Annotated in this window: 55 protein-coding genes and 1 tRNA gene (1 of these 56 cut by a window edge); 38 read left to right on the top strand and 18 right to left on the bottom strand. The window is 48.5% G+C overall.

Going from position 1 to position 57,671, the window contains the following annotated elements; genetic code table 11:
- The first annotated feature begins 150 nt into the window (after window positions 1-150).
- Window positions 151-1,197, top strand: coding sequence for a right-handed parallel beta-helix repeat-containing protein (locus tag AM231_RS16140; protein WP_054403428.1), 1,047 nt, complete (start codon window positions 151-153; stop codon window positions 1,195-1,197).
- Window positions 1,198-1,317: 120 nt separating this feature from the next.
- Here AM231_RS16140 and AM231_RS16135 read toward each other — a convergent pair whose 3' ends face one another.
- The 4 genes from AM231_RS16135 to AM231_RS16120 form a co-directional block, all read right to left on the bottom strand.
- A complete protein-coding gene (locus AM231_RS16135; protein ID WP_054403427.1) occupies window positions 1,318-4,485 on the bottom strand; it encodes an MMPL family transporter in 3,168 nt (1,055 codons plus the stop codon).
- Complete coding sequence (locus AM231_RS16130; RefSeq protein ID WP_053492074.1) at window positions 4,482-4,934, bottom strand: MarR family winged helix-turn-helix transcriptional regulator; 453 nt, start codon at window positions 4,932-4,934, stop codon at window positions 4,482-4,484. Before AM231_RS16130 ends, AM231_RS16135 begins: the two co-directional genes overlap by 4 nt.
- A 116-nt stretch (window positions 4,935-5,050) precedes the next feature.
- Window positions 5,051-5,608, bottom strand: coding sequence for an HXXEE domain-containing protein (locus AM231_RS16125; RefSeq protein ID WP_054403426.1), 558 nt, complete (start codon window positions 5,606-5,608; stop codon window positions 5,051-5,053).
- A 153-nt stretch (window positions 5,609-5,761) separates the two neighbouring features.
- Window positions 5,762-6,361 (bottom strand): TetR/AcrR family transcriptional regulator, encoded by a 600-nt coding sequence (locus AM231_RS16120; protein ID WP_054403425.1) that lies wholly within the window; start codon window positions 6,359-6,361, stop codon window positions 5,762-5,764.
- Between the two features lie 322 nt (window positions 6,362-6,683).
- Here AM231_RS16120 and AM231_RS16115 point away from each other — a divergent pair, with 322 nt between their 5' ends.
- The 7 genes from AM231_RS16115 to AM231_RS16085 all read left to right on the top strand — a co-directional run bounded on the left by AM231_RS16115 (window position 6,684) and on the right by AM231_RS16085 (window position 13,582).
- The gene (locus tag AM231_RS16115; protein WP_207383582.1) at window positions 6,684-7,616 is read left to right on the top strand and encodes a carbohydrate ABC transporter permease; all 933 of its coding nucleotides are present in this window, start codon (window positions 6,684-6,686) and stop codon (window positions 7,614-7,616) included.
- Window positions 7,613-8,437: a carbohydrate ABC transporter permease gene (locus AM231_RS16110; protein ID WP_054403424.1), complete on the top strand. Its 825-nt coding sequence runs from the start codon at window positions 7,613-7,615 to the stop codon at window positions 8,435-8,437. Before AM231_RS16115 ends, AM231_RS16110 begins: the two co-directional genes overlap by 4 nt.
- A gap of 73 nt (window positions 8,438-8,510) precedes the next feature.
- Window positions 8,511-9,878, top strand: coding sequence for an ABC transporter substrate-binding protein (locus AM231_RS16105; RefSeq protein ID WP_053492078.1), 1,368 nt, complete (start codon window positions 8,511-8,513; stop codon window positions 9,876-9,878).
- A 362-nt stretch (window positions 9,879-10,240) separates the two neighbouring features.
- Window positions 10,241-11,134: a DUF4097 family beta strand repeat-containing protein gene (locus tag AM231_RS16100; protein WP_242615176.1), complete on the top strand. Its 894-nt coding sequence runs from the start codon at window positions 10,241-10,243 to the stop codon at window positions 11,132-11,134.
- A 193-nt stretch (window positions 11,135-11,327) separates the two neighbouring features.
- Window positions 11,328-12,227 carry a LysR family transcriptional regulator gene (locus AM231_RS16095; RefSeq protein ID WP_053492080.1) on the top strand — a complete coding sequence of 300 codons (900 nt, stop codon included), beginning with the start codon at window positions 11,328-11,330 and terminating at the stop codon, window positions 12,225-12,227.
- 194 nt (window positions 12,228-12,421) lie between these two features.
- Complete coding sequence (locus tag AM231_RS16090; protein ID WP_054403422.1) at window positions 12,422-13,066, top strand: TetR/AcrR family transcriptional regulator; 645 nt, start codon at window positions 12,422-12,424, stop codon at window positions 13,064-13,066.
- Window positions 13,067-13,072: 6 nt separating this feature from the next.
- Window positions 13,073-13,582, top strand: coding sequence for a DUF4188 domain-containing protein (locus AM231_RS16085; protein ID WP_053492082.1), 510 nt, complete (start codon window positions 13,073-13,075; stop codon window positions 13,580-13,582).
- A 141-nt stretch (window positions 13,583-13,723) separates the two neighbouring features.
- Here AM231_RS16085 and AM231_RS16080 read toward each other — a convergent pair whose 3' ends face one another.
- A complete protein-coding gene (locus AM231_RS16080; RefSeq protein ID WP_082341661.1) occupies window positions 13,724-15,028 on the bottom strand; it encodes an acyl-CoA thioester hydrolase/BAAT C-terminal domain-containing protein in 1,305 nt (434 codons plus the stop codon).
- A 319-nt stretch (window positions 15,029-15,347) separates the two neighbouring features.
- Between AM231_RS16080 and AM231_RS16075 the strand changes: the two genes are divergently transcribed.
- The 3 genes from AM231_RS16075 (at window position 15,348) to AM231_RS16060 (ending at window position 19,298) form a co-directional block, all read left to right on the top strand.
- The gene (locus tag AM231_RS16075) at window positions 15,348-16,802 is read left to right on the top strand and encodes an aminotransferase-like domain-containing protein (RefSeq protein WP_054403420.1); all 1,455 of its coding nucleotides are present in this window, start codon (window positions 15,348-15,350) and stop codon (window positions 16,800-16,802) included.
- A 375-nt stretch (window positions 16,803-17,177) separates the two neighbouring features.
- Window positions 17,178-18,095 (top strand): D-alanine--D-alanine ligase, encoded by a 918-nt coding sequence (locus AM231_RS16065; RefSeq protein WP_054403418.1) that lies wholly within the window; start codon window positions 17,178-17,180, stop codon window positions 18,093-18,095.
- A gap of 6 nt (window positions 18,096-18,101) precedes the next feature.
- On the top strand, window positions 18,102-19,298 hold the full coding sequence (locus AM231_RS16060; RefSeq protein WP_054403417.1) for an aminotransferase class I/II-fold pyridoxal phosphate-dependent enzyme: 1,197 nt from the start codon (window positions 18,102-18,104) through the stop codon (window positions 19,296-19,298).
- On the opposite strand, the gene AM231_RS16055 is transcribed toward AM231_RS16060, so the two are convergent.
- Entirely contained in the window at window positions 19,293-20,198 is a 906-nt protein-coding gene (locus AM231_RS16055; RefSeq protein WP_054403416.1) for an AraC family transcriptional regulator, read from the bottom strand. The genes AM231_RS16060 and AM231_RS16055 overlap by 6 nt on opposite strands.
- 222 nt (window positions 20,199-20,420) lie before the next feature.
- On the opposite strand from AM231_RS16055, the gene AM231_RS16050 reads away from it, so the two are divergent.
- Window positions 20,421-21,296 (top strand): sugar phosphate isomerase/epimerase family protein, encoded by an 876-nt coding sequence (locus AM231_RS16050; protein WP_054403415.1) that lies wholly within the window; start codon window positions 20,421-20,423, stop codon window positions 21,294-21,296.
- Between the two features lie 36 nt (window positions 21,297-21,332).
- The gene (locus AM231_RS16045; RefSeq protein ID WP_054403414.1) at window positions 21,333-22,355 is read left to right on the top strand and encodes a Gfo/Idh/MocA family protein; all 1,023 of its coding nucleotides are present in this window, start codon (window positions 21,333-21,335) and stop codon (window positions 22,353-22,355) included.
- Between the two features lie 171 nt (window positions 22,356-22,526).
- Here AM231_RS16045 and AM231_RS16040 read toward each other — a convergent pair whose 3' ends face one another.
- From AM231_RS16040 to AM231_RS16030, 3 genes are read right to left on the bottom strand one after another with little or no spacing between them, the layout of a single operon-like run.
- Window positions 22,527-23,423, bottom strand: a complete 897-nt coding sequence (locus AM231_RS16040; RefSeq protein ID WP_054403413.1) for a sugar phosphate isomerase/epimerase family protein — start codon at window positions 23,421-23,423, stop codon at window positions 22,527-22,529.
- A 39-nt stretch (window positions 23,424-23,462) separates the two neighbouring features.
- Entirely contained in the window at window positions 23,463-24,320 is an 858-nt protein-coding gene (locus tag AM231_RS16035; RefSeq protein WP_053492091.1) for a sugar phosphate isomerase/epimerase family protein, read from the bottom strand.
- The gene (locus AM231_RS16030; protein WP_053492092.1) at window positions 24,317-25,375 is read right to left on the bottom strand and encodes a Gfo/Idh/MocA family protein; all 1,059 of its coding nucleotides are present in this window, start codon (window positions 25,373-25,375) and stop codon (window positions 24,317-24,319) included. Before AM231_RS16030 ends, AM231_RS16035 begins: the two co-directional genes overlap by 4 nt.
- 131 nt (window positions 25,376-25,506) lie before the next feature.
- On the opposite strand from AM231_RS16030, the gene AM231_RS16025 reads away from it, so the two are divergent.
- The 7 genes from AM231_RS16025 (at window position 25,507) to AM231_RS15995 (ending at window position 32,646) form a co-directional block, all read left to right on the top strand.
- Complete coding sequence (locus tag AM231_RS16025; protein ID WP_053492093.1) at window positions 25,507-26,364, top strand: AraC family transcriptional regulator; 858 nt, start codon at window positions 25,507-25,509, stop codon at window positions 26,362-26,364.
- Window positions 26,365-26,612: 248 nt separating this feature from the next.
- Window positions 26,613-28,373 (top strand): glycerol-3-phosphate dehydrogenase/oxidase, encoded by a 1,761-nt coding sequence (locus tag AM231_RS16020; protein ID WP_054403412.1) that lies wholly within the window; start codon window positions 26,613-26,615, stop codon window positions 28,371-28,373.
- Between the two features lie 342 nt (window positions 28,374-28,715).
- Window positions 28,716-29,528, top strand: a complete 813-nt coding sequence (locus tag AM231_RS16015; RefSeq protein WP_053492095.1) for an HAD-IIA family hydrolase — start codon at window positions 28,716-28,718, stop codon at window positions 29,526-29,528.
- 66 nt (window positions 29,529-29,594) lie between these two features.
- Window positions 29,595-30,200 carry a glycerol-3-phosphate responsive antiterminator gene (locus tag AM231_RS16010; protein ID WP_054403411.1) on the top strand — a complete coding sequence of 202 codons (606 nt, stop codon included), beginning with the start codon at window positions 29,595-29,597 and terminating at the stop codon, window positions 30,198-30,200.
- Window positions 30,201-30,242: 42 nt separating this feature from the next.
- Entirely contained in the window at window positions 30,243-30,962 is a 720-nt protein-coding gene (locus tag AM231_RS16005; RefSeq protein ID WP_423212911.1) for an MgtC/SapB family protein, read from the top strand.
- 485 nt (window positions 30,963-31,447) lie between these two features.
- Window positions 31,448-32,428, top strand: coding sequence for a copper amine oxidase N-terminal domain-containing protein (locus AM231_RS16000; protein ID WP_054403410.1), 981 nt, complete (start codon window positions 31,448-31,450; stop codon window positions 32,426-32,428).
- A gap of 133 nt (window positions 32,429-32,561) precedes the next feature.
- A tRNA-Leu gene (locus tag AM231_RS15995) sits at window positions 32,562-32,646 on the top strand.
- A gap of 216 nt (window positions 32,647-32,862) precedes the next feature.
- On the opposite strand, the gene AM231_RS15990 is transcribed toward AM231_RS15995, so the two are convergent.
- Window positions 32,863-33,054, bottom strand: a complete 192-nt coding sequence (locus AM231_RS15990) for a hypothetical protein (protein WP_054403409.1) — start codon at window positions 33,052-33,054, stop codon at window positions 32,863-32,865.
- Window positions 33,055-33,221: 167 nt separating this feature from the next.
- The gene (locus tag AM231_RS15985; protein WP_054403408.1) at window positions 33,222-33,818 is read right to left on the bottom strand and encodes an XRE family transcriptional regulator; all 597 of its coding nucleotides are present in this window, start codon (window positions 33,816-33,818) and stop codon (window positions 33,222-33,224) included.
- A 486-nt stretch (window positions 33,819-34,304) separates the two neighbouring features.
- Here AM231_RS15985 and AM231_RS15980 point away from each other — a divergent pair, with 486 nt between their 5' ends.
- The 4 genes from AM231_RS15980 (at window position 34,305) to AM231_RS15965 (ending at window position 36,173) form a co-directional block, all read left to right on the top strand.
- On the top strand, window positions 34,305-34,592 hold the full coding sequence (locus AM231_RS15980; RefSeq protein WP_053492099.1) for a Dabb family protein: 288 nt from the start codon (window positions 34,305-34,307) through the stop codon (window positions 34,590-34,592).
- A gap of 44 nt (window positions 34,593-34,636) precedes the next feature.
- On the top strand, window positions 34,637-35,059 hold the full coding sequence (locus tag AM231_RS15975; protein WP_054403407.1) for a DUF86 domain-containing protein: 423 nt from the start codon (window positions 34,637-34,639) through the stop codon (window positions 35,057-35,059).
- Window positions 35,060-35,327: 268 nt separating this feature from the next.
- Window positions 35,328-35,780, top strand: a complete 453-nt coding sequence (locus AM231_RS15970) for a DUF948 domain-containing protein (RefSeq protein ID WP_054403406.1) — start codon at window positions 35,328-35,330, stop codon at window positions 35,778-35,780.
- 15 nt (window positions 35,781-35,795) lie between these two features.
- Entirely contained in the window at window positions 35,796-36,173 is a 378-nt protein-coding gene (locus tag AM231_RS15965) for a YtxH domain-containing protein (RefSeq protein WP_054403405.1), read from the top strand.
- A 101-nt stretch (window positions 36,174-36,274) separates the two neighbouring features.
- Here AM231_RS15965 and AM231_RS15960 read toward each other — a convergent pair whose 3' ends face one another.
- Window positions 36,275-37,396, bottom strand: coding sequence for a nitric oxide synthase oxygenase (locus AM231_RS15960; RefSeq protein ID WP_054403404.1), 1,122 nt, complete (start codon window positions 37,394-37,396; stop codon window positions 36,275-36,277).
- A 234-nt stretch (window positions 37,397-37,630) separates the two neighbouring features.
- On the opposite strand from AM231_RS15960, the gene racE reads away from it, so the two are divergent.
- The 6 genes from racE (at window position 37,631) to AM231_RS15930 (ending at window position 41,407) form a co-directional block, all read left to right on the top strand.
- Window positions 37,631-38,437 (top strand): glutamate racemase, encoded by an 807-nt coding sequence (racE, locus tag AM231_RS15955; RefSeq protein WP_053492103.1) that lies wholly within the window; start codon window positions 37,631-37,633, stop codon window positions 38,435-38,437.
- Window positions 38,438-38,680: 243 nt separating this feature from the next.
- The gene (locus tag AM231_RS15950) at window positions 38,681-39,883 is read left to right on the top strand and encodes a M14 family metallopeptidase (protein WP_054403679.1); all 1,203 of its coding nucleotides are present in this window, start codon (window positions 38,681-38,683) and stop codon (window positions 39,881-39,883) included.
- A gap of 194 nt (window positions 39,884-40,077) precedes the next feature.
- Window positions 40,078-40,353, top strand: coding sequence for a hypothetical protein (locus AM231_RS15945; protein ID WP_053492104.1), 276 nt, complete (start codon window positions 40,078-40,080; stop codon window positions 40,351-40,353).
- 108 nt (window positions 40,354-40,461) lie between these two features.
- A complete protein-coding gene (locus tag AM231_RS15940; protein ID WP_054403403.1) occupies window positions 40,462-40,764 on the top strand; it encodes a heme biosynthesis protein HemY in 303 nt (100 codons plus the stop codon).
- Window positions 40,765-40,794: 30 nt separating this feature from the next.
- Window positions 40,795-41,016, top strand: a complete 222-nt coding sequence (locus AM231_RS15935; RefSeq protein WP_053492106.1) for a YuzB family protein — start codon at window positions 40,795-40,797, stop codon at window positions 41,014-41,016.
- 124 nt (window positions 41,017-41,140) lie between these two features.
- Complete coding sequence (locus AM231_RS15930) at window positions 41,141-41,407, top strand: hypothetical protein (protein ID WP_054403402.1); 267 nt, start codon at window positions 41,141-41,143, stop codon at window positions 41,405-41,407.
- A 124-nt stretch (window positions 41,408-41,531) separates the two neighbouring features.
- On the opposite strand, the gene AM231_RS15925 is transcribed toward AM231_RS15930, so the two are convergent.
- Complete coding sequence (locus tag AM231_RS15925) at window positions 41,532-43,526, bottom strand: LTA synthase family protein (RefSeq protein WP_054403401.1); 1,995 nt, start codon at window positions 43,524-43,526, stop codon at window positions 41,532-41,534.
- 198 nt (window positions 43,527-43,724) lie between these two features.
- Window positions 43,725-44,876 carry a THUMP domain-containing class I SAM-dependent RNA methyltransferase gene (locus AM231_RS15920; RefSeq protein WP_054403400.1) on the bottom strand — a complete coding sequence of 384 codons (1,152 nt, stop codon included), beginning with the start codon at window positions 44,874-44,876 and terminating at the stop codon, window positions 43,725-43,727.
- A gap of 163 nt (window positions 44,877-45,039) precedes the next feature.
- On the opposite strand from AM231_RS15920, the gene AM231_RS15915 reads away from it, so the two are divergent.
- Entirely contained in the window at window positions 45,040-45,672 is a 633-nt protein-coding gene (locus AM231_RS15915) for an O-methyltransferase (RefSeq protein WP_054403399.1), read from the top strand.
- Window positions 45,673-45,811: 139 nt separating this feature from the next.
- Here the strand turns inward: AM231_RS15915 and AM231_RS15910 are convergent, their stop codons facing one another.
- Entirely contained in the window at window positions 45,812-47,023 is a 1,212-nt protein-coding gene (locus tag AM231_RS15910; RefSeq protein ID WP_054403398.1) for an MFS transporter, read from the bottom strand.
- Between the two features lie 236 nt (window positions 47,024-47,259).
- Here AM231_RS15910 and hemE point away from each other — a divergent pair, with 236 nt between their 5' ends.
- The 7 genes from hemE to taeA all read left to right on the top strand — a co-directional run bounded on the left by hemE (window position 47,260) and on the right by taeA (window position 55,064).
- Window positions 47,260-48,318, top strand: coding sequence for a uroporphyrinogen decarboxylase (hemE, locus tag AM231_RS15905; protein WP_054403397.1), 1,059 nt, complete (start codon window positions 47,260-47,262; stop codon window positions 48,316-48,318).
- Between the two features lie 35 nt (window positions 48,319-48,353).
- The gene (gene hemH, locus AM231_RS15900) at window positions 48,354-49,295 is read left to right on the top strand and encodes a ferrochelatase (RefSeq protein ID WP_054403396.1); all 942 of its coding nucleotides are present in this window, start codon (window positions 48,354-48,356) and stop codon (window positions 49,293-49,295) included.
- Between the two features lie 167 nt (window positions 49,296-49,462).
- On the top strand, window positions 49,463-50,779 hold the full coding sequence (locus AM231_RS15895; RefSeq protein ID WP_054403395.1) for a CapA family protein: 1,317 nt from the start codon (window positions 49,463-49,465) through the stop codon (window positions 50,777-50,779).
- Window positions 50,780-50,811: 32 nt separating this feature from the next.
- Window positions 50,812-51,585 (top strand): glycerophosphodiester phosphodiesterase, encoded by a 774-nt coding sequence (locus AM231_RS15890; RefSeq protein ID WP_054403394.1) that lies wholly within the window; start codon window positions 50,812-50,814, stop codon window positions 51,583-51,585.
- Between the two features lie 3 nt (window positions 51,586-51,588).
- Complete coding sequence (locus AM231_RS15885; protein WP_054403393.1) at window positions 51,589-52,212, top strand: fumarylacetoacetate hydrolase family protein; 624 nt, start codon at window positions 51,589-51,591, stop codon at window positions 52,210-52,212.
- A gap of 33 nt (window positions 52,213-52,245) precedes the next feature.
- Window positions 52,246-53,052 (top strand): DUF92 domain-containing protein, encoded by an 807-nt coding sequence (locus AM231_RS15880; RefSeq protein ID WP_054403392.1) that lies wholly within the window; start codon window positions 52,246-52,248, stop codon window positions 53,050-53,052.
- 65 nt (window positions 53,053-53,117) lie between these two features.
- Window positions 53,118-55,064 (top strand): ABC-F type ribosomal protection protein TaeA, encoded by a 1,947-nt coding sequence (taeA, locus tag AM231_RS15875; protein WP_054403391.1) that lies wholly within the window; start codon window positions 53,118-53,120, stop codon window positions 55,062-55,064.
- A 204-nt stretch (window positions 55,065-55,268) separates the two neighbouring features.
- Here the strand turns inward: taeA and AM231_RS15870 are convergent, their stop codons facing one another.
- The 3 genes from AM231_RS15870 to pepF all read right to left on the bottom strand — a co-directional run.
- Window positions 55,269-56,303, bottom strand: coding sequence for a M42 family metallopeptidase (locus tag AM231_RS15870; RefSeq protein WP_054403390.1), 1,035 nt, complete (start codon window positions 56,301-56,303; stop codon window positions 55,269-55,271).
- Window positions 56,304-56,365: 62 nt separating this feature from the next.
- The gene (locus AM231_RS15865; RefSeq protein ID WP_054403389.1) at window positions 56,366-56,695 is read right to left on the bottom strand and encodes a LapA family protein; all 330 of its coding nucleotides are present in this window, start codon (window positions 56,693-56,695) and stop codon (window positions 56,366-56,368) included.
- Window positions 56,696-56,804: 109 nt separating this feature from the next.
- Window positions 56,805-57,671, bottom strand: the final stretch of a protein-coding gene (gene pepF / locus AM231_RS15860) for an oligoendopeptidase F (RefSeq protein WP_054403388.1). It continues 924 nt past the right edge of the window; the window shows 867 of its 1,791 coding nt (coding positions 925-1,791); its start codon lies off the right edge, out of view; the stop codon is at window positions 56,805-56,807.

Below are 57,671 nucleotides of genomic sequence, written 5' to 3'. Positions count from 1 at the left end.
CTAATCTGATATGATAGATCGGCCCTCAAACAGATTTGGAATAAATGGTCGGTAACGAATAACATTATGAACGGAACGGTTTGGTTCTCCTTCTCATTAATATGGTAATGAGGTTTATAGCTACTGATGACAAGGAGGATGTCATGTTTAATGAGAAAAGCGAGAATATATCGCAGCTTGCCTAAGCTGGTATTAACCGCTGTGGCACTGCTGTTATGGACGTCCATATGGAGTACATCAGCTCATGCGATTCCCCGGTCAGCAGCTGTTGGTGACAGTGGAATTGTACCACCAGCATCTGATCTGTCGGATGAGGTAATAGCCTGCTCCACGGCCTCATGCCTGCATAGCGCGTTAAAGAATGTGCTCCCCGGCAAACGGATTGTACTTGCACCCGGCACGTATACAGGAAGCTTCTCAACGGATGTTGAGGGAACAGCACAGCAGCCTATTGTAATCGAGAGCCAGCAATCGGATAATCCCGCTGTAATTTCAGGATATTCCGTAGGTTCCGGATATGGTCTGCGTGTCCGAGGCGATCACTGGGTCATCCGTAACCTGAAGTTTACCAATGCGCAAAAGGGTATCCTTCTGGATCATTCCAATTACACCCGCATAACCGATGTGGAGGTTTACCATATTGGATATGAAGCCGTGCACTTCCGGGATGGCACTTCCTATAGTTCCATCGAGAACTCACGTATTTATGAAACAGGAAAGACGGGGGCAGGCTTTGGAGAAGGGGTCTACGTAGGCTCTGCCGAAGGTGCGAGCTACAATCAGAACACCCACTACAATACAATACGTAACGTTGTATTCGGACCGAATATTACCGCGGAGCATATCGATATTAAAGAACGATCGATCGGAACGCTGGTGGAGGGCTGCACCTTCTATGGCGAGGGAATCAGCGGAGCGAATTACGCCGACAGCTTCATTGATGTGAAGGGAAATGGAGCCATCATCCGCAATAATACCGCTTATCAGAACGGGAACAGCTTTATCGTGGATGCATTCCAGCTTCACGAGATCGTACCTGGGTGGGGGACTGGCAATGAATTTTCCAACAATACGCTGTATCTTACAGACGCTTCCGTATATGTAATCGGAGCCTATAAACAAACGTCGGCCACGGCGTATCAGAATACGAGGAGCCCGGCAGGGAATATGTACAAGGGAAATGTAACGGTTCAATAAATTGAAATGAGCGACCGGCAATATTGAATGAAATGAAAACAACCCGTATGCCATGATGCCAGCATACGGGTTGTTTATATATAAGACTTGGATAAAGCGATAAATATACTTTCTGGTCCATTACATGTTCAGATCATGTCCCTTGTTTGAGGATTCGCCCTGTTCCTTAGGACTGAATGGCCACCAGTTAGCCCGGCCAAAGATACGTACCATGACAGGCACAAAGAATGGCAGGAATACGAGAGCATAGAGCACAAGTCCAACCAGGACAACGGTTGCGATCTGCATCATGGACAGTACGCCCGAAGGATACATCGCCGCAAAGGTACCACCAAGAATGACCACCGCAGACAGGATTACCGTTCCCATGTTGCGCATGGCATGGAGAATGGCATCCTGAACATTCCAGGATTTGTTCTCATTGAAGCGGGCCATGAGGAAGATGCTGTAGTCAACCCCAAGCGCAATCAGCATGACAAAGCTGAAGAACGGCGTGGCCCAAGTAATACCGGAATACCCGAAGCCGTGAACGAAGATCATTTCGGTTACACCGACAGCGGTAAAGTAGGTAATAACCAATGAAATTATCAGGTAAATCGGCATCACGATGGAGCGCAGAAGCAGAACCAGAATAATGAAGATTCCGCTCAGCATGAGAATAACGGTTCGGGAGTAATCTTCATTCGAAATATTTTGCAGATCATTGTTGGTACTGGTAATGCCGCTAATGGCAACTTCAGCATTCTCCAATTTCGTGTCTTTAACGGCACGATCTACGGCAGCTTGGATCTGCTCGACGGTTCCAAGTGCTTCTTCGCTGTATGGATTGGTTGCCAGAACTACATCCAGTGTCATCACTTTACGGTCTCCACTTAAATAGGTGTCGAATACCGTCTGGAACTCTTCGTTCTCGAGGGCTTCCTGCGGAATGAAAAATCCGCTGAGATCCTCGTCTTGAAGATCCTGAATCTGCTGCAGATAATCCTGTGCGGAATGCAGTCCATCCGAAATTTGCTTCAGACCATCCGCGCTAGCGCTCAGCCCTTCCGTCAGCTCTCCGATTTGGCCAGTAAGATCACCAAAGCCGTCGGCAAGCTGCTTCTGACCTCCCTGCAGCTGGTCCAGTCCGCCCGTAATGGACGGGATCTTGCTGACGATCTGGCCTTGCCCGTTAGCCGCCTGAGATAGACCGGATTGAAGCTCTCCAATACCGGCTACAAGCTGTTGCAGTCCATCGGCAAGCGCCGTTTGCCCGGCAGCTGCCTTGGCGTAGCCTGCGTTTGCCTCCGACAAGCCGGCTGCAGCACCTTTGAGCTGTTCGGAAATCTGACCCAAGCCTGCCGCCAATTCGGCTGTGCCTGCGGCCGTCTGCGTTACGGTTCCTTTTATAGTTTGGTAATCCGTATCTTGCAAGAGCTCCGGATAGCTGCTCTCAAGGCCGGTGAAGGAGCCTTCAAGCCCGCCTAATGCAGTCGCAACGCCGGCAAGCTGCTCTTTAAGTCCGGCAATGCCGCCTTCCAGTGCTTCTAGTCCGGTATCGAGCTGTTTGTAGCCTTGAAGAAGCTGGGCATGGGCTGCAGCTAACTCTTTGGCGCTTTGCGCAGCTTTCGCAAGACCGGCTTTGATCTCACCCGCACCTGCGCTTCCGCTTTGAATCCCTTTTTGAATAGCGCTTAGACCTTGACCAAGCTCAGCAATGCCATCTTTGAGATCGGCTGTTCCTTTGGTCAATTCTTTGGCTCCCGCAGCGGCTTCATTCAGCTTAGGCGCATTCTCGCTGAGCTGTTTGCCTGCTTCGGACAGACCGTTCTGAATCTGGGTCAGACCGTCTTTGGTTTCTCCCAATCCTTCATTTAAAGTCTTGACTTGAGTAGGAATAAGGAAGTCGTTGATTTGCTCACCTGTTGGGCGGGAGAGACCGCGTACGCTGGATACGCCCTCAACCTTTTCAACCTCCCGGCTGATTTTCTCCGCGAGACCCATGTATTCGGCTGTATCCATCCGATCATCGTTCTTGATCACGATGGTGGAAGGCAGCGATTGTCCGGGACCGAAGCTGTCCGAGATAATGTTGAAGCCCTTGACCGAAGCGTAGCTTGGCCCGATCTCTTCTAAGCTGTTAAATGACAGCTTGCCGCTATAGGTGACCAGGAATGGAGCTACGATCACAGCTACAACAAGCAATGCAGCCCATGGGCGTTTAAGCGAGAAGGAACCTGCCGCTCCCCAAAGCTTATTTTCACTATGCTCCAGTTTGCCGCGTGAAGGCCAGAAGAGCTTCTTGCCGAGCACTGCCATGAAGAATGGCACGACGGTAACCAATGCAAGTAACATAACAGCGATGCCGATGGCTACCGCAACTGCGGATTTATACAGAATGAATTTGGATAATCCGATCGCTGCAAAGCCGACAAATACGGCAAGACCGGAATAAAGCACGGTGCCGCCTGCTTTTCGGTAAGTCTCGATGATAGCCGTCGTGGTATCTTCAGATGTACTGAGCTCTTCCTTAAACCGGCTGATCAGCAGGATGCAGTAATCGGTTCCGATCCCGAACATAACCGCCACCATAAAGATCTGGGTGAATGACGATATCGGAAAATTGAATTGGTCCACAAGAAAGGACACAACCGATTGGGACACGATGTAACTGAGTCCTACGGTTAAAAGTGGCACAAACGGTGCTACAAAGGAACGGAAGACAAGAAACAGAATAAGAAGAATGAAAATGACCGTAATATATTCCGTTTTCTTCAAGCCTTCCTCGGAGCTGACAATGGTATCTTCATTGATGAGACCTTCGCTTGTCAGGTAATGGTCGGCTTGAACACCTTTGAGTACCTGATCGACCTTCTTCGGCAGCTCCTTCACGGCTTCGTCACCGCCGCTGACCTGAAGTGCGACCATGATGGTCTTCCCGTCTTCGGCAATTAGTGTGTCTTCAAGCTCCGGCTGCGTGAACGGTTCATTAATGGAGTCGATATGGAGGCTTTTTTTATTGTCGTTCAGTGCTTGAACGCCCTCCCGGATACTCTCTTTATCTGCTGTGCTTAGTCCATCGGGCTTGTTGAAGACGAGTGCAACCTGGTTCAGGATTTCGCCGCCTTCGCCGCTGGCAGCTTCCTTAAGAATTTCCGCGGCTCGTGAAGAGGTATAACCATCAGGTACGGATAATTGCCCCTTCTCCCGTACCAGATCCGCCATGGAAGGTGCGAGCAGAAACATTGCGACAGCTGCAACCAGCCACAGCACGATAATGGCCCATCTTGCTTTCAGTATGGCTTTCAATTCTTTCTCCCCCCTGATTCAAACATCAATTGCCCCAGTTTCTCAAACATCGAGATAAACATTTCGATATCTTTTTCTTCAAAATGCTGTAGATAAGGGGAGACAATCTCCCTCATCTGTTCCTGGGCAGATTCAAAAATCGTATGTCCGTATTCCGTTAAAGTGAGATAAACCAGCCTGCGATCTGCTTCATCCCGGGTTCTGTCGATAATGCCGGCATCCACGAGGCGGTTGACGATGGCAGTAACCGAGCTTTTTCCGACCGCCAGAGCTTCCGCCAGATAGGACGAAGTGCAGCGATCCATGCCGTTGATCAAGCGCACGACTTGAAACTGGTCACTAGTCAAATCCTCCCCGAGCTGCTCCCGAATCTGGGCATTGATCCGCCGCGATACCAGCAAATAAACATCGACATACCGGTCGATCCATTGTTTTGCCTTATCGTTCAACAATAGTTCTCCTTTCAAATAGTTCATGTGTCAAACAGTTTCATTAATGAACTATATGGCAGAAGGAAAGAAAAGTCAAATAGGAGTGGGCTCTCATATTCTTGTTCTTTATGTCTTTATGTTTCATGGCGAAAGGGAGCAATTCGTCCTCCAAGCGTCAGGCCAATCCATACCAGCAGTAGGGTAATCGGGAGGGCGATGATGGTCCCTATAAGGACTGAAGCCATATCTACAATCATGTCTGCGTGCAGGAAGCGATATAGCGCATAAATGCCGTAGGGAATTTCTAGGGTGGCTGCTGTAATAACACCCGGGGTATATTTCCGGAGAAAGATCGAAGCTGCTGTATGTTTTACGCCATCTAGCAGTATCACCATGGCAAAGCCCGCAAATAGGACGTTAAATGGACTGCCAATTTCGAAGTTAATTGCTGTTAAGACCGTTAGGCTGGTAAGAACAAATCCGATCAGCAGCACAGCATATGTGAATTGCAGAGTAATATGCTTATTCCATGAAATAGGGACAGGCGAGATTTTGGAGAGCCAGGGATTACCCTGATTTTTTCTGAGCCACCATTCGATCGTAGTAATCTCTTCCCCATCGTGAATGAAAAAGACAACTGGCAGCAACCACAGCATGATAACGGAATTCCAATCTTGCATGAATGATAACATGATCCATTTTCTCCCTTCAATATGCTTATTAGTGAAGATAATGATAAAAAATTGAGTGTTTACTCAAAATCAGGGGTTAAAAGAAGCTGATGCAGATAAGATATTTCTGTTCTGCGATCAGCATGATTAGTTATATCCACTTAGAGATGTCATCTAGGCATCTTTATATCCGTTCAGCAGCAGCTGGACAAGCTCACGAATATATAATTCGTCCCCAAGCGGGAGTGCTTCTTGCCCGAGACGGGAGTGGAGTATGCAATAAACCAGGATGGAGGAGGTCATCATCATCATCGCAACCTGAACCGTTTGTTCCGGTTGAGGACTCGATCCTGCAGCTCGTTTGAGAATACTGCCTCCCGCAGTCCCAAACCCTGCGATCAGTCGTGATACTTCACTTGACACCTCAGCATCTTTTATGAGTTCAGGTGACCAAATGAGCATGAGATAATCCATGTTCGTCCGAAGGAATTTGAGGTACGTCAAGCCGTATTGGAACAGGGCTTCCTCCGCAGGAAGCATTGACAGTTCAGGCGCTTCCTCTTGAAGCTGTGTAACAAAGGAAAAATTATTTACAAGATAGAGCAGCAGCTTTCGCTTATCTCCGAAGTGGTAGAAGATCAGCCCTTCGGCAACGCCGCTTTCGGCGGCAATCTCTTTGGTGGTCGTCGCATGATATCCCTGCTGTGAGAACAGCTTCAGAGCGGTGTTTAATATTCGTTCTTTCTTGGCATTTCGATTGTTTGTTGTAGGCATAGGCAGATGGGTTCCTTTTTTTGATTGAAATGACGATTCCAAAAAAAATTGAGTGTTTACTCAATAATATAATCATCATCTCCAGGAATTGTCAACCTGTGCGATAGAAGATATGGTAGGTTCTAAAATTTCATTATCTTTGATAAGTATGAAGGGAGGATGCCATAGAGCATGCTTCATATGTGATGGAGAAGAGGAGAATCACATGAATTGCTTGTCAGTTTTTTGGCATGCAGTTTATGTGATTTTTTGTTCTCTTTTTTGCGAATCCTTGCGTCTTTTCGAATGCAGAGCAAAATTTCTGAAGAAAGGGGAATGTCGTTTGCCTCGGAATGAAAGCGTTTTAATTGATCAAAAACCTAAAAGCGCAATAGTAAAAAAAAGGCTGTGGGGTGAGCATGCTTTAGCTTATGGATTTCTGGCACCCTCCATTATCCTGTTTGTGATGTTCTTGTTCTATCCGATGCTGAAATCGGTTTATCTCAGTATGACGATCACGGATCCGCGGGGTCAGGTTGTTGAATTCGTATGGTTGGAGAACTTCATCCGACTCCTATCAACAGAATCATTCTATAGAAATCTTGGCGTAACGCTAATGTTTATCTTGTTTACCGTGCCCACCTCCTTGGTATGGTCTCTGTTTCTTGCCGCCATTACCCATAACAAGCTGCGGGGAATGAAGGTGTTCCAGTTTGTCTTCTCACTGCCGATTGTCATTTCTGTTGGGACCGGCTCGATTATATGGTTTCTGTTGTTTCATCCTACGGCGGGTATGCTGAACTATTTTCTAAGTTTCGTTCATCTGGGGCCGATTCCCTGGTTAACTGATCCTTCGTGGGCCTTGATCTCCATCTCGATTATGACGATCTGGATGAACATGGGATTTTTGTTTATCGTACTGTCCAGTGGTTTACAGGGAGTTCCCGAAGAAATATATGAGAGTGCCAAAATGGACGGCTCGGGACCGATCCGAACCTTTATCCAAATTGTACTGCCGCTGTTATCGCCCACGATTTTCTTTGCCTTGATTGTATCAGTAATCAGTGCGTTTCAAGCATTCGGGCAAATTCACATTCTGACCAAGGGCGGCCCGATCAACTCTACAAACGTCATGGTTTACTCCATTTATCAGGATGCTTTCGTTAATTTCCGATTTGGCATCGGCAGCGCACAGGCTCTGATCCTGTTTGCGATTATTCTGCTCCTTACATTGCTGCAATTTAAAGTTCTGGAGAAGAAGGTGCATTACCAATGACCATGCGCGGATTCACTTCTCTGTTTGCCTATCTGCTGCTCATACTCCTGTCCTTGGTTGTTTTATATCCGCTCATCTTTACCGTGTTCTCATCATTTATGACCGAGAAAGAGGTAGCTGATTTTCCGCCACCGCTGTTCCCATCGAGCTTCTATCTGGGGAATTTTACGGAGGCCATCTCCGGCTTTCCGATTATTCGCTTCATTCTGAACAGCTTTATCGTCTCGACGGCGATCATGATCAGTCAGGTCATTACATCGAGTCTGGCGGCATACGCGTTTGCATTTCTGAATTTTAGGGGCAAGACACTGCTGTTCGGACTCTTCTTGTCAACGATGATGATTCCTTGGGAAGTCACGATTATTCCCAATTATCTCACCATTAAGGAATGGGGCTGGATGGACAGCTACCAGGGATTGATCGTGCCGTTTATGGCTGGGGCGTTTGGTGTATTCCTGCTGCGTCAGTTTTTTCTGCAGCTTCCGCGTGAGCTGTTTGATGCGGCCAAAATCGACGGATGTGGTCATATTCGCAGTTATCTGTCCATGGTGCTGCCGTTGTCCCGGTCCTCCATTGCTACCTTGGCGGTATATACCTTTCTTACACACTGGAATCACTTCTTGTGGCCGCTGTTGATCACGAACCAGGCATCCATGCGAACCGTGCAGATTGGGGTGGCTATGCTGCAGCATGCCGAGGTGATGTCATGGAATCTGATTTTGGCTGGTGTGACCATCGTGCTGATTCCTTCCTTTGTGCTGCTGGCGTTTGGCGTCAAACAATTGGTGCGCGGTATTACCGCTGGGGCGTTGAAAGGTTAGTGCGGTGGTTGACCTGACAAAAGCAGGTTTATCATAGAAAACATTTTCCGAACGAAAAAGGGAGGGGATCGCAATGAAAAGAAGAACGAGGCTGGTAAGTATCGTGTTAGCTGCGGTTATGCTGCTGCTTAGCGCATGTAACATTAACATGGGTGAGAGTAAGGAACCTGCAAAAGGGACGGATTCTGGGCCCAAGACCGAGGTTGGTGCTCAAAAAGTGGTGTTCTGGCATGCGATGGGAGGGGCTACAACCAAGGTCGTTGATCAATTGGTCGCTAACTTTAACGCTTCGCAGGACAAGGTGCAGGTAGAGGCGGTGTATCAGGGAACCTACGATGACCTGTTAAGTAAACTGAAGGCGTCCATGGGAACAAATGAGGGACCGTCCGTAGTCCAGATGTACGAGATCGGCAGCCGGTTTATGATCGATTCCAAATTAATAACGCCCATGCAGGAGTTTATCGATGCGGATCAATGGGATGTATCGCAGCTAGAGCCCAACATCAGCGGGTATTATACATTTGAGAATCAGCTGTATTCCATGCCTTTCAATTCCTCTAATCCGATACTCTATTACAATAAAGACCTGTTCAAGGATGCGGGGCTTGACCCGGAAAGTCCGCCCAGAACGTTTGAAGAACTAAAAATTGCAGCAGATACGATATCGAAAAAAGGGAAAGCGGTAGGAGCAAATTTTGCTATATATGGCTGGTTCATGGAGCAGTTGTTTGCCAATCAGGGTGCGGAGTATGTGAACAACGGCAACGGACGCGATGATTTGGCGACCGAGTCACTCGTCAATACCGAGGCTGGGGTAAAAGTGCTGACTTGGTGGAAGGATCTGATCGACTCCAAGGCAGCCAATAACCTGGGACGCAAAACCGATGATTCCAAGAAGGCATTCTCTGCTGGTCAGGTCGCAATGATTCTGGACTCAACTGCAGCCTTGAAGGGCCTTGTGGATAGCGCGGACGGCAAGTTTGAAGTAGGTACAGGCTTCCTTCCAAAACCGGAGGGAGCGGGAGAAGGAGGTGTGATCGTGGGCGGAGCAAGCCTGTGGATGATGAATAGTCGTCCTGAGGCGGAGCAAAAAGCCGCATGGGAGTTCATTAAATTCCTAACCTCTCCGTCAGAGCAGGCCTACTGGCATATCAATACGGGGTACTTCCCGATTACCACGAAGGCGTATGAGGAAGAGAGTGTGAAGGAGAATCTGAAGAAATTCCCGCAATTCCAGACGGCTATTGATCAGCTGCACCAGACAAAGCTGGTTAAAGCGACACAGGGCGCTGTAATGGGCGTATTCCCCGAGGCGCGGCAGATTGTGGAAGGTGCAATTGAAGAGGTGCTAAATAATAAAAAGTCACCGCAGCAGGCACTGGACGACGCAGCAAAAGAAATTACGGCCAAAATTCAAGATTATAACCGTACGGTAAAGTAAATTACATGACGATATGCCAACCAACAATCGCTGTCCGGGACGGACAGCGATTGTTGAAGTCTTGATTATACCGATTCATCTCCATGCCTGAGGGCTAAATACTAAAGATTAAATTATTTGAATTGATTCGTACACGAAGCGTCATACAAACAGACAGAGGGGGGCCAGATCTATGGACCTTTTTGGATACTCCCGGTTTAGTGTCCTACATGTGCACTCTTAACGGCGTGGTACGCACTGATCTTCCAACGACCAGACCCAGACTAAGGTCCAGGAACAAACTGGTCCCGGGAATCGTGTTAATTTTTCCCTCCACGATATAATGGAGATATACATAAACAGGAATGGACGTGGAGGATTGTATGAAGAAACAGAGTATGATGGCAGTGAAAATCTCATCGCTATTGATATTTGCCGTCTTGGTGGCATGCGATGCCGCCAATAACGCGGAGGAAGTGATACGTCGGGAACTTGATCCATTGGCGCAAGTTGGAGATATAGCTGGTGATTCGGCGCTCGCTATCAGCGATAAAGTAAAACGGGAAGGGAAAGAGTTCGAGTTGACGACGGCTCAGGAAGCCGGAGCTGCCGAGGGGCTGGCCATCGACCATGCCGTGGGTGATATTGAGCTAATCACTGTACCTGGTAATGAGATCAAGGTAAAAACGAGGGTGTGGTTTAACGATAGCTTCTTCAAGAATGATAAGATTCGTACCCAGGTGACAGAGCAGGCCGCCACCTCCTTTACGCTTAACGACGGCATACTGGAAGTAAGAACGCATCCCAAGGAGGATCCCAGCAAGAGTTTATGGGACTGGTCGCAGAAGCAATTTGGTGACTCAGGATTCCTAATCGATTATGTGATTGAGGCACCGAAAGATCTGCAGCATATCCATATTAAGAATGATGTTGGGAAGATTCGGGTGAACGAATGGAAGGGGGCTTTTGAACTTCAGTTGGGAGCCGGAGAAATTCAGCTTGACCAAACCGAAGTCACAGGTAATTCCAAGATCGTATCCGAAGCGGGCAGCGTGAAACTGAATTTAGTGCAGATCGATAAGGACAGCACGCTGACGGCCAGCACATCGGCAGGCAGCATTACAGCCTCGTTTGCATCGTCTATGGCGTACACGCTCAATACCAAGACTGAGCTCGGACAGATTACAGGCGCAAGCCGGGGTCAGAGCGATGTAAACGGCGGCGGAGCAAAAATCTCGCTGTCTACCTCAGTTGGTGCTATTAAGGTTAATCCGTAAGTGTCATATTTCCAGGCAGTGAACTGGCACTACATTATAGGTTGAATACTTCGAAGAAGTTCCAAAGCGTGAGCCGCTTAAGGGGTAGTCAGTGCGACTATCCCTCTTTTTGGTTTCAGCTGTATAATAGAGCCAGGGAAATACGAGTAGGATTCCGATTAAATAGAATGTCTTGTTGAGGGAGGGTTAATCATTGACCTTACAGCAGTTAAAATATGTGATCGAGATCGCCAATCGAGGCTCGATGAACGAAGCAGCCAAACGACTGTTCATATCCCAGCCCAGTCTGTCCAACGCCATCAAGGATCTGGAGGAAGAGCTTCGCATCACCATATTCGAGCGGACGAATAAAGGGATTTCTCTGTCCAAAGAAGGTGCGGAGTTTCTCGGATATGCACGGCAGGTGGTAGAGCAGGCGGAGCTGCTGGAGGGGCGTTATCTGAATGCAAAGCCCTCGCCGCAGCATTTTTCGGTATCTACCCAGCACTATGCTTTTGCGGTGAATGCTTTTGTTAATCTCGTTCAGGAATATGGTCAGGAAGAGTATGAATTGGCACTTCGCGAGACAAAGACATATGAAATTATTCAGGATGTGAAAACTCTGCGGAGTGAAATCGGCATTTTATATCTTAATGAATTCAATGCCAAGGTAATCAACAGGCTGCTTAAGGATGCGGGACTCCATTTTAACAGCCTGTTTACGGCGCGGCCGCATGTTTTTATCAGTATTCACAATCCGCTGGCCAAGCAGTCCATCGTGACAATTGATGACCTTCAGAACTACCCTTATTTGTCTTTTGAGCAGGGCGAATACAATTCCTTTCATTTCTCGGAGGAGATTCTCAGTACGTTGTCGCATAAGAAAAGCATCCGGGTCAACGACCGCGCAACGCTGTTTAATCTGCTGATCGGATTGAATGGCTATACGATCTCTACGGGAGTGCTGTGCGCTGATTTGAACGGAAATGAGATCATTCCGGTTCCGCTGGATTGCGATGAGACGATCAATGTGGGATGGATTAGCCATAAAAATGCGACATTGTCCAAGCTTGGAGCTGCCTATATAGAGGCGCTGCAGGAAGCGATATCCTGATTTTCACGGGAATAGCTTCTGTTTACAGACAGTGATAGTTAATAAGTGTTACACATTCTAACGGAAGAACACCCTCAGGACCTAGAGAGGCCAAATTGCCTCCTATGAATACTGAGGGTTTTTCACTTTATTTTGACAAGTTAGATTAACTTGTGTTAATTTATTAACACGAGTTAATAAAGGTGGTGGCACCATTGCTGTATTCTGATATCCCATTAAGAGAATTAAAGAAAGCTACGAACAAAATCACACTGTACGAAGCAGCATTGTCGATGATGAGAGACCGGATGTTCAGCCAGGTCATGCTGGAGGACATCTGTAAGAGAGCCGAAATTTCAAAAGTCACTTTTTTCAAGTTCTATCAACGTAAAGAGGAGCTGTTGATTTACTTTATGCGGATCTGGCTAACCAAGCGGATCATCGAGATCAACGCGGAAGGAAAAAGAGGGTTTCAAGCGTTCCGGCATCTGTTGTACCAAGTAGCTAAGGAGCATCAAATAAGACCGGGCATGATGCCGAGTCTGATTTCTTTCCTTGCGGAGCAGAACATGCAGCCTTGCATGCCGGAGCTAAGTCCTGCTGAAGTATCGCTGCTCTTTCCCGGACACGAGGAAGCGGGAAGTAAGTCGCCTAACATGTATGATTTGTTCCAGCAGTTCATGAAGGAAGAGGATCAAGCCGGAAGGCTGAACAAAGCCCTTACCTTGGAGCAAGCCGTGCAGATCTGTTTCACTATTTTTTATGGCGCGTTTCTGACGGCGCAATTGTACAATTCAACCGAAATCGATCGCTTTTACGAAACGCATCTTGGTCTGCTGGAAACTAAGGAAGAGGAGTGAGCAAGCATGAGCAAAGTCATTCCAGGCCGATATACCGCACATATGGAAGGATCTTTCGTTGTATTTGTGATCGGGTTTCGGATTAATAAGTGGTGGGCGCTCCATAAGTGGCTGCCTGTCATGAATGCCATGCCACCAATGCTTCAAGAGCTGTACCGGAACAAGGAGGAGCTCGGCTTCATGGATGGTACCTATCATTTTTCCGGACGGGGACTGACCCTCGTCCAATATTGGAGGAGCTTTGAGCATCTGGAACATTATGCCCGTCATGGAGCCAATCACCTGAAGGCTTGGCGGGACTTCAACCGGAAGGTTGGAACGGGTGGGGTTGTGGGGATATTTCACGAGACCTATCTGGTGCAGGAAGGACAGTATGAATGCGTGTACAACAACATGCCAAGGTTTGGCTTGGCTAAGGCTGGGGACCATGTACCTGCGATAGGGCATAGAGAAACGGCAAGCCGGCGGCTTGGACGTGAGAACGAACCAGCTGTGCCCACTCCTCCGAACCCGTAGACTAGAATCAAGAAGCTGATTGCAGCATAACCTGCAGCCTAGCCATAGGATAGATACATGGGATTAACTCCTGTGCGAATGTCCCTATAAGTTTAAATAGCCCCGCTCTCCTCGATGTACGAGAATGCGGGGCTATCTGTATTATTTACATAAAACCTGCTTATAGAACTTTATAGTTTCTTGCCATGAGTCCACACTTGCTTGCGCGAGCTGCTGCCTTGTTCGCTGATCTGTTGAGATTACTCGCAGATAAGGGATGCCGATGTAATGACCTGCCCCCTCATACTTGAGATGCTTGGACCTTCCGGATGGATGGGCTTGCATCTTTTTGGTGAATCCTAGTGCGGAGAGGGTGGCGGAATCCCAGCTTTCATCTTCCAGCCCCGAGACCATAAGGAGATCGCCATGCATTTTTTCTAATTGTATGGTTGCCTTCTCAAGTAATTCCACGTTCTTCGACAATCCGTCATGCCATAACCGGAGAGGGTTCCCTTTGCGGTTCACCCACATCTCTTTACATTCAAGCGCCAATTCGATTGGGTTATCAGGTTGAAGATAAGGGAGGGGCTGCCCTTGGTAAGTCCATGCAGGTGGAAGCGTTGGCTCTTCCGTCCATGGGACAATTCCACAGAACGATACGGCTGAACCGTTTAATGATACCGTTGCCATGATGTCGGGAAATAGTGTCGCTGACCATAAAGCGAGCTCGCTGCCCCGGGATGTACCATGTATTCCGATGCCTCCTGGTTGAACTTCCTTTTTTTCTTTTATCCAGTTTAAGGCAGACTCTACGTATTCGAGCGGGATCTCCCGAAGTTGCTTCGGGCGTTTCTCTATACCAAAATAGGCCACAGCCAAGACTGAGAAACCGTGCGAGGCCAGAAGGGCTGCGGTTTTCTCATTGATTCCTCCCTCAGATCCTCCCAGAACAATGATGGCAGGTCTCGGTTTCCGATCTTTATGATAAAAGAAGGAGCCGATCAGCTCTTCCTCCTGAATGCTATGATTCTCTATGTCACTACTCATCCATTGACGGGTTATAGCCTGATGTGCCACGATAATATCGGCCATTTCCAGCAGCAAGACCGATACTTGTGGTGACAATTCATCACATGGTTCGGATGGTTGATGTTGATCGATATAGCATTTTATTTCTTCCGTCAAGTGTACAGGTTCCATAGACCAGAACAGGCCCATATGATCTACGCTTTGGTAAGAGCCCTGAACAGGTGATTGACGGCCAAGGTCCACGATCCCTTCTTGGTCTGCGGTATAGCTGGCCTTGGAAGCCAGATAACGTTCGCCGTTTAATTTTTTGATCAGATGTAATGTGATGACCTCTCCAGGCTGAACACCAGTGACGGATATATTGATAGGTTCATCTATTCTGGAAAGAATATCATGGATCACAATGTTTGGATGGCTCACAGTCACAAATCCCTTCATTTTTGAGTGAAGATACTATACTTCTGCTAGGGCGTGTATGCAAACCTAAGCGAGCCAGACCATAATTGATGCCAGCGTTAAAAAAGCCTTGAATGAGCTTGCTNTCACGTATTTCATATCGTCTCATCATACTTATTAATTACCCAAATTATAGGGTCACAGTTTGCATACAGGCCCTAGTGAACGATAAATCCTTTAATCGATGAGATATTCTTGGATTCGTCAACAGCAGCAAACCACGAAGGCGAAGAAAGAGGTGCTCAGTGGTTCTAGTGGTACCGCCGAATATATGCAATCATAGAAGCAAGGGGGTCATACGATGTATTTGGATTTCAGGCCGGCGAATGACCGACCAGCGTATATTCAAGTCAAAGATTACATGAAACGCTTGATAACGACAGGTGCCCTACAAGCGGATCAAAAGCTTCCCTCCACGCGAGAGCTGAGCGCCCTGCTGCATATCGGACGAAATACGGTGCTGAGCGCTTACGCGGATTTAGAGAATGAAGGATATATTTACGCAGTCAAAGGGCAAGGTCACTTCGTGGTCCCTTCGATCAGCGGAGCATCCGTGCATCCGGTAGGCAAGCCGCTGGATTGGAGGCTTCGTCTGAACGATTACGCCAGGCTGGCCGAAGAGAATGACCTGATGAAGCACGGCATACGCGCCGAGAAGGGCGCAATATCTTTTACAAGCATCGCTCCTGATGAGAAGCTGTTTGATCTGCAAAATGTAAAACGTGCCTTTTTGGACCGGATGTCGCTTGAAGGCGATGTGCTTCTAAACTATGGATACGCGAAAGGCTATAAACCACTCATTGATTACCTCCTCAGTTATATGGAGAACAAGGGCGTGAATATTCAGGGGAAGGATATGCTGATCACAAGCGGTTTTACGGAAGCTTTAAGCTTGGTGTTATCTACCTTGAACAAAAACCATGGCCGCATCCTGTGCGAGAATCCGACCCATCATACGGCTATTAAAAATTTTAAAATGCACGGGTACGATATCACCGGTATTGAGATGGAACCTGACGGAATCAGTCTGACAGGATTGGCGCGGGAGTTATCGAACCGGCCTTATGACCTAGCGTACCTTGTGCCTTCTTATCATAATCCAACCGGAATTGTTATGTCTCATCAGAAGCGGCTCGAAGCGTTGCGGCTGCTAAATGATTACGAGATCCCCGTGATTGAGGATGGTTTCAACGAAGAGCTCAGATACTCGGGATCGCACATTGCGCCACTCGTTGCATGCGCAGGCGGAGAGAGTAACAGCGTAATCTATCTGGGCAGCTTCTCCAAGATTCTATTTCCCGGTTTGCGGGTCGGATGGGTGCTTGCCGACAAGACGCTGATTGATTATCTGGAAAGCGTAAAACGTGCCCGCAGCATTCATACGTCGACCTTGGATCAATCCCTGCTCTATCAATATCTGTATAACGGCAACTTTGAGAGGTATTTAAAAAGAGCAAAGGCCGAGTATAAACGAAAATATGAGCTTGCGATCCGCTGCTGCCAGGAATGGATGCCTATGGAACGCTTGTCCGGCGACGGCGGACTTCATGTGTTTATTGAATTTGACCGTGACTTCCGGACCCGGGAGCTTCTGGCTGCCTGCTCTGCCAAGGGCGTGGTGTTTACGCCGGGCGATATTTTCTATACCGATGGCGGGGGGCATCACACCCTGCGTCTTGGCTTCTCCCGCGTCTCTGACGAGAACATTGAGAAGGGGATCCGCATCATCGGCGAGGAGGCAAGAAAGCTGGTGTAATTGGCTGCAACGGAGAGGGCGGAATTATTGTGGAGAAGCGGAGCGTTCTCCTGAAAGCTTTCCAGAGGAAAGCTCGCTTCGGAAGCCAATACAGCCGTCGGATTTCAACAAATACTGGAAGTTGATCTTTGGCTTCAACGGAGAAGGCGGAATTATTCTGGAGAAGCGTAGCGTTCTCCTTTGCCGTCGGATTTCAACATATGAAAATTCCAATCAGTAGAAATCTGAGGGCAACAGAGATCGGAAGAATAATCCGCATGCGGAGTGGTGATCAGCATCCAAGAATGCTTCTCAGACATCATGGGCTGCAATGGAGAAAGCATGCGAAGTGATGCATAGCGATCAGATTGAAGAATTATTTAGGAGGATTACATCATGAAGGTAGGCATCATCATGGGAGGCGTTTCATCCGAGAGAGAAGTTTCGCTAATGACTGGAGCAGAGATGATGGCTCATTTGGATAAAAGCCGCTATGAGGTTTATCCGATCGAAATTAACGATACACGCGAGCTGGTCAGCAAAACGGAGGGCATCGATCTGGCTTTGCTCGCCCTGCATGGCAAATACGGGGAAGACGGGACAGTGCAAGGCACGCTTGAATCCCTGGGAATTCCGTATACCGGCAGCGGCGTGCTCTCCAGCAGTGTGTGCATGGATAAAGATTTGAGCAAGAAGCTGCTTAGATACGAAGGAGTGCCTATAGCTGATTGGATCATGGTCGGCAGTATGGAGGAGTTTGCCGCCGCTGATGTGGGGGAGCTCGGTTATCCAGTTGTTGTGAAACCGAACGCGGGCGGGTCCAGCATAGGTACCCGGATTGTTCGTGGCCCTGCTGACCTTGTACCCGCAGTCGAAGAGGCGCTGAAGTGGGACCGCTCGGTGATGATTGAGCAGTTCATCGAGGGAGAAGAGTTGACTTGTCCGGTTTTGAATGGAGAAATCCTGCCCATAGTGGCGATCAAGCCTCACTCCGAGTTCTTCGACTATACCTCCAAATACAAGGAGGGCGAGGCGGATGAACAAGTAATTGAGCTTCCTGAAGAGCTTCAGGGGCAGGTGTGTACAGTCGTACTTCAATGCTATAAATCGTTAAAGTGCAGTGTGTATGCAAGAGTCGATATCATCTTGAAGAATGGAGTTCCTTATGTTCTGGAGGTAAATACACTCCCGGGATTAACGAAGAACAGTCTACTGCCCAGAAGTGCAGAAGCGGCAGGATACTCGTTTAGCGGGCTTCTGGATGCCATTATTGAAACCTCATTATTAGAACGAAAAAGCGAAGGCAAGGAGTAGAAGGATATGAAACCAACGAACAGCTTTCTGACATCAACCGTGCAAGTTATGCCGCCTTCCGGCATTCGGCAGTTTTTTAATGCTGCAGAAGCGGATGATGAGGTCATTTCACTTGGAGTAGGCGAACCGGATTTCGTGACACCACAATGTGCGATTGATGCCTGCACACGTGCTTTGGAGCATGGTCGTACGATGTACACGCCGAATGAGGGTTTAATGGAGCTGAGAGAAGAGATTGCGGGCTATTTGCATACCGGTTTCCAGTTAAAATATGAACCGTCGAAAGAGATTCTAGTCACGGTTGGAGGCAGCGAAGGGATTGATATTACGCTGCGGGCCCTTATCTCGCCGGGTGATGAGATTATCATTCCCGTACCCGGTTATGTCGCCTATGCTCCTCTAGTGCAGTTGAACGGAGGAGTCGCTGTTGAGCTCGAGTTATCCGCAGAGCATGATTTTAAATTAACTGCGGACGCATTACAGAAGGCGATTACACCCCGTACGAAAGCGATCGTTGTTAACTTTCCAAGCAATCCGACAGGCGCTGTGATGACAGAAGAGGATTGGCTTCCGATTGCGAGCCTTGCAGCTGCGCACAATTTGGTGGTGATCTCCGACGAGATCTATGCCGAGCTGACCTTCGGCAGTACGCATACCAGCATTGCTTCGCTGCCGGGGATGCGGGAACGCACCATCGTCATTGGCGGATTTTCCAAAGCCTTCGCGATGACGGGATGGCGGGTCGGTTACCTCTGCGGCGATGCCGCCTTGGTAAGCGCGATGATCAAGATTCATCAATACACCGCGCTCTGTGCGCCGATTATGGGGCAGGTTGCGGCTATCGAATGTCTACGGAATGGACTGAAGGATCGGGATGCGATGAAGCAGGCTTATGATGAACGTCGAATCATGTTTGCGCAAGGACTAAGCGATATCGGCCTAAGTTGCAGAACTCCACGAGGGGCCTTCTACGCATTTCCCAGCATAGCTGCAACTGGCCTGGGATCACAAGAATTTGCAGAACGCTTACTTCGCGAAGCAAAAGTAGCTGTGGTACCTGGCCATGTATTTGGAGCTGGAGGCGAAAATTTCATTCGCTGCTCATATGCCGCATCCTCTGTCCAATTGAGCGAAGCACTGAGCCGAATGGAGCACTGGCTTCAAACAAACACATCTGCACACCAACGGCAACGTGCTTTATAGAATTCTTGATAATTTGCGGTAGTCGGTGGCGGTTATTCCCTCCAGCCTGCGGAAGATCCGGCTGAAATAATGTATATCCGGGTATCCAACCCTTTCGCCAACGGCCTCAATCGAGATATCGGATTCCCGGAGCAGCCTGCGTGCTTCCCGGTGACGAACGGATTGAACAAATTCACTGGGCGGCATTCCGGCAAAGCGTTTGAACAGCTTGGCGGTATGATCCGCGCTTAACATCAACTGCTCTGCAATCACTCTGTTGCTCCAGTCTTTGGCTGGAGCTTGTTCGATTTGCGTCATAAGCTCAATCAGCCTCGCATTATGCGGCGACGTTTCCATCAAGGACTGGGAGGAATGTGTCCGAAACAATTGGACCAGCACATCCAGCATGAGTCCTTTGCAGGCGAGCTCATAACCGGCAGGACGCAGGGTGAAATCCTCCACGATTCGTTCCATCATCTGAACGCAGGACAGCGGAGGCGTATAGATGACCCGGGAGGAGAGTGGGGGGAAGGCGGGTGACACCGCCTCATGGGCCAATTTATTCACATCCAGCACGGCTTCATTCACGATCATATCTGCTTCCGTTTGGATGTCCAGCTCATCATAAAAATCGAAATGAATCCCCAGAAACCGTGCATCAGGATGGGAAACCACCTCATTCTGGTGGTAAACACCGGAAGGTAAGAAGATCAGTTGACCAGCCTCGATCGAATATGTATTGCCGTACATCGTGGTGACTGCTGCTCCTTGACATACATAAAGTAGTTCAAAATCGTAAAGTCTGCGCTGAGGGAGTGCTCCCGTCGCCATGCGCTGAAACTGAGCATAGTGGATACTGGGCGACCATTCCTTGACTGGCGCTTCTCGTTTTATAGGAAAAGAAAGGCTCACATCAACCATCTCTGACTCACTCCCACATGTAATTAAGAAGATAATAAATAAACACGGAATAATCCAAATATTCGCTTTTCTATCTAAATCAATTTGCAGAGAATTTAATTACTATATAAGTATTATTACATTCAAATACTGTGATTACAACTTAACGGAAAAAGTCAAAACAGGCATTTTCCGAACAAGGAGTTCACAGCAACTGCCTATTGATTCGAGGAGGGATTCGCGATGAAGAAAGGGATTAATATTTGGTCATTTTCCGGAGAAACATCCATCTCTGACTGTATCCGGTTGGCGAAGGAAGCCGGTTTTGACGGAATCGAATTGTCACTGGACCAAACAGGAGAACTCAGCTTGCAGTCAGGTGATAAAGAAGTGCAGCGATTTACAGAGCAGCTGAAAGATGCGGATTTGGAAATTGCGGGCTTAGCAACCGGCTTGTATTGGGATTATCCGATGACAAGCGATGACCCGGCAATCCGTGAAAAGGCCATAGATGTGTGCAAAAAGCAGCTGGAGCTCGCAGCCGCCTTCGGAGTGGATGCCATCCTGGTAATACCAGGGGCTGTAGGCGTCGATTTTATTCCCGGATCCGCCGTTACTGATTATGAATTGGCCTATGAGCGTGCTCAAGAGTCCATTCGCAAGCTGGTACCTTATGCGGAGAGTGCGGGCGTTGCTATCGCGATTGAGAATGTATGGAACAAATTCCTGCTGTCGCCGCTCGAATTGCGAACTTTCATTGATGAAATCGGTTCCAATTATGTTGGCTCCTATTTTGACGTAGGTAATGTCGTTCATAACGGCTATCCTGAGCAGTGGATTCGGATATTAGGCGAACGGATTAAGAAGGTCCATTTCAAAGATTACCGCAGACAGGCCGGAGGATTACACGGTTTTGTTGACCTGCTGGCAGGGGATGTCGATTATCCGGCTGTAATGGAATCGCTGCGTTCCATCGGCTATGACAATTATGTTACGGCAGAGATGATCCCGGCCTACACCCACTATTCAGAGCAGATCATCTTTAATACATCCAATGCAATGGATGCGATTCTGGGTCGGACGCCAACATTGCGAAAGCCGAACGTTCACCTGAGTTAAGTTCAAACATCATAAACAAGGAATGGAGGAAGGACAATGCTGAAAATCGGAATTTTAGGTTTTGGTTTTATGGGCCGCATGCATTTCGACAATTATGTTCGTTTGGCCGAGGAAGGTGCGGACATTCAGCTGGTGGCAATCTGTGATCTGCGTATCGATGAGCTTAAAGACAGCAAAGCCAACGGCAATATGGCGACTGAGCGCGATGTATATAATCTGGATCCTTATCATTTATACGACCATGTGGACAAAATGCTTGAGCATGAGGAACTGGACATCGTGGATGTATGCCTGCCGACATATTTACATGCGGACATGTCCTGCATGCTGCTTGAGCGGGGCATTCACGTCATGTGCGAGAAGCCGGTGGCGGGAAGCTCCGAAGAAGCTTGGCGCATGGCGCAAACAGCGAAACACACCGGAAAAACACTGATGATTGGGCAATGTCTGCGTTTCTGGCCAGCTTATGAATATTTGAAGGAGTGCGTGGAGGACGGCCGTTACGGCAGCATCGTTGCAGGCGAATTCTTTCGGGGATCGGAGCCGCCTAAAGGCTGGTTCCTGGAAGGGGACAAAAGCGGGGGCTGCATTACGGATATGCATGTGCATGACGTGGACATGATTCACTGGCTGATGGGCACACCTGAGCGGGTATCGACGTTTGCCAAAACAGTTATTGAGGGAAGCATGTATGATATCGTATCCACGCACTACAGTTACCCGGATGGCAAAGTAATTAACGCTCATGCGGATTGGACACTGCACGGGGAACATGGATTTTATATGGGATACCGGGTGAATATGGAGCAGGCTACACTTGTATTCGAGAATGGGGAATTGAAAGTGTATCCAGAAGACGCACCAAGCTTTACAGCCGAACTGTCACAAGACTCCGGCTATTACCGCGAGCTCCGGTATTTTATTGAGCATGTTGCGAAAGGGAAGCCGGTATCCGTATGTACACCGGAAAGCGCAGCCGGATCACTAGAGATTATTGAAGCTGAAATTCGGTCGGCCAGAGCGAATGGGGCTTTAGAGATGGTACCCAGGAAGGCATAGTTAACCTAATGCTTCATATCTTCCCGCATCAATATGAAGAACGACAAAAAACCAGCCGATCCGGATCCCGGATCGGCTGGTTTGATTGAAATATAAGATGCAATTCCGCTCCCACAGAACGATGGTTATAGTCCTGCTAATCACAGTTGGAACTCTTGCTGGGGAACACTCTTAGGCTCTGAACGTTTTCAAGAAGTCTACCGCAAGCTTGATGTCGGCTTCCGGACTCGCTTTTACCTCGCGTTCGATTGTCAGATAGCCTGTATAGCCAATATCCTTAAGAGCTTGTAGGTATGCGTTCCAGTTAACGCCGCCTTCTCCAAGCGGTACCTCACGGAACTTCTCGCCGGATTCCGCCATGTCTGCAATTTTGTCATGGTCAAGCGCAGGTGCCTCGTATCCGAAATCGCCATATACATCGCGAGGATCGATATAATCGGCCAGCTTAATGCCGTCCTTCGCATGGGTATGAACAATATAATCCTTCAGGGTATATACGCCTTGTACCGGGTCATCGCCTGTGACCATAACCATATTGGCCGGGTCAAAGTTCACGGATACGCCGTTGGAACCCAGGCCGTCCAGGAATGACTTCAAGTGAGCGGAAGGCTCCGGACCTGTCTCAATGGCAAAGAATGCGTTCATGGATTTAGCGAAGGCACTGAGCTCCATACAAGCATTATGCATCGTTTCATAGACGCGGCCGTTACGATCCTGTGGAACGATACCGATATGGGTGGTGATGATATTGGTTCCTAGCTCCAGGCCGAGCTCCATGATTCGTTTGGATTTCTCGATTTTGGCTGCATTTTCAGCAGGATCCTGGAAGCCGTGCCCGCCAAGGTCACCGACGAGGGCGGAGATTTCAAGGCCTAGCGAATCGATATAATCCTTCATTTCTTTTCGCGCGGAAGTAGAGAGGTTAGCTGGATCCATTTCACCGTGAACGGCATAAATCTGTACGCCGTCAGCTCCTACCTCCCGGGCTTTAACAAGACCTTCTCTTACGCCAACCCGAAAGCTGTCAACAATAACGCCAATTTTATTCGGCATGATAGGCTTTGTCATTGTTATATCCTCCTCAATATTTTATATGATCTATTGAATTTAGACTTCATTCCATGCTTTGCGGACGTATTCCAATCCAAACTTGGCGCCAGTGCGGCAGTCTTCCATTCCTTCGAACTCGATTGAGATATAACCGTCATAACCGGATTCCTTCACAATGCGTACAACTTCCGGCATATCGATATCGCCTTGACCGACAATGGCGCCGCGCAGCCAATTGCCGCTGGAAGTGTTGAACCAGCCCGAACCCGGTGCCCGGTTAGCCGGTCGATAATAGAAGTCTTTGAAGTGAACCATCGAAGCCAGGCCGATGTTGTTCGCGACAGCTACCGTAGACACCTCGTCTGCACAGAGGAAGTTTCCGATATCGAGCGTCGTTTTGAAGTTAGGGTGATTCACAGTTTGAACGAGCGCCTTCACGCGGTCGCTGTGCTGAATGAAATACCCGTGGTTTTCTACACTGGTTGTGATACCGCGCTCTGCTGCATAATCCGCGATGATACGGCAAGCATTAGCCATCCGCGGGAGCTCCTCCAGGAAATGCGTGATCGACAAGTCCTTGGAAGATCCCACATCATGGCGCATCAGTTTGACGCCAAGAGCTGCCGCGATGTCCACTTCGCCTTTGACTCTTTCAATCTCAGCTTCATAAGCAGCATCATCTAATTCGGCGAAATTGGCACCGATGGCATAGTTCGAAATTTCAATTCCTTTGGAAGCGGCATGGGATTTGATGGTATCGATCAATGCTGGTGTTTCTTTCAGATTAAAGCCGAGCGGAACGATCTCGATATGCTCTCCGCCGATCTCCGCAACGTAGTCGATGACGTCGGTAATAGTCATTTCACCTTTGTTCATAGCCTGGTACAGGCTGTATGAGCTTACTCCGAGTTTCATAGCAGAACTTCAGCTCCCTTTTCAGCGGATTCATAGATACCGCACAGAATTTTCATGATTTCCACACCGTCTTCAACTGGGCTGAGCGGTGTTGTACCGTTCTCAATGCTGGAAATGAAGTGATTGACTTCGCTTTGGAAAGCAGCGTCAAAATCAAATCCCTTGTTGTCTGTCTGCGGCTGGATATTGATGATGGTATCATGCTTCTCTGTAACGATGACCACTTCAGGATCAATCTCGAAGCCGCCCTTGTCTCCGAATAATTTAACGGATTGCTGATTGTCCTTCGAATGGAGCGTAAAGCTCACATCTACCAGCAGCGAAGCGCCGTTCTCAAAACGAATCATCGCATTCGCCATATCTTCTACCGTATTCTTCTCCGCATCATAATCAGCTGCCTTGTAGAAGGACAGATTACGGACGTTGGAACGGTTGCCGAGCTTCCGGTATGTATTGGCACTGACGGCAACCGGTTTTGGACGGCCCATCATGTACCAGCATAGGTCAATGACATGGACACCGATATCGATCAATGGCCCGCCGCCGGAACGTTCAATGTCAGAGAACCAGCCGCCAGGATTGCCGAGACGACGGATGGAGGAAGCCTTCGCAAAGTAAATCTCACCGAATTCCCCTTTATCTGCGAACTCGCGAAGCATTTGAGCGTTAGGGTCATAACGTCTTACGAAACCGACTTGAAGCAGCTTGCCTGAAGATTTCACGGCCTCCTGGACTTTAAGCGCTTCCTCAACCGTGCGGCAGAGAGGTTTCTCAACCAATACGTGTTTGCCGGCGTTGAGTGCCGCGATGCTAATCTCGGCATGTGTGTTGTTCCAGGTACAGATGCTTACGGCATCGATTTCCGGATCAGCCAGCAGTTCGTTGTAGTCTGTGTAGATCTTAGTAGCGCCATATTTTTCAGCGGCACGCTGTGCTCGCTCTTCATTTAAGTCACATACAGCGAGCAAGTTTGCGTTCGCATGTTTTTGATAGGATTGCAAATGCATAGCAGAGATCGATCCAGTGCCGATGACGCCAACATTAATAGATTTCATGATTTCATTTCACTCCTCTGATTTTACTGCATTACTCTTTCGTATTATAATGCTTTTAGAGGAAGACACCATGATAAAGCGTGCTGTTTGTTTGTACAATTGTGCTGTCTTACTGGAAGGAGATCAGAGGGTTGGACAAAACACTGCAAGAACCAATGACGATGCCGGATCCCCAGTTTCCGATCAAGGTTCATCGCTGCGATTATGAGGGCCGAGGTCAGGTATTATTTAACCATCACTGGCATGAACACCTAGAATTTCTATATTTTGTTACCGGCGAGGCGAGTCTGGAATGCGGATCATCTACCTTTACGGCGAAGGAAGGTGATGTGATTGTCATCAATCGCAATGAGCTGCATTACGGCGTCAGCCTATCGGATCATTTGCAATATTATGTGCTGATTGCAGACTTCTCGCTGCTGCAGAGCCATTCTCTGGATGCGCCCGAGATGAAATTCATCACGCCGATCACCCAGAATCGGCTGCTCTTTCATAACCGGATCAGCGGGGATGATATTCTATCCTCTATGCTGTCCATTGTCAGCGAGCTGGAGCGCCAGGAGTTTGGTTATGAACTGGCGATAAAGTCCGAGCTGTATCGATTGCTAACGCTCCTGCTACGGGGGTATGTCGCGACCGTTCTCACGCAGGATGAATATGTGGAACGGATGAAGAATGTGGAGCGGTTTGCTCCGATATTCAAGTATATTGAGGATCATTACCGCGAGGACTTATCCGTGGAGCAGTTATCCGCTATGGCCGGTCTGAGCCGCTATCATTTCAGCCGTCTGTTCAAGGAGATCAGCGGAAGAACCGTGATTGAGTATGTCAATGAAACCAGACTTAATCGAGCGGATTATTTGCTTCGCGAAAGTCCGCTTACGGTGTCGGAGATCGCTGCTGCTACCGGGTTCAATGATATTTATTATTTCAGCAGAACCTTTAAGAAATATAAGCGTATGGCTCCGTCGGCATTAAGGAAGAAGTAACAGTCGGCTTGTTCGCCTCCGTGTGTCCCCGTACTGACCATGTAGACATAAGTATAAAAGCAACCTATAATGAATAGACATATGTATTGCATGAAGTGGTGGAGATAGCAGAGAACCCTTTTTGCTTGAGTGCGTACTTGATTTGGTGCGCATTTCTGGCAGGATGGGTTCTCTTTTTAATAGCTTAGTCTTCTTTTACGGCAAGTCGAGATATGGGCTTTGAATATACGTCAGGGAGGGAATGTCAGGTGGATACAAGCTTATCCGCTAGGATGCGGACCCAATATATTCAGGGCATGTCGGCGAACAAGCTGGATGTGCTGGTGATTGGCGGCGGTATCACGGGTGCGGGAATTGCTTGGGATGCCAGCAGTAGGGGAATGTCCGTCGGATTGGTGGAGATGAACGATTTTGCTTCGGGAACGAGCAGCAGGTCAACGAAGCTGATTCATGGCGGACTCCGCTATTTGAAACAAGGGGAACTTAGTCTTGTACGTGAGGTGGGCTACGAACGAGATCTGCTTCACCGAAGCGCTCCGCATCTGATAGAGCCGATCCCCATGCTTCTGCCCATTTATAAGAAGAGCATGTATGGTTATTATGCAAGCGCCCTAGGACTGTTTTTATATGATTGGCTGTCTGGAGTCAAACACGACAAGCGGCGGAAGATGTTCAGACGTGAGGGAACCTTGAAGCTTGAACCGCTTTTACGTAAAGAGGGACTAATAGGCTCCGGGTATTATTGCGAATACCGAACCGATGATGCACGCCTGACGGTTGAAGTGATGAAATCGGCCCAAGCTAAGGGAGCGCTGATTGCCAATTACACCAAAGTACGGGAATTCATATACCGCGGCGGGAAAGTGATCGGAGCTTACGTAGAGGAACGATTGAGCGGTGAAATGTATCCGATATTCGCCAAAAAAATCATTAATGCAGCAGGCCCCTGGGCCGATCTGGTCAGGTTTAAGGAAAGATCGCTGGATGGCAAGCAATTGCTTTTGACAAAAGGTGTTCATCTCGTGGTGGACCACGCCAAGCTGCCCATTAGGCAGGCTGTTTACTTCAATGTGCCGGGCGGAAGAATGATCTTTGTTATTCCAAGGGAGGGCAAGACCTATATTGGAGCAATCGAGACGGTACATGAAGGCGCAATCGAGCCGCCAAACATTACAGATGAAGATCGACAATATCTTATCGAGGCTGTGAATCATGTTTTTCCGGAATCCCGATTGGCCCTTGATGATATTGAATCAGCATGGTCCGGGCTGCGCCCTCTTGTCCGCGAGGAAGGAAAGAGTCCTTCAGAACTATCAAGAAAAGATGAAATTTTGGTATCGGACTCCGGGCTGATCACGATCGCAGGTGGTAAACTGACGAGCTTTAGAAAAATGGCTGAGCGGGTAGTGGATTTTACAGCCAGACAGTTCCAGGATACCGAAGGCATCATCTATCCTCCTTGTACGACCGATCGTCTTCCGATCAGCGGGGGAGAGATGAAAGGTCTTACCTATGAGCAGTTTCGAGAGGTGCTGATCAAACAGGGGAAGTCACTCGGTATCCGAAGGGAGGCCCTGTGGAGTCTAATCAATAGGTACGGCTCCAATACCCCGCTGCTTCTGGAAGGAGTCGATGCTTCTTCGCATAGAGCCGATGCCCTTGAAGAGCAGTTGTTACGCGCGGAAATCGAGTATTCTATTGAGCATGAGATGACGGTGACCGCCGTTGATTTCCTGCTAAGGAGAACAGGCTGGGTATGGTTTGATCGTCAAAAAGCCGAGCAATCGATTGCATCCGTGTTAGCGGTGATGAGCGAATGTTTGGATTGGGATGAGGAAGAGGTTGATAGACAGCGGGAGCTGCTGCAGGAGGAATTGCAATCAGCATGGGGAACGCTGAAGGCAGATGAAATGGACCTGTCCTCGGATTCAACAGATTCAGAGGAGGTCGCGGCAACGGTCTCAGAGGATGAGGCGATTAACTCCACCACCCTATCATCAATGAAATAATAGAAATCTCTAATTTAATATGTTCACCTTGTCAAATGTAAAATATGGATGTAGTATAACCATATAAAGTTATAGAGCTGGGCAGAGATGATGAGAAGCCTTTGCATAACGAAAATCTTTCATTTACTGATAAATGAAAGCGTTTTTCAATGCAAAGTGCTTCTCATTTTTTGTTCCCGCAGAAGCTTTTTGTCCAAGGACTAAAGTGCATAGCGAAGTCATATGTATACGTTACGGATGGGAAGTGTGGATCCATAACAGAACTGATCTGATCAGGACTTATGCAATTTTGCATTCTTGGCGGCGAAAATATCAGATTGAATATGCAGAGGAGAACGAACAATGGACCATTTTTCGGGGTATATTTTTGATTTGGACGGAACGATCTATCTTGGGGCAGAGGCCATCGAGGGAGCAGTTGAAACCATTCATTACCTGCAAGGACTGGATAAAAAACTATTGTTTTTGACCAACAAAACGATAGATTCCCGCGAGAATTATTTGAAAAAATTAGCGAAGCTGGGCATTCAGGTTGAACTGAATAATATATTGAATCCTGCGCTGGTAACGATACATTATCTTCAAAAGCATCAACCCAATGCAAAAGTTTACGTCATCGGCGAGGATATATTAAAAAATGAGCTGCTGGCCAATGGAATTGCCTTTGCATCTACCCCAGAGGAAACGGAAGTTGTAGTTGTATCATGGGATCGGGAATTTCATTACCGTCACCTGGATTTTGCATATCAGGCGATTAAACATGGAGCGGAAGTGATTGCCACGCATCCGGACCGGACTTGTCCGATGCCTGGTGGTGATATTCCCGACTGCGGCGGGATGATTGGGGCGATCGAAGGCACGGCTGGTATCAAGATAACGACCATTATGGGCAAGCCTTCCATCTTGACGGCGTTGACAGCTCTTGATATTTTGGGAGTGAAGGCTGAAGCTTGTCTGATGTCAGGTGATCGACTGGAGACGGATATTCGGATGGGAGAAGAAGCAGGAATGAGCACGGCATTAGTTCTAACGGGTGTATCTACCGAGGATGATCTCGTTGGAAGCAGTGTAAAGCCAACCTATGTGCTCCAGTCGGTCCAAGATATTTATCTACAGCGTACGGCCTGCAAGCAGACCAGGGAAGCTACGTCATGAATTTAACAAAAATATGCCGGGGCAGCGGGAGAAATGGAGAAGTTGTTGCGGTAACGAGGTGAAGACATGAAGACAAGTGGTGAAGGTGCACAACGAATTTCGTATTGTTTGAAGCGTAAGCCCATTATAACGTCATTAATGAATGCCGATGAATTGCCGGCTGTGCTGGCTACCGAATCGAATATCGTGTTTATTCTCAAGACGGATATCTTTATCATTGAATCCATCGTTGAGCAAATCCGGGAAGCCGGCAAGCTTTCGTTTGTGCATTTTGATCTCATTGAAGGGATCGGCAAAGACAAGACGGGTGTTAAGTACTTAGCCGAGAAGGTTGGCATTGACGGAATTGTTACGACCAAAAATACAGCGATCGTGGAAGCGAAGAAATTGGGATTACTAACGGTTCAGCGTTTGTTTGTGTTTGACTCCGTTTCCCTGGACAACGGCATTAAGATGATTAAGGCCTCTAATCCGGATGCCATTGAAGTGCTGCCTGGCATGGTATGTCAGCGGATTATGGATCGTATTCGTGCAGAGGTGGACGTGCCTGTTATCGCAGGGGGACTTATGATCGATTTGGGGGATTTTGATACGGCTTTGAAGAGCGGCGTAATCGGGATATCCACTTCCAGCAAAGATCTGTGGCGCTGGCAGGATGAAAATATGGCATAGCGAAGAGCCGCCTTACATAACAAAGATAGGTGGAGATTAGGAATGGACATGGACGTGTTTCTACTTGAAACAGAGACCATGCTAATGCGGCTGCTCCTTGCAGCACTGCTTGGCGGCTTGATCGGTTGGGAGCGTGAACGCAGAAATAAACAGGCAGGTTTAAAAACCCATCTCCTGGTAGCTGTGGGCTCCACGCTGATTATGCTGACTTCCATTTACGGGTTTGATCCCTCTCTGATCAATCACCCGAATGCGAGGTTTGATCCTGCCCGGTTGGCAGCACAAGTGGTGAGCGGTATCGGATTTCTCGGCGCCGGGGCCATCCTGCGGCGTTCCAACCACATTATTTCAGGACTTACAACGGCAGCAACCTTATGGGTGGCAGCAGCGATTGGTTTGAGTGTCGGTTCCGGTTTTTACTGGCCGGCCGTTATAACGACCACTATCGTTTTGGTCAGTACGCTGGTGCTTAATAAATTGGAATCGAAGTTTCTTTTCATTAAGAAGTCAGGCAGCTTAAAAATCATCATTGAGACTGGAGACCGCCCAGTACATGTGAGCACAATTACCGAATTGCTGCAGAGGGGGAATCTGACCGTTGAAGGGATGATCGTGAACAATGATTCAACAGAAGACGATTCCACCAAGGTAACGATGGAATTTCGGGTGTACTCGTATAATAGTAAGGGAATCGACAGTTTGTTCGAGCAATTGTGGCAAGTAGAGGGAATTCGACAGGTTCGGATGAATTGGCGGGATTAAGGCTTATTATCTGAGAAGCGGCGAGATGGAAGGGACTGAGGCTGGGTGCAGGGTGCACCCAGCCTTACTTAATAGTGTACGTTGGTCAGTTTTTAAGAGGTCCCTTGAGGTTATTATCCGGCAGAGATTTCAGAATGATGTAACCACTCAATATTGCTTGGGAAATATTTATCGAGATTTACCGAGAAAAAATGAAATAATTTACATTTTATGTCCCTTGACTTGAGTGTGTTTATTTTAATAAGTTTTGTATTATTATGCTGTGCTAATATATTCATTCAATTATTTAAACACCATTGAAGATGGAGGTGTTGTTCTAACTGTGTTTGGCGACTCGCTGATCCTTTTTAAAGATAATCTCAAGAAAGCGACATTGAATTTGTCATATAGGTCTGTTACATAATCAATGCTGTTCATCAGTGAACTTAAGGGGTACAGACAAGTATAATGATAGGGGGAAGTATTTTTGAGAGGAGGGGTTGCAGATGAAGAAGCTTGATGGCATGGGCAGGTTGCTTTCCGGTATTTTGGCTGCAGCGATTGGAATAATCGGTTTTATTCAGTATGGGGGAGAGGCACTGGCTTCTGACATACCTATGAACCGCCCTATCGAAGTTCGAGTGAACGGCGGCAAACTTCTACTGGAATCACCTGCAATTATCCATCACGGCAGGGTAATGGTGCCGTTCCGAGATATTTTGACAGCGGTGGGGGCTCAGGTTCGCTGGTCTCAGTCTGAGCAGATGGCGATTGTCAGTAATGGTCAACACACGACGAGCTACATAGTGGGGAAGAATCGTATGATTAAAGACGGCAAGCCCATGACGATGGATGTTCCGCCAATTCTCAGAGAAGGACGTGTGTATATCCCTCTACGCTATTCGGCAGAAGGTTTGGGTGGCCAGGTGGTGTGGGATAACTCTGCAAAAGAGGCTAGGATTTATCCGCTCCTCACTCCGAAAGAGGCGGAAGCTGCGGTGTCCGAGATTGCGAAGCAGGCGGTAACCTATCTGAGAGATCGGGAGTTTGGGAAGCTTGCAGAGCTCGCACATCCGGACGGAATTACATTTTCGCCGTATGCCTATGTAGACCGCAAGAAGGATATCACCCTTAGCAAACAGCAGCTTCGCGAAGGATTTCAGTCAGATACCCTATATCGATGGGGGGAGTATGACGGCAGTGGAAAGCCGATCTTCATGAATGTTGAAGACTATTACAAGAAATTTATCTATACTCAAGACTTTGCCACGGCTCCTTGGGTGGGCTACAATCAATCCAAAAGCGAGGGGAATACGATTAATAATGCAAGCAGTCAATATAAAGGGGCTGTTTTCGTAGAATATCACTTCGATGGATTTCATCCTGATTATGCAGGCATGGACTGGGAGAGCTTGCGGTTTGTATTTCAGCTGGCCGGAAATTCGTGGGTCATCTCCGGTATCATTCATGATCAATGGACGATCTAATATGCGGAAAAATGTCGAATACACGGGAAGTGAGTGCTTTCGACATTTTTTTCATAAAAAATGCTTGCTTTTTAATTGCAGACGTTATATACTCTTAATTACGGTGATCAACACGATCACGAATTACATACTATGCGGTCGTGGCGGAATTGGCAGACGCGCACGGTTCAGGTCCGTGTGGGCTTACCCCCGTGGAGGTTCGAGTCCTCTCGATCTATGAGCAAAGCTGTTTTTTCAAGTGATTACTTGGGGAAACAGTTTTTTTGTTTTTCTCAAAAGAGATGAAATACTATGCTAATGACCATCCTCGCATGGACAATTAGATGGAAAGGGATGATCATATTCTGAAGTTATGCCAGAGATCCATTCAATGATAAAGAAGCAGACCCGAATGCTCTGGCCTGCTCCTTTGATGTTATGTGCAGAAAAAAAGGTCAGGCGAGTTCCTTGAATATGTTCTTGGATCCCGCCCATAGTCCGGCAGCCATGCCCGCACAGCCAAAGATAGTAACCAAGCCAATCAAATGGTAGGCATGTGAACTGAGAAGAAACCCGATGCCGCTTCCCATTGTTGTTCCAGCCAACAAGCCAAGTGCAGCACCAATCTGCTTATGACGTAATTTCAATAGTCCTCTCGTCTCCTCACTTCTTGTTGTATCTCCGTATTAGTTTATATTCCCTGATTGTGTCGAAATATGCCATAACTGAAAATAAGCTCAGCGTTGCCGGATATGATCCAGCTAGGCTGAGCTTAGTCAGGGTTAAGTAAGTATGGTAAGTAACGCAGTCTTGTTTAAGCATCTTCCTTCAGTGCGCAATCTGCGAACAGAACGGATTTAGGGATACGGAAGAACTGTTCTGCCTTATCCTGGAACGCAGCGGAAGGCAGGGTACCCTGGTGCAGCCACTTACGGAATGTTCCGGGATGCACACCGATCCAGCGACTGACATCGCTTACGGATAGGTCATGAACCATGCACAAGCCTGTCAGAATCCGGTTACTGACCGGAGAGCGCGTCAGTGTGCGCTTCATAAAGCGGGAAGGTGCCGGCTGACAGATCAAAGGGGACTTGTCCAGCAGTTCTTCTCTGAAGAGAATATGGCGGGGGTATCCCAGATAACTGCACGCCTTCTCCAGATTACTTTTACCGGGAACACGTCCTTCATATACCCAGGCGCTGACACTGCGAGAGGAAACTCCCAGTTCCTCGGCTAGTTGTGACAACTTGATATCATTGGCCATAAGAATGGCGAGTAGGACGCGGTTGCGAATTTGGCAGCGGGTCGGCCTGCGGAAGCGCTTGACACGCACACCTTTCCCCAGATATTTACGATTGATCAGGGACCACGCCTCAATAGAGTGTTTTTCTTGTTGTAGTGGTGTAGGCATAATTCCTCCGATTTTTTTAACACAATACTACAATATTCGACACTATCTTTTCAATAGCCAAACGTTAAACATTTGTTTCCATATCGTTGTTACCTGATTTATGCGGCTGAGAGATTTGATATTCTGCTTAAGCTTTGTAATTAAAACGTTGAACCAAATATTCGTATTTTTTAGATTTGAAGTAAATAAATACATTGTTTATCATGAATATGTACACTAAAAACGGAAATTATAACGAAAATCACCTTAAACATTCGTCATTTATAGGAACTGAATAATGAAAAAAGATACCATTCACAGATGGGGAATATTGGAATTCTTATTTGCAAGCGAGTTTCCATACCGAGCACGAAAGAAGCAAATATATGTTTAAGTACAGTCTTTCCGTTTGTCCTAGGAGCGGCCGTAAACGATTTCTTTTTCTTGATGAACGGGGTATGATAGAAAGATAGATTTACATACATGGAAGAGATGGAGGAACGGGCGATGATTAAACATATTGTTTTTTTTAAATTGAAGGAACCCACGGCAGCGAATATTGAGAAGACCGTACAGGTTCTACGCAACATGGATGGTAAGATTCCGATGGTCAGATCTCTCGAAGCGGGTGCTGATGTGATTCACTCTGAGCGCTCTTATGACTTGGCTTTGATCGTTGAAGTGGACAATCTTGAAGATTTGCAAGCATATGCTGTACATCCTGTTCATCAGGAAGTGATTCAATATATCAATACAGTGAAAGATCATACGCTTAGCGTAGACTTTGAAGTATAGACGATTCTGATTGAATTATTACGACAGGCTGGAGGAGATTTGCCGTGTATTATGTGAATCAAGAGCAAATTGAACGGCGGCTGAATGCAATCCCGGAAATTGCGGAAGGGTTGCGGACCGCGGCACAATCATGGGACGGAGGATTGACACTGGGGTTGGTCCAGGAGCGTGCGCTTCATCTGGCAATCGAAGTTGTTACGGATATTGGAAGCTACCTGATCGACGGATTCATTATGCGGGATGCCAGCAGCTACGAAGATATTATGGATATCAATCATGAGGAAAAAGTATTTCCGCAAGAGGTTCATACCGTGCTTCTGGATTTGGTGCGCTTGCGTAAGCCGCTAGTTCAAGACTATTACGAGTGGGAGAGACATAGCCTTCATCCATTAACTCCGCTTCTGCCTGATGTACTGGAGCAATTTGCAGATAATGTCCGTGAATATTTAAAGAATGAAATGTACTGACAGGGTGTACCGCTGGATTAACCTGTCCTAGCAAGAGCAGGCTCATCTGTTGAATTATAAGAAGAACAGACCTTCAAGGATCCTTGAAGGTCTGTTTTGGTATGGGCTTAATATCCTCGAACAAAAGGTTTGGGCGGCATCTCCCCTCAAGAATATGTCGGCTGGAGAATTTATTTATGGGGTATTGTGTCAAAACAAGCCCATGCTGCTTATAATGCATCAAGCGACTAGGCATTCGCCCGGTCGAGACGAAAGGAGGAATTTCCCGATGACAGAATGGAACGCGCTCACCACATCCATTGGCATCATACTAATCGCGGTTGTATTGGTTATCATGATGCTGTCGGTTAAGAAGCTGATGCGACGGGCCGAGAACTTACTGGGCCAGCTTGAGGAAGACAGCACTCGATTGACCCAGGAAGCTTCACAGGTGTTGAAGCAGGCATCCGTCTCATTAGAGTTGATTCAGCGTCAACTGGAAGCTGTTGAAGCTATAGCTGCCTCCATCACCGATGCTGCCTCAGCGGTTGCCAAGACGGCCGATGCGGTTCATGCTGTAGGGAAAAAAGCTTCCATAACCGCCATTGAGCACCTGGAACGTGCTCGCCTTGATAACGAACGGCAGATCGGGGAGATGTTCCGGTGGGTTGACGCCGGAATGACGCTTTGGCATTCATGGAACAAATACACCTCCAAGTCCGGCGAAGGGCAAGCCAAATAGAAGGAGAGATGGAAGATGAAAGAGAAGAGCAAAGGACTCCTCTGGGGAGTATTGATCGGCAGTGTAGCAGGTTCGGTTACCGCACTTCTGTTGGCTCCAAAATCGGGCAAAGAGCTGCGGAATGACATTACCGACGGTGCCCGCGGCATCGGTAATAAGGTGCAGGAAGCAGCAGAGAAAGTAGGCGAGCAAGGCGTTCATTTTATCGGCCTTATGACGGATCGGGCAGAGAATGTAATCTCCGATATTCAGTCCTGGCGTAATCGCCAAGAGGGCTGGCTGGCAGAAGAAGAGGTAGCTCAGGTGTCTTCGTTTGACCGTGAGTATGATGTGGATGGCGAAGATGACGAGACCTATGCCTCTACTGTTTCAGAAGTGAAGATCAGCGAATAATTCCGATTAGACGGTTATAGACCGTATCATCTTTGATCTTATATCAAAAAGCTGCTGCATACGGTGAAAGCCGGGGCCGATTAGGGCCCCGGCTTTGCTGCTTATAGGGGACAAGCGTCATTGTCCTTCATTTTTCTGTAATGGAAATTCGGTGAATGGATATCGTTAGCATAGGACTGATGAAAGATATGCGTCGCAGCGGGCGAGAGCGGAGGAATCAGCCAGCTCCAATCGCCAGTAAGCTCACGACCAGCTTGTTCTTCACGTCGCTCGAATGCAGCGAATTGAGTGGCGGCCGTATGGTGATCGACGATGCTGACGCCTGCTTTTTTGTAGGAATAGAGCACCGCATAATTGAGTTCCACCAATGCTCGATCCCGCCATAGGCTGGATTCGCTGGAAGTATCCTGTCCCATGAGCTGGGCTATCCGAGGAAGCTTGTTGTAGCGCTGCTCGTCGGCCAGATTGCGTGCTCCGATCTCCGTTCCCATATACCAGCCGTTGAATGGAGCGGCCGTATAGATGATGCCGCCGATCTCAAGCTGCATGTCCGAAATGATGGGTACCGCGTACCACTTCAATCCTTCCTCTATGAGCGCTGGCATCTCAGGATGCTCCAAGGAAACTTCCATTACGCAGGAGCGGGGGATCTCACGCCATTCTGGAGGCTCATGTCCCTGCTGTACAACGAGTGGCAGCACATCATGCGGGGACATGTCTCCCTGCCATCCTAGTCCCATGCATTCTTTTGTAAAAGAGATGGATGCCGGGTCTCCAATGATACCGCTTGGCGTTTCATAACCCGCATACCGTATCAGCTGATGGTTTTTGATGATTAGGGGTTCCTCCCCTGGACGTGCAGCTCTGAATATCGTAATCTTAGGTACGATTCTGCCGCCATTGGTGGCGCTCTCGATATGATCGATAAGAGCGGATAGAATATCCGAGGATTCTGTTAGATGCCGGGCATCGGTTACATGAAGGCGATCCCAGAACAACCTGCCGATGCAACGATTACTGTTTCGCCAAGCGATTTTTGCCCCAAGGATCAGTTCCTCTGACGTATGCTCATACGTACCTGTCAGCTCAATCTGCTCGCGGATGTCCTTCAACCGGGCTTCCGCTTCCTCTTCCTCTATGGTTCGGTTTAGTTCTGTATAACAGAGCGTAATAAACTGCTTCGCCGACTGGAAAAGATCAGTATGATGCAAGTTGTTATTCACAAGAAGGTCTCCTTTACTATGCACGTACTTAAATATAGAATAACACTCTCGCAAAACGAAAAAGGTAGGAGAGTCCTACAATTGCTTGAACAAAGGAACCGGAGGTCCTTAATCCTGAAGCCCTTTATTGAAGATAGGGGGGAATTGGGGTAAGATTTAAGGTACATTTCGATCTGAAATGACATATGGTATCACTGTGAGCCAAGATTATGACAAGAAGGAAGCGGTGGGTTCGTGCAGCAAGCAATCGCAATACTAGACTCGGGTGTGGGCGGGCTGACTGTCGCAAAAGAAGTGATGAGACAGCTCCCGAGAGAGAAAATTATTTATTTTGGAGATACAGCCCGCGCACCCTACGGACCCCGTACACCGGAAGAAGTCCGTTTATTTACGGAGCAAATTGTAGACTATTTAATTCAATATGACCCCAAAATGATCGTCATCGCCTGTAATACGGCCACGGCAGCAGCGCTTGATTATATTTCATCCAAAGTGCCTGTGCCGGTCATTGGTGTCATTCACCCCGGCGCGCGAGCCGCGATAAGCGCTACAAAGACAGGCAACGTCGGAGTTATTGGTACAGTTGGAACTATTGGCAGCGGAGCATATACAGCCGCTCTGAAACAGCTGTCACCTTATGTAGAAGTGGAGAGCCAGGCTTGCCCTGAACTGGTCCCCCTCGTCGAACACGGACTGTTTCGTTCGAAGGAATCCTTGCAGGTTGTACAGGAATCGCTGAGAGGGATCAAGGATTCTCCAATTGATTGTCTCATTCTGGGCTGTACACATTATCCGTTTCTCATGAATACGATTCAAACCGTCATGGGACGTGGAGTGAAGCTGATCAGCTCTGCCGATGAGACGGCTCGCGAAGTCAGTACCATTCTTTACGATAAAGGGCAGCTCGCGAGCAGCGAAGAGAGTCCGGTGCATCAGTTCTTCTGTACGGGTGACCCGGTGATTTTCCAAAGCATTGCAACCGAATGGCTTGGAGATCATATCAAGCGGACGCCTGTTGTATGGCAAATTACTAAGCTATAATCAACAATTCATGCTTTAGATTTCTCGGAGAATACAAGGGGATCACCCAAGGTTTAGGCAGGCAGGACAAGGAACTACCTTGTATGCCTGCCTATTTATATGGGCAATTAAGGGAAGCGGTATTGTTGTTAATGGTATTCTCAACTTGTAATGCTCTATATGATACATGTTGGACAAACGGCAGCTCATATACATGGAATGGACGCTAATCGAAGCGGTTTTGCCGCGGAAAGGAAATCCATTATGCAGCAATATGTCGTGCAGAAAGGCGATACACTCAGACGCGTAGCAGCCAGACATAGTCTGGCCTATGAACAGCTGATTACGGCAAATCCATGGGCGGCCCAGCAGCCATATCTTCAGCAGGGTCAGATGTTATATCTTCCGGCCTCGCTGCGTCGCAGGTATGTCATCCAGGAGCAAGATACGCTAGATAGCATTGCCTTGACTTTTCGATTTCGAAAGGAGGCACTGGTGGAACTGAATCCTGGATTATCGGCGACTCATCTTCCCCAGGGCAAAACGGTAGTCCTCCCAGTTTCCACAGATAAACACTTAATACGATTATCCGGTGAGTATGGGCCGGCAGATCTGGAGCGGGACATCGGTGAGATGCAGAGGCGCTATCCTGCAGTGGAGTGGAGCATCATCGGTAGAAGTGTATTAGGCAAACCCTTGTATGCTGCCAAAATCGGCGAGGGTCCAAAACATCTGCACATAAATGCCGCGCTCCATGCGAATGAATGGATCACCACCCCTTGTCTAATGCGATTCTTGGAAGAGTACAGCCGATCATTAGCCCATCAGTCGCCTGATTATCTGCAGAATACGGATGAGTGGTATCGGAACTATACATTATGGGTTGTGCCGATGGCAAATCCGGATGGCGTCGAGCTCGTCCAAGAAGGAGTTACTCCCGTACATCCCTTTTATGGCCGCCTGCTCGAATGGAATGGTGGACGTGAAGACTTCCGACGGTGGAAGGCAAATGTGAATGGTGTGGATTTGGGGGATCAATTTCCTGCGCATTGGAATGAGGAGGTTGCACGCAGAGGGAAGTATCGCCCGTCGCCACAGGATTATGCTGGGACTAAACCGCTTAGCGAACCGGAAGCTGAAGCCGTTTATGAGCATACGCTGGGGATCTGTCCGATTCGAGCCATCTCGCTTCACAGTCAAGGCAAGGAAATTTATTGGAATTATAGAGACTACGAGCCCCCCGAAAGCGAGAAGATGGCACGGATATTGGGGCAGGCCGGCGGCTATCGCCCAGTCAAGCTGCAGGGCAGTGATGCGGGATATAAAGACTGGTTCATTCAGCATTTTCGGAAGCCGGGCTTTACAGTTGAAATTGGTTACGGGATTAATCCACTGCCGCTTGAAGATTTTGAAGATCTGTGCGTTGAGGTGAGAGCTATTCTGTCTGCGTTCATGACTTTGGAGTAAAAGCATATGAAACGCAAGTATCTACGGGAGCGTATATTGAGAACAAGAGGCCGCTGCTCATCTGGTTAAAAGCGGGGGCCCTCTTTCACGTTCTGAGCGATGACGGCTTTTCTCGTTCCACTGATGGCTAATTTCTTAGAGTTTCGTAAATTGGGTAATGATATAGGCAAGCAGTTGGAATGGAGGGAACACCTATGAAGTGGAGAAGATTATGGTCGCTTCGACGCTGGTCGCATGTATTCCAGAGGATATTCGGTTATTTGGCCTCTTCCCGGATTGCATTAGGGGACAAGCTGCTATTTCTGATTCCGGTTGCCCTGTATTGGGTGCTGCCGGATGTTATGCCTTTGCTTCCGATTGATGATATCGGGTTTACGATGCTGCTGATGAACTGGTTTGTATCCCGGGTTGAACGGAAATATCCAGGCTTACTTGAGAAGGACCAGGGTACGGCAAAACGTGTTCGTTAAAGAGAGCAGGATTAATACCAATCCGATATGGCTTGTGCCCTTGCGAAAAAGTCGACAGGGGTCTACAATAACATATTGAATGAATCATCCGTGAGGAGATGTATATGCATGAAATGTAAAATAACCCGCAATGCGGCTAAGGTTATAAAGCGAGAATTGGACAAGGAAGAGAACAAGGGTAAGAAACTTCGCGTTCTGGTCACCCACGCTCATGGGGATCATGCCCATTACGGTCTTGATCTGGATACACCTAAAGAAAGCGATGTCGTGGTTTCCACGGATAAGGAGATCGATGTCATCCTGGAGGCGGGACAAGCCTTTTTGGACGGCGTCAAAATCGACTATCTCTATTTTCCCGAGGAAGGCTTTGTGATTACAAATCCGTCCCAAGGCAATCACGGCGACCACTAGGTTACTTCAGAATAAAGAGGGTATTAATTCATGGCTAATGATATACGCGTTTGCGAGAAGTGCAAACATACTAGATTGAAGTCCATCATCCCGAAAATCCAAAAAATGGCACCGGACGCCGACATAAAGATCGGTTGTAAATCCTACTGCGGCCCTTGCGGCAAACGCGCATTTATTTATGTTAATGGCCGGTATGTCAGTGCGCCTACAGAGGATGAAGTACTGGAGAAGGCTAAACCGTTCATCAAATGATGAGCCGTTAAGAAGCACTTCGGAGAAGAATTCACAAAAAAACCTTCTAAGAGTATAGTTCCTGGCTCTGCCATCCATCCTAAGAGGGCAACAGGAACGACAACTTTAGAAGGGAGCGTCCATTATGAACAGTCATGATTCCAGTCTTCATTCCAACAGTCCCAGCAACAGTGCATTAGATTCCGTAGAGAGGCTGCATCGTGCCGTTTCGTCAGCGATGTCCCATCCAACGGATCAGTTGATTCAGCAAGCAGAGAATTCGCTATCCCATACAGAGCGAGCAGTTGCCCAGGTGACTGATCAGGCGAACCGAAATGCGGTTGAACTGGCTGAAGAATTGCTGGGGGAAGAGAAGGAACGACTGTCCAAGCTTCGTTCAAGTGATAAGTAGTTATATCCGTTGCAGCCCGTTCAAGAGCTTTTGAGCTTTTGAACGGGCTTTTTTGTTGCAGATGTGAGATAGAGCCTTAATTTGAAAATGCCTGAGGGGAAGCCTCGATAAGGTAACCAACTTGTTATTTGGTTTCACCGCGTTCGCCGCCACCACTTGCTTTAAACTGCTTCAGCAAATCATATGTGATGACTTGGTCCGAGATCTTCAGCTCTTTCTGAGTCTCGTCATAACCTTCACGACATGCTTGAATGTCAGTGGGCTGGCGCGTTGCTAAATCGTAGCAAGTTCCACCCTCAAGTCCTGCTGTTTCCGAAGGAAGGTAGAATACATTTTCATCGGAAAAAGCACCGCTGCGCAGCGGAATCAGACGCGGACGCTCATCAAATAGCTGGCTCCCGATCCAGTAATACGGCTCGGATGACACACCAAGAAGATGAAGAATGCTCGGGGTCACATTCATCATGCCCGCGGCCTCGGGATATACTCCGGCGTTCCCACCATCAGGCAGGCGGATGAGCAAAGGCACTTGGTTCATTATTTGCTCCATGTCGAGGGCATTCAGCTTCCGTCCGAGAAATTTCTCATAGTCCGGTTGGTCCTTGATGGAATTATCATGGTCCCCATAGATGATCAGGATGGTGTTATCCCACAGTCCTTGCTGCTTCATTTGATCCACAAACTGGCCGAAGGCTTCATCAACATAATGGATAGATTGCAAGTAGTTCCCGAATATCGTGCCTTCGAACTCCCCCGTATCCAGCTTGCGGCCATCTTTTGGGACGTAATACGGATGATGGCTCGTTAACGTAATCAGGAAGGAATAGAAGGGCTGCTGGATGTCCTTCATATAACTCAGTGATTGTGCAAAAAACGCCTTGTCACTCAGCGACCACCCCTGAACATCAGTCATCTCAAAGTCTTTCTTGCTGAAAAAACGGTCATACTTCATCTCTCGATACATTGTTGTTCGGTTCCAGAAGCTGCTGTCATAAGCATGAAAGGCATTAGCAGCATAGCCTTGCTCTTTCAAAATCTCCGGCAGTGTATCGTATTTACGGTCGGCATATCTCGTAAATACCGAACCGGTGGGCAGGGGAAGCAGGGAACTGTGTGTAACAAAGTCCGCATCGGATGTTCGTCCCTGTCCGGTTTGATGATAGAAATTGCTAAAGTACATGCTGTCTTTCATTAATTGGTTGAAGTTGGGTGTGATCTCCTGTCCTTCGATCGATTGGCCGATCACAAAATTCATGAAGGCTTCCGTCTGAATCATAATGACATTGCTGCCTTTATACTTGCCGAACATAGCATCGGTACCGGCTGGCACTGCACGTTTGGCATCAAACCACGCCTTAACCTGCTCGGTTTCTTCTTCAGCCAGCTTAGGCTGACCCAATAGATGATCCCGGCCGTAACGGTACATATCATATCCATGGAAGCCAATCAGCCCCGTCACATTATAAAGCGTAATATTCCACCAATTGCCTTCAAAGAGACCGACGGCCCATGTATCTGATGCTCTCTTAATCGGAACAAAGGTCATGGCAATGCCAAGGATGAGAGCCAGCGTTCCTGTCACCAAGCGCCGAAGTACCCGTGCCCGCCGCTGCTGACGGTATTCACCCGGGAACCCATTGGCTATGAAGGCCCTTTTACGTTTGCGGAACACTATTGCAGCGGTAAACGGAACGATAAGAAGCCAATCAATAAAAAATAGCAGGTCGACGCCATGAACCAGGGAACGGATGCTGTCCCCGAGCGATCCGACTTGCCCGGCCTGCATGAGCACAGGCACCGTGATGAAATCATCGAAGTACCGATAGTAGATCAGATCGGCGTATACGATCCCTGTCCAGACCAAATTTAATAAAGTTAATGATACCAGCCGGCCTCTTGCCGGAAGCCACAGGGTCCAGAAGGAGATCAGCAGGAGCGAGCCGACAGCAATCACATAGTCGGCCTGATCCAGCTTCATATTGGCAATATGGAGTTGATGATCCAGCATGATCAGCTTGTACATCATGAGAATCAGGAATAGCGGATAAGCGGTGTACCGGTAATGCAGTCCTTTGGAGACCCGGCTTTGGATATCAGTCCATGATGGTGATGAACGCACGAAGGCCATCCTCCTTTTCAACAGAATTTTCGAATTTCGAATTAAGTTCATTAGAGCGAAACTTGCTTGATAGCGATAGCAAAACAAAATAATGCCATATATCCGTCTGGATACGCTACTTATTATAGCTTGTCCGAATATGATTTCAAACGCCAGTCGAGCCCAAAAAGCCGCCCGTAGGCGGCATGGCTTATAGCATTATTCTGTCACTGGTTTGTTGCGCGGAGGCAAGGGGCCGAGATATTGATAGTACTGGCATTCAATACGGCCATTGAACAATTTACGGCGTTTCTCCGCCTTGCGGCCGAAGTAATGTTCAAACTGCTTGGTCGGACTGATTGCAAAGAAGGACCATGTTGGTAGAGAGTGCATGACGGATCCAAATTGTCGGATCAGACGTTCAACTTCCTCTTTCTCACTTAAGCGTTCGCCATAAGGGGGATTGGTGATAATGCAACCATACTCCCCTTCAGGAATGGCTTTGACAGCAGGGAGCACCTTAAAGTCGATTTCGCCAGCGAGGCCGGCACTCTTGGCTGCAGCCTTGGCCACCTCGATCGCTTTCGGATCAATGTCGCTTCCGGCAATATGAAGCGGAATATCATCTGTTACGGCGTCAAAGGCTTCCTCACGAGCGTCTTCCCAGCGTTCGTCGCCTATGATGTCCCATTGCTCCGATGGAAACGAGCGGCGCAGTCCGGGTGCGATATTCCAGGCCATCATTGCGGCTTCGATCAGGATCGTTCCGGAACCGCAGCACGGGTCATACAGTGGGCGATGCGGGCCCCAGCGGCTTAGCTGCAGCAAAGCGGAAGCCATGGTTTCCTTGAGCGGAGCTTCCGTAACCAGCTTGCGGTAGCCGCGTTTATGTAGGGCGGGTCCCGTCGTATCTAGCGTCAATAGGGCCCGATCCTTGAGCAGAGATACCTCGATTACATACCGTGGACCATCCTCGGGGAACCACTCGGTATGATGGGAGAGCTTTAGCTTCTCCACGATTGCTTTTTTTACGATGCCCTGACAGGCGGGAACACTGCTGAGCTGCGATTTATGGGATCGTCCTTCAACAGGGAACTCACCATCCGCCGGAATCCAATCTTCCCAAGGAAGTGCCTTTGTTCCTTCAAAGAGCTCATCGAAGGTAAGTGCCTTAAATTCTCCCATCTTGACGAGAATACGATCCGAGGTCCGTAGCCACAGATTGCAGCGGCAAATATCGATCAGGTCACCTGAAAAGGTAACTCTTCCATTCTCTACTTCCATGTCGGTATACCCGAGCTCTTTAAGCTCGCGGGCAACGACGGCTTCAAGCCCCATGGGGGCAGTCGCGATCAATTGTAATCGAGGCATTAACGATGTCAACTCCATTTAACATGTGTACGGCGATAAACGCCGCCAGTTTAATCTATATAGTATAGGCGATTGCATTGACTAAGACAATTATCATATGATAGTTCTCGTTAGGTTTAACGGGAAAAAATGATACATTGCCAAGAAGAAGGAGGCAGCTCTATTGCTTACCACCCCTGATGATTATGTTAACCAATTATACCCGGAGGATGAAGGGCTACAGCTTGTGCTTGAGGCAATCCGCGAGCAAGGAATGCCGGAGGTCTCGGTGGCGCCGGCATACGGCCGCCTGTTGACCATGCTGGTTCAGACGGCAGGCGCGCGGCATATTCTCGAAATCGGTGCACTTGGCGGTTATAGCGGCATCTGTCTGTGCCGGGGTCTTCCCGAGGACGGCAAGCTCACCTCCCTGGAATTGAAGGAAGAATACGCTGCGCTGGCAGGCAGGCATCTGGAGAAGGCCGGATTCAAGGATCGGGTGGAATACCGGATCGGTCCAGCAGCGGACAGCTTATCAGCATTGAAGCAGGAAGGGCGTAAATTCGACTTCTTCTTTATTGACGCGGATAAGGAGAATTATCCTCTATATCTGGAGTATGCGATGGAGCTTGCCAATCCAGGCGCCCTGATCGCAGGGGACAACTGCTTCTTGCGGGGCAGAACGTTGAACTCGGAGAAGAACGGACCTTCCGTTCAGGCCGTGCGCCGTTTTAACGAGATCATCGCCTCTGATGAGAGGCTTGTCAGCACGCTGCTGCCTGCTTATGATGGGTTGATTCTCGCCCGTGTGAAATGAGAAATCATCATAACCATATAGAGGGTTGTCCTTCGGGTCTATAGAAGACCAGGGGACAACCCTCTTTTTGGTTCATGATGAGATTGTGAGTCTAGCTCTGAGTGCCCCTAAGTCACGAAAAGACAGGCGCCCCATCAGATTAACGGTATTTAGGTGAAGGGTGGTGGGAGAACAGCTTTCTTCTCACCCAGATCATGTTGATGATCAGCAGGCAGCCCGAAGTGATAAATAGTCCTTCTATTCCGATGAAGCCTGATAAAAATCCGCCAATGACCGCACCCAGCATATTGCCAAGTGCAAGGGAGCTTGTGTTGAAGCCGAAGGAGCGGCTCTCCATGCCGTCCGGTGTATAGGAGCGAATCAGAGCGTTTACGCTGGGGAGCAAGCCGCCCATGAATACGCCCATCATAAAGCGTACGATGATTAACTGCCATACCGATTGAACAAAAGCCTGTGGTATCAGTGTAAGTCCCGTACCGATCAAGGCATACGTCAATATGCGATGGGCACCAACCTTATCGCTAAGTTTGCCGAGGATCGGGGAGGCAATCATATTTGAGAGGCCTGTTACAGCGACTACGAAGCCGGCCCATATGGCAATGTCTGCCGCGGTTCCGTGAAGCTTCTGAACATACAGCGGAAGCAGCGCCATAGGACTGATCATAGCGAATTGAAGCAGGAACGTAACGGCGAATAGCGACGGGAGTTGTGGAATGTGGCTGAGCTCCTTAAGTCCCGCTATAACCGAAGGCTGAGGTATCTTCGCTGCTTGCTCGCGGTTGAAATTCTCTTTAACCATGAACAAGGCGAGCAGCGAAGCTGCAAATATCAGTCCGCCTGTTATATAGAAGATGGGCCGAAATCCAACCCAGCTGGCCATAAGTCCACCAATTAACGGACCAAGTATCGTGCCTGCAACTTGTCCGGATTGCATGATACCCATCGCGAATCCCATGCGATTCTTGGGTGTCGTGCCCGATACGAGAGAGATCGCCGCAGGGTTAAATCCCGAGATTGTACCATTCAACAGGCGCAGCACCAGCAGATGCCACGGGTGGGTGGCAAAGCCCATACAGGCAATGACAAGCGCCATACCGAATCCCGAGCGCAGCAGCATCAGTTTACGACCGTATTTGTCTGCGACTTTTCCCCAGATGGGCTGAAAAATGAATGATGTCAGGAAGTTGGCCGCGAATATCAACCCGGCCCATACTCCTATTTCCCGGTCTCCAACGACATTCAGGTCTTGCGCCAAATATAATGTCAGGAACGGGGTGATCATGGTCATTCCCGAATTGACCAAGAATTGACCAAACCATAGTACAATGAGATTAATTTTCCATCTAGCCAATATGCCCTTCACTTCCTTTCTAAGCTGTCCGTGGCAGAATGAACCGGACTGATGGAAATCTGTCCTAAAAAAAGCCGTTCTTCCAGTATAGCATATTTAAAAAATGCCAAAGGCCAACAATGTCATAAGATTGTCATGTGATTTTCATAGGATGTCCCTGCAAGGCGGTTGTTACTTACTTTTAAAAAGGGCATAATGGTCTTTAAGAGACTTTTTATATTGATGGGGGCCTAATCATGACTTATAATGATCAGTTTATCCGTGCTTGCCGAAAGCAGGAGGTAAGCCACGTTCCTGTATGGTACATGCGACAAGCAGGACGCTACGACCCGGAGTATCGAAAGATCAAAGAAAAGTATTCCTTACTTGAAATATGCAGTCAACCGGAGCTGGCAGCAGAAGTAACCTTGATGCCAGTACGCAAGCTCGGCGTCGATGCGGCTATTTTATATTCCGATATTATGAATCCTGTTGCCTCAATCGGGATAGACTTCGATATTGTGAAGAATATCGGTCCTGTGATTGACAATCCGATCCGCTCAGCGGCGGATATTGAGAAGCTTCGTCCGATTGATGTGGAGGGGGATCTTGGACATGTCCTCGAGACCATCCGAATTTTGGACAAGGAGCTGGAAGTACCTCTGATTACGTTCGCCGGGGCGCCCTTCACGATTGCGAGTTATCTCATTGAGGGAAGACCATCCAAAAACTATCTCCGCACGAAAGAACTTATGTACAGCGAGCCGAAGGTATGGTTCTCGCTGATGGACAAGCTTGGCGACATGGTTATCACTTATTTGCGTGCTCATGTTGCTAACGGCGGGAAAGCATTTCAATTGTTTGATAGCTGGGTGGGTGCGTTGTCTTCACAGGATTTCCAGACATACGTCCTTCCAACCATTAAACGCATCTTCTCAGAGCTTCAGGATCTACACGTTCCGAAAATTTACTTCCCAGGTGTAAGCTCAGGGGAACTGCTGCCTACCCTTACGGAGCTCAGCGTTGATGTCATCGGTCTTGATTGGAGAGTGTCCATAACCGAAGGCCGCCGCCGTTTAGGGCATAAGTATGCTGTTCAGGGAAATCTGGACCCGACCGTTCTGACCGGTCCGATGACGGTCATTCAGCAGTATGCCAAGGAGATTATCGATCAGGGAATCCAGGAGCCGGGCTTTGTATTTAATCTGGGCCATGGATTATTCCCGGAAGCTTCGCTTGAGAAGCTGCGTGATTTAACGTCGTACATTCACGAATACTCCGCTCAAGCCATTAAGGCAGGGGCACAACGCTCGTAATTGGCGAATATTCTATTAGTCAGAGGTGAGAGGGTATGAAGAACAGAATTGGTGTATTGGTAATGTCCTACGGCACACCTGAAAGCATGGAAGGAATCGAAAGCTATTATACACATATCCGCCGGGGAAATAAGCCGTCGGAGGAGCAGCTCAAAGAGCTGACTGACCGCTATGAGGCCATCGTGGGAGGCGTGTTTCCACTTCGCGCGAACACGGATCGGCAGGTTCGTTCACTCCAGGATACCCTTAATGCGGATCCCCGAGCTATCGATCTGGAATTTGTATGCTATCAGGGATTGAAGCACGCAGCCCCATATATTGAAGATGGTGTTGAGCAGATGGTGAAGGATGGCATTAAGGAAGCAGTCGGTATCGTGCTAGCTCCTCATTACTCCACCATGAGCATCGGTTCCTATGTGAAGCGCGCTCAGGCTAAAGCGGATGAACTGGGACTGGAAATTTCGTTCGTGGAGAGCTATCACATGCATCCAAAACTGATCGAGGCTTTTGCAGACCGGGTGTCTGCCAAGCTGAATCAATTTGAGGAAGCTGGAGCTGATCGGGACAGTGTGAGAGTATTATTCAGTGCTCACAGCTTGCCAGAGCGTATTTTGTCAATCGGCGATCCTTATCAGGATCAACTGCTTGAAACATCCAAAGCCGTAGCCGAGAAGGCAGGTTTGAAACAGTGGCAGTTTACTTGGCAAAGCGCCGGACGGACGGCTGAGCCTTGGCTTGGTCCAGATATTCTGGATACGCTGCAAACGCTGAATAAGGAAGAGCAGGTGGAGGATGTGCTGGTTGCGCCTGTCGGCTTCGTCTCCGATCATCTGGAAGTGCTCTATGATCTGGATATCGAGGCCAAGAGCATTGCGAAGGAAATGGATATGCGGCTTGAACGCATTGACTCCCTGAACAGTGATCCACTCTACATGGAAGCGCTCAGTGATTCCGTGATCACCTTGATTGGTCTGTGAATGTGTTATAGTACATCCAAACATGAATAGAAGCAGTACCTTAGAACTCTCCGGCAGCGGGGGGTTCTATTCTTTACCTGGAAGCTGGTATAATGGGAGAAGTGATTCATAACGTGATTTTTATTAGTTTAGTTAAATAAGCGAATAAGTAAATAGAGGAGTGACTTATGCAACTGTCACGATCAGAGAAGAGCAAAGCTGAGAAGAAGGCCCGTAAGCAGAAGACCGGCCAAATCTGGCTAATTCTAAACATTTGCCTGATTATATTGATTGCAGCTTTGCTAGTCTATCATTTTAAGTTTAAAGAAGGTCCGCTGCAGCAAACGGCCTCCTTGCCAGGTATGCCGGACTTTGGCATGGAAGAAACTCATGCAGATAATCCGGGCCCCGGACACCTAACGGACGGCGAGGGAACCAATCAGGATCCGGCGAAGTCAACCGGAGACGACGAGCCTCCTGACCCAGATATACCCGGACAGGAAAATAACGGAACGGATGAAGCTGCCGATCCCGATGGATCGAAGCGGGTGGTTATGCATTTTGCCGGGGATACCTTATTCTCTGGCAAGGTTGGGGAACTGCTTAAGAAGCAAGGGTATGATTATCCATATGAGCACTTGGGTTCAACATTTCTTGAGGATGATCTTACCGTGCTGAATCTGGAAACACCGGTTACGACGGGAGGCGTTGGTGCGGCCAACAAACAATTTGTGTTCAAGTCCTCCCCGGATGTACTTCTAGCCATGCGAGAAGCAGGCGTAGAGGCTGTGAATCTGGCTAACAATCATATCCTGGACCAAGGCCAGGAAGGACTGCTGGATACGTTGAAACATTTGCAGGACCAAGATATTCGGTACGTAGGAGCCGGCCGGAATGAGGAAGAGGCCTTTCAGGCCCAGTATTTTGAACTCCAAGGCATGACGGTTGCTTTACTGGGGTTTAGCCGGGTTCTTCCAGAAACTTCGTGGTATGCACTCGAGAACAGGCCGGGGGTAGCCGGGGCATATGACCATGTGCTGCCCAAGGCGGTTGAAGCCATCCGGGAGGCTCGGTCCAAGGCTGATCTGGTGGTCGTTATTGCGCATTGGGGAGAAGAGCTGCACAAGACGCCGAATGGCCATCAGATCAATCTGTCACGCGCATTTATCGACGGTGGGGCTGACCTGATTATCGGCGGGCATCCGCATGTCTTGCAAGGATTGGAGCAATACAAGGGCAAATGGATTGCTTACAGTACCGGTAATTTTATCTTTACCAAATCTTCGAATGCCGATACATGGAAAACAGCGGTTTTCCGAGCTTCATGCAGTAAGGAAGGAGACTGCGATCTGCAGCTGACCCCTTACCGGACAGAGATCGGGCAGGTTATTCCACTAGAAGGAGAAGAAGCGGCTTCTGTGCTTAAAGAGGTGCAGAAACGTTCTATCGGTGGTGTCAAAATAACGGAGACTGGGGAAGTTATATCAGGAAAACCAACGGACTAATTCGTGAACAGTGACAGCAAGGAGGTTCCACCATGGACAATTTATGTGTGGCGCACCGCGGCTTTTCCGCAAAAGCACCTGAAAACACGCGCACAGCGATTCAGATGGCGATGGATGAGCCTTTTGTGCAATGGATGGAAATTGATGTGCAGTTGACTCAGGACGGGGTCCCTGTCGTGATTCATGACTATAGTGTAGATCGAACGACGAGCGGGAAAGGCAAGGTCAAGGATCTAACCTGGCAGCAAATCCGGAGAATGGATGCCGGTGAATGGAAGGGACGCCAGTTCAGGGGAGAGCAGGTTCCTTCACTCGATGAGGTGCTGCAGCTTGTCAAGGGACGATTAAAGCTTAATATCGAGCTGAAAACGAGCGGAAATATGTATCCTAATCTCGAGGAGGCTGTGCTGGAACGGATTCATGCCCATCGGATGCTTGCGGATGTTGTACTCACTTCGTTTGAGCCGAAAGCTTTGATCAAAGCAAAGGAATTGGATTCGGACGTGAATACGGGGCTTATTATTGATGCCCATCCACGTAATCTTTTGGCAAGATTGAAGCAAATGAAATGTTCTTTTTTATCGATTGGATTCTCTCACCTTGATGCGGCTTTCGCGTCAGATCTGGTGAAGAACGGTATTACGCCTATGGCTTGGACAGTGGACGATGCGAAGAGCATGAGGTCGCTGGCCAGGATGAATCCGGCTATTATGATCTGCACAAATCGGCCGGATACATGGAGTCAGACCTTTATTCATAAAATTGCACCAAAGGTTCCATTCTGGAGAAGAAAATGGAGGTTTTAATATATGTGTGCTTTAGTAAATAACGTTTATTGTGTAGGCCGTAATTATCAACTGCATGCCGAGGAGCTTGGCAATGCCGTACCTGAAGAGCCGATGATCTTTTTGAAGTCTTCGCATGCCGTCGTTCCGATGAATGGCAGTGTTCTGAAGCTGCCGATGGACCGCGGCAGTCTGCATTTTGAAGGAGAGCTTGTCATTCAGCTGGCGGAGGATTATAGTCCTGGAAAAAGCGTAGACGAGCTTGTAAAAACGATGGCACTTGGCATTGATTTCACGCTGCGTGATGTTCAATCAGCCATTAAAGCGAAGGGACACCCTTGGACGGCGGCCAAAGCGTTTAAATCTTCTGCGCCGCTTACACCATCCATTGCGTTCCCGGGGACTGCGGAGCTGGCGGATGTTGATTTTACGGTATGGAAGAACGGCCAGATGGTACAGCTGGGGAATGTGAAGGATATGATCTTCTCCCTTCAGCATATCATTGATTATATAGGCGAGAATTATGGTCTTGGTAAAGGCGATTTAATCTTTACGGGTACTCCGGCTGGTGTTGGACCAACGGAATCCGGCGATGTATTTGAGCTCTTCTGGGGCGATGTACGTCTGGGGCGCTGTGAAATCGGTTAATCCGGCATGTTTTTATTATGGGAGGGATCATGGATGGATTGGCTGATCGGTGCGGCAGGCGCCATCATCGTGGCAGGAGCCGCATACAGGAAAAGATCGCTGTCGGGTTCCGGAGCCGCAGCCGCTATTTTGATGGGGACTATATATTACGGAGCAGGGAACGTATTTTGGTTCGGAACCCTGCTTCTTTTTTTCATCACGTCTACACTTCTTTCACGGTATGGAAAAAAGCGTAAGGCAGATTTGGAGAAATCCTATGCCAAGACGGGTCGGCGGGATGCTGGACAAGTATTCGCCAATGGAGGAATTGGTATGGTGCTGTGCCTATTGCATGCATGGGTACCATCTGATCTCTGGGTATTTCTGTTTATTGGTGTTATGGCTACGGTTACGGCGGATACCTGGGCCACGGAGCTTGGCAGCCTTAGCCGCAAGCCTCCGCGTTCCGTGCTGAACGGGAAGGTACTGACTGCCGGGGAATCCGGTGGCGTCTCATGGATTGGCTCTACCGCTGCAGCGGCAGGGAGCATTCTGATTGGGGCGGGTGGATGGTTACTAGCGGTATGGAGTGGCATGGAGGCAGACATATTACCCTATGTGCTGGCAGCCCTTGCGGGCGGATTGGTTGGTGCTTTTGCCGATTCGTACCTTGGGGCGACCTTGCAAGTGATGTATCGCTGCCGAGTGTGCGGTAAGTCGGTGGAGGTATCACAGCACTGCGGCGAAGCTACCGAGCGCACACACGGGTATTCCTTGATGTCCAACGATGCAGTTAATCTGATCAGTTCACTTCTTGGCGGCGCGGCGGCATATGGGATTGCCGTCCTTTTTGCGTTATAATGTATCCATCTTGCCAATGAACGAGTGACCAAAGAAATCTATAGATATAAGTAGGGATCATAACAATGAATATTTTGACCGTCGAACAGGTAACAAAAACGTATGGTGACAAAATTCTGTTTCAAGATGCGTCCTTCGGAATGGAGGATCAGGATAAAATCGGTATCATCGGTGTAAATGGTACAGGGAAATCGACATTCCTGCGCATCATTGCAGGACTCGAGCCGTCCGACTCGGGGAGAATATCGATGGGCAATCGCATCCGGGTGCGTTATCTGGCCCAGAATCCGGAGTTTGATCCGGATATAACGGTCCTGCAGCAGGTGTTCGAAGGTGATCTGCCGGAGATGAAGGCAGTGCGGGAGTACACCGAAACGATGGAACTGCTGGAGCTGAATCCGAGTCATGAGGAGCTGCAGCAGAAACTGCTAAAGCTCAATCAAACGCTGGATACGCTGCAGGCGTGGCAGCTGGAGAGCGATGCAAAAACCATTCTGTCCAAGCTGGGGATTCGGAATTACGAGGCGAAGATGGGGACACTGTCTGGCGGCCAGCGTAAACGGGTGGCATTAGCCGCTGCTTTAATCCAGCCTTCCGATCTGCTCATATTAGACGAGCCGACGAACCATATCGACAATGAATCCGTAGCCTGGTTGGAGCAGTATTTGCAAAAGCGGCGCGGCGCCCTGCTCATGATTACGCATGATCGGTATTTTCTCGACCGGGTAGCTAATGTTATGCTGGAGCTGGATCATGGACGGCTGTTCCGATATGAAGCGAATTACAGCCGATTCCTGGAGCTGAAGGCAGAGCGCGAGGAGCGTGAAGCCGCTTCTGAGCAAAAACGCCAGAATTTGCTGCGCAGTGAGCTGGCCTGGATTCGCAGAGGCGCGAAAGCCCGGACGACCAAGCAGAAGGCAAGGATTGAACGCTTCGAGAAGCTCAAGGATCAGGAGATTCTGCACAGCTCGGGAGAACTGGACGTCTCGGTGGCTTCTACTCGACTGGGGCGCAAAATTCTGGAGATCGAAGGTCTCCAAAAGAAGATCGACGATAAAATATTAATTCAGGACCTTTCTTACATCGCTGTTCCCGAGGACCGCATAGGTATTGTAGGTCCGAACGGAAGTGGTAAATCCACGCTGCTCAATCTGATTGCAGGCAGGCTTCAGCCTGATGGCGGGGAGGTTATCCTTGGACCGACAGTCAAGCTCGGTTATTTCACGCAGGAGCATCAGGAGATGGATGGCAGCCAGCGCGTGATTGAATATATCAAGGATGAAGCAGAGGTAGTACGTACGGCAGACGGTTCGGCGATTACCGCAGCCCAGATGCTCGAGCGCTTCCTGTTCCCGCCCGCACTGCAATGGACGCCGATTGCGAAGCTCTCCGGAGGAGAGAAGCGCCGGCTGTATCTTCTGCGAGTGCTGATGAGCGCGCCGAATGTGCTGCTGCTTGATGAGCCGACCAATGATCTGGATATTCAGACATTGTCCGTTCTGGAGCAGTATCTGGATGAGTTTCCGGGCGTCTGCATCGTGGTGTCCCATGACCGGTTCTTCCTGGATCGAACGGTGGACAAAATTATGGCGTTTGAGGGGGATGGACATATCCGTGTCCATGTCGGCTCTTACAGCGAATATGCGGAATGGATGCAGCGTCATGGTGGAGAATCTGCCGGGAGCAAGACGGAAGCCTCTGTACCCAAATCTTCTTCAGGGAGCAACGAAGGAACAGGCAGCGGTTCAACACAAGAATCCCCAAGAGAGCGCTTGAAATTCAGCTATAAAGAACAGCGGGAGTATGAACAGATAGATGGTCTCATCGAATCTGCAGAGGGCAAGCTGGCATCGATTCAATCCGAGATGGAGACTGCTGGCAGCGATGCAGCCCGGCTTCAGGAGCTGATGAAGGCTCAGGAGGAAACGGAAGGCGAGCTCGAGCATCTGATGGAGCGCTGGACTTATCTGAATGAACTTGCGGAGAAAATTGAGCAGAGCAAGAAATCGTAATGATCACGCGATGCATATAAACAATAACAGAGGGGCGTCCCCAGGCAGGTATAATGCCTTGGCGGGACGCCCCTTTATTAGATTGTTAGATATATACACTTTCAGCGCTCCTGAACCGGAATTGATCTTTGTAAGTAACAATATCCTCAGACCGTGGAGGGTTTCTCCATGAAAGCATATCTGTATATGTTGTTCAAGAAAGTTTTATCTGACGTAGGCAGCCAGGAGCTTGACGGTATTAAAAACTGCTTGTTTATGCGTTCTTTCCATTGCATGGGATGCGTGAACGCCCGGACCGATCAATGCGGCCTTGATGTTGCTGCCAGCGGAGAGCGCCGCGGAGGCATCAGAACCGTAATGAGGATAGACATCCACCGCATAAGCTATGCCTTCGCTTTCGGCCAGCTGGATCAAACGGCTGGTCATGTCATAGTCATAGGGACCCGATGAATCCTTTGCGCAAATGGATACATCGGTTTCCTTACAGCTGAGGTCATCACCGATGCAGCCCATATCGACAGCAATCATTTCATTGATGTCGGCAGGAATGTAGGCTGCGCCATGCCCAACTTCTTCATAGTTCGAGATGAGAAGCTTTACAGTGTGTTTAGGTTTCCAGTTATCCCGCCTCATGCTTTCGAGCAAGCCGAAGAGTGCAGCAACGCTGGCTTTGTCATCCAGATGGCGAGATTTGATGTAACCGCTTGGTGTAATGACTGCACGTGCATCGAAAGAGACGTAATCTCCAACCCCTATGCCGAGTTTCTTCACATCATCGGCCGATTCCACCAGTTCGTCAATCCGGACCTCCATATGGGATTCCTGACGCTTAAAATCGCGTGCATCGCTGTAGACGTGAACGGAAGGATGCGTGGACAGGATGGTGCCCGAATATTTCTTGCCGCTGCGGGTATGGATGATGCAGTATTCATTCTCAATGCTGTTCATCATGTATCCGCCAATGGAGGTAAGGCGGAGCGTGCCCTCAGATTTCACGGCACGCACCATCGCGCCAAGCGTGTCCACATGGGCGCTCAGACCAATCGTGCGGCTGCTGTCTTGCCCGGGAACGGATAGAATGGCGCCACCTTTTTCATTCCATTCGAGCGAAACCTCAAGCGCTGCGGCTTCCTGTTCGATCCGCTTCATAATGTCATGGGTGTATCCAGTCGGGCTCGGTGTATCCAGCAGTTCCTTTAACAGATCCAGTATATAGGTTTCGTTCGGTTGTGTAGTCATTGTGATGGTATACCTCCTAGATTCGGTTCACTTCGTTCATGATGGCTATAGAGACTTACCGTCTATGGTTCAACCGGCATGTCCTGCTGCTCTTTTTTCTTTTCCTCTTCTGCTGCTTGCACTTCAGGTGTGTATCCCGTTGCTTGACGGATATGTATAAGTTCCTCTGCCAACGAACGGATTTCCTTCTGCATTTGGTACTGGCGGTAAATGCCGAACGTTCCGACAATCAGCCCTCCGATCAAGGAACATCCGATAATTAGCAGAATAAGGGGTACGTTAACGGTTCCGAATAACAGATTTACTGAAACCGGATTGACATTGATTACTGCAAAAACAGCTGTAATCAGGGCAAACAATAAGGCTGCGATTAATGACCATTGAATTTTCATGGGGAATACCTCCTTCCTCCAAACAGTATAAAATCCCTTGCCGGTAAAGGGCAAGGGATTTTATTCCACTGGTCAATTTGAGAACGTACTGTCTTGCTGTGGAAGCTGTTTATTTCGTCAACTGCTCCATTTGACGGATGATATCTTCAAACACACTCATAGCCTCGCGAATCGGCTCCGGGGAGGACATATCCACGCCGGCTTTTTTGAGGATGTTAATCGAATAGTCGCTGCCGCCGCTCTTCAGGAAGCCGAGGTAACGATCGACGGCCGGCTGGCCTTCCTCGAGAATCTGCTTGGAGAAGCTTGTTGCAGCCGAGAAGCCGGTTGCGTATTTGTATACATAGAAGCTGTTGTAGAAATGGGGAATACGTGCCCATTCCATTCCGATCTCCTTGTCGACCTGCATGCCTTTGCCATGATACTTCACGTTCAGCTCATAATAGATGTCAGAAAGATCCTGAGCCGTCAGGGATTCTCCGCTCTCCGCACGTTCATGAACGATCTTCTCGAACTCGGCAAACATCGTTTGACGGAATACCGTGGTCCGGAATTGATCGGCATAGTAGGTAAGCAGGTACATTTTCTGCTTCGGATCTTTGGCGTTTTTCAGTAAATAATCCATCAGCAGCGCCTCGTTCGTGGTAGATGCCACTTCAGCGAGGAAGATGGTATACTGCGCATCGCGATATTTCAGAGCATTGTCAGAATAGTAGGAGTGAAGAGCATGACCCATCTCGTGCGCAAGGGTAAACATGCTGTTCAGGTTATCTTTATGGTTCAGCAGCACATAAGGGTGTGTGCCGTAAGCGCCCCAGCTGTATGCACCAGTTCGTTTGTTCTCGTTCTCATACACGTCGATCCAGCCGTTGTCATACCCTTCTTGCAGGCTGTTCAGATAGTCATCACCAAGCGGTGTAAGACCTTCTTTGGTCATTTGCTTCGCTTCTTCGTAAGTAATATCCCACTTATACTC

Source organism: Paenibacillus solani (genome assembly GCF_001277345.1).
GTDB lineage: Bacteria > Bacillota > Bacilli > Paenibacillales > Paenibacillaceae > Paenibacillus_AQ > Paenibacillus_AQ solani.
This window is presented reverse-complemented; position numbering and strand designations above follow the sequence as displayed.

Excerpts from the sequence above, each read along its gene's own strand:
- taeA (WP_054403391.1), top strand. The coding sequence starts at position 53,118 with ATGAATATTTTGACCGTCGAACAGGTAACAAAAACGTATGGTGACAAA.
- AM231_RS16100 (WP_242615176.1), top strand. The coding sequence starts at position 10,241 with ATGAAGAAACAGAGTATGATGGCAGTGAAAATCTCATCGCTATTGATA.
- AM231_RS15890 (WP_054403394.1), top strand. The coding sequence starts at position 50,812 with ATGGACAATTTATGTGTGGCGCACCGCGGCTTTTCCGCAAAAGCACCT.
- AM231_RS16005 (WP_423212911.1), top strand. The coding sequence starts at position 30,243 with ATGGACATGGACGTGTTTCTACTTGAAACAGAGACCATGCTAATGCGG.
- AM231_RS15965 (WP_054403405.1), top strand. The coding sequence starts at position 35,796 with ATGAAAGAGAAGAGCAAAGGACTCCTCTGGGGAGTATTGATCGGCAGT.
- AM231_RS15870 (WP_054403390.1), bottom strand. The coding sequence starts at position 56,303 with ATGACTACACAACCGAACGAAACCTATATACTGGATCTGTTAAAGGAA.
- AM231_RS16075 (WP_054403420.1), top strand. The coding sequence starts at position 15,348 with ATGTATTTGGATTTCAGGCCGGCGAATGACCGACCAGCGTATATTCAA.
- AM231_RS15920 (WP_054403400.1), bottom strand. The coding sequence starts at position 44,876 with ATGCCTCGATTACAATTGATCGCGACTGCCCCCATGGGGCTTGAAGCC.
- AM231_RS16080 (WP_082341661.1), bottom strand. The coding sequence starts at position 15,028 with ATGAAGGGATTTGTGACTGTGAGCCATCCAAACATTGTGATCCATGAT.
- AM231_RS15970 (WP_054403406.1), top strand. The coding sequence starts at position 35,328 with ATGACAGAATGGAACGCGCTCACCACATCCATTGGCATCATACTAATC.
- AM231_RS16105 (WP_053492078.1), top strand. The coding sequence starts at position 8,511 with ATGAAAAGAAGAACGAGGCTGGTAAGTATCGTGTTAGCTGCGGTTATG.
- AM231_RS15980 (WP_053492099.1), top strand. The coding sequence starts at position 34,305 with ATGATTAAACATATTGTTTTTTTTAAATTGAAGGAACCCACGGCAGCG.
- AM231_RS15945 (WP_053492104.1), top strand. The coding sequence starts at position 40,078 with ATGAAGTGGAGAAGATTATGGTCGCTTCGACGCTGGTCGCATGTATTC.
- AM231_RS16085 (WP_053492082.1), top strand. The coding sequence starts at position 13,073 with ATGAGCAAAGTCATTCCAGGCCGATATACCGCACATATGGAAGGATCT.
- AM231_RS16110 (WP_054403424.1), top strand. The coding sequence starts at position 7,613 with ATGACCATGCGCGGATTCACTTCTCTGTTTGCCTATCTGCTGCTCATA.
- AM231_RS15895 (WP_054403395.1), top strand. The coding sequence starts at position 49,463 with ATGCAACTGTCACGATCAGAGAAGAGCAAAGCTGAGAAGAAGGCCCGT.
- AM231_RS16000 (WP_054403410.1), top strand. The coding sequence starts at position 31,448 with ATGAAGAAGCTTGATGGCATGGGCAGGTTGCTTTCCGGTATTTTGGCT.
- AM231_RS16050 (WP_054403415.1), top strand. The coding sequence starts at position 20,421 with ATGAAGAAAGGGATTAATATTTGGTCATTTTCCGGAGAAACATCCATC.
- hemE (WP_054403397.1), top strand. The coding sequence starts at position 47,260 with ATGACTTATAATGATCAGTTTATCCGTGCTTGCCGAAAGCAGGAGGTA.
- AM231_RS16140 (WP_054403428.1), top strand. The coding sequence starts at position 151 with ATGAGAAAAGCGAGAATATATCGCAGCTTGCCTAAGCTGGTATTAACC.
- hemH (WP_054403396.1), top strand. The coding sequence starts at position 48,354 with ATGAAGAACAGAATTGGTGTATTGGTAATGTCCTACGGCACACCTGAA.
- AM231_RS15935 (WP_053492106.1), top strand. The coding sequence starts at position 40,795 with ATGGCTAATGATATACGCGTTTGCGAGAAGTGCAAACATACTAGATTG.
- AM231_RS15940 (WP_054403403.1), top strand. The coding sequence starts at position 40,462 with ATGAAATGTAAAATAACCCGCAATGCGGCTAAGGTTATAAAGCGAGAA.
- AM231_RS15950 (WP_054403679.1), top strand. The coding sequence starts at position 38,681 with ATGCAGCAATATGTCGTGCAGAAAGGCGATACACTCAGACGCGTAGCA.
- AM231_RS16060 (WP_054403417.1), top strand. The coding sequence starts at position 18,102 with ATGAAACCAACGAACAGCTTTCTGACATCAACCGTGCAAGTTATGCCG.
- AM231_RS15880 (WP_054403392.1), top strand. The coding sequence starts at position 52,246 with ATGGATTGGCTGATCGGTGCGGCAGGCGCCATCATCGTGGCAGGAGCC.
- AM231_RS16045 (WP_054403414.1), top strand. The coding sequence starts at position 21,333 with ATGCTGAAAATCGGAATTTTAGGTTTTGGTTTTATGGGCCGCATGCAT.
- AM231_RS16120 (WP_054403425.1), bottom strand. The coding sequence starts at position 6,361 with ATGCCTACAACAAACAATCGAAATGCCAAGAAAGAACGAATATTAAAC.
- AM231_RS15985 (WP_054403408.1), bottom strand. The coding sequence starts at position 33,818 with ATGCCTACACCACTACAACAAGAAAAACACTCTATTGAGGCGTGGTCC.
- AM231_RS16015 (WP_053492095.1), top strand. The coding sequence starts at position 28,716 with ATGGACCATTTTTCGGGGTATATTTTTGATTTGGACGGAACGATCTAT.
- AM231_RS15930 (WP_054403402.1), top strand. The coding sequence starts at position 41,141 with ATGAACAGTCATGATTCCAGTCTTCATTCCAACAGTCCCAGCAACAGT.
- AM231_RS15865 (WP_054403389.1), bottom strand. The coding sequence starts at position 56,695 with ATGAAAATTCAATGGTCATTAATCGCAGCCTTATTGTTTGCCCTGATT.
- AM231_RS16010 (WP_054403411.1), top strand. The coding sequence starts at position 29,595 with ATGAAGACAAGTGGTGAAGGTGCACAACGAATTTCGTATTGTTTGAAG.
- AM231_RS16035 (WP_053492091.1), bottom strand. The coding sequence starts at position 24,320 with ATGAAACTCGGAGTAAGCTCATACAGCCTGTACCAGGCTATGAACAAA.
- AM231_RS16030 (WP_053492092.1), bottom strand. The coding sequence starts at position 25,375 with ATGAAATCTATTAATGTTGGCGTCATCGGCACTGGATCGATCTCTGCT.
- AM231_RS16040 (WP_054403413.1), bottom strand. The coding sequence starts at position 23,423 with ATGACAAAGCCTATCATGCCGAATAAAATTGGCGTTATTGTTGACAGC.
- AM231_RS16055 (WP_054403416.1), bottom strand. The coding sequence starts at position 20,198 with ATGGTTGATGTGAGCCTTTCTTTTCCTATAAAACGAGAAGCGCCAGTC.
- AM231_RS15885 (WP_054403393.1), top strand. The coding sequence starts at position 51,589 with ATGTGTGCTTTAGTAAATAACGTTTATTGTGTAGGCCGTAATTATCAA.
- AM231_RS16065 (WP_054403418.1), top strand. The coding sequence starts at position 17,178 with ATGAAGGTAGGCATCATCATGGGAGGCGTTTCATCCGAGAGAGAAGTT.
- AM231_RS16125 (WP_054403426.1), bottom strand. The coding sequence starts at position 5,608 with ATGTTATCATTCATGCAAGATTGGAATTCCGTTATCATGCTGTGGTTG.